The sequence below is a fragment of the Flavobacterium sp. A45 genome (assembly GCF_002001005.1).
Taxonomy (GTDB): domain Bacteria; phylum Bacteroidota; class Bacteroidia; order Flavobacteriales; family Flavobacteriaceae; genus Flavobacterium.
The window spans coordinates 1-56,974 of the sequence record NZ_MUNX01000148.1; the positions used below are offsets into that span (position 1 = coordinate 1).

Annotated in this window: 39 protein-coding genes; 31 read left to right on the top strand and 8 right to left on the bottom strand. The window is 36.2% G+C overall.

The window, feature by feature from the left end; genetic code table 11:
• Nucleotides 1-77: 77 nt before the first annotated feature.
• The 11 genes from B0E44_RS17605 to B0E44_RS17655 all read left to right on the top strand — a co-directional run bounded on the left by B0E44_RS17605 (nt 78) and on the right by B0E44_RS17655 (nt 22,564).
• Nucleotides 78-818, top strand: a complete 741-nt coding sequence (locus tag B0E44_RS17605) for a GntR family transcriptional regulator (protein WP_077378532.1) — start codon at nt 78-80, stop codon at nt 816-818.
• Nucleotides 819-821: 3 nt separating this feature from the next.
• Nucleotides 822-3,488 (top strand): ROK family protein, encoded by a 2,667-nt coding sequence (locus tag B0E44_RS17610; RefSeq protein WP_077378425.1) that lies wholly within the window; start codon nt 822-824, stop codon nt 3,486-3,488.
• A gap of 101 nt (nt 3,489-3,589) precedes the next feature.
• Nucleotides 3,590-5,044, top strand: a complete 1,455-nt coding sequence (locus tag B0E44_RS17615; protein ID WP_217341319.1) for a sugar porter family MFS transporter — start codon at nt 3,590-3,592, stop codon at nt 5,042-5,044.
• Nucleotides 5,045-5,053: 9 nt separating this feature from the next.
• On the top strand, nt 5,054-5,869 hold the full coding sequence (locus B0E44_RS17620) for a sugar phosphate isomerase/epimerase (protein WP_077378428.1): 816 nt from the start codon (nt 5,054-5,056) through the stop codon (nt 5,867-5,869).
• 27 nt (nt 5,870-5,896) lie between these two features.
• The gene (locus B0E44_RS17625) at nt 5,897-6,865 is read left to right on the top strand and encodes a phytanoyl-CoA dioxygenase family protein (RefSeq protein ID WP_077378431.1); all 969 of its coding nucleotides are present in this window, start codon (nt 5,897-5,899) and stop codon (nt 6,863-6,865) included.
• 15 nt (nt 6,866-6,880) lie between these two features.
• Nucleotides 6,881-10,228: a glycoside hydrolase gene (locus tag B0E44_RS17630; RefSeq protein ID WP_077378434.1), complete on the top strand. Its 3,348-nt coding sequence runs from the start codon at nt 6,881-6,883 to the stop codon at nt 10,226-10,228.
• Nucleotides 10,229-10,291: 63 nt separating this feature from the next.
• Complete coding sequence (locus tag B0E44_RS17635; RefSeq protein WP_077378436.1) at nt 10,292-12,673, top strand: GH92 family glycosyl hydrolase; 2,382 nt, start codon at nt 10,292-10,294, stop codon at nt 12,671-12,673.
• Nucleotides 12,674-12,688: 15 nt separating this feature from the next.
• On the top strand, nt 12,689-13,981 hold the full coding sequence (locus B0E44_RS17640; RefSeq protein ID WP_077378439.1) for a GH36-type glycosyl hydrolase domain-containing protein: 1,293 nt from the start codon (nt 12,689-12,691) through the stop codon (nt 13,979-13,981).
• 222 nt (nt 13,982-14,203) lie between these two features.
• A complete protein-coding gene (locus tag B0E44_RS17645) occupies nt 14,204-16,453 on the top strand; it encodes a DUF4838 domain-containing protein (protein WP_077378442.1) in 2,250 nt (749 codons plus the stop codon).
• Between the two features lie 925 nt (nt 16,454-17,378).
• Nucleotides 17,379-20,621, top strand: coding sequence for a TonB-dependent receptor (locus B0E44_RS17650; protein ID WP_077378445.1), 3,243 nt, complete (start codon nt 17,379-17,381; stop codon nt 20,619-20,621).
• A gap of 14 nt (nt 20,622-20,635) precedes the next feature.
• On the top strand, nt 20,636-22,564 hold the full coding sequence (locus B0E44_RS17655) for a RagB/SusD family nutrient uptake outer membrane protein (protein WP_077378538.1): 1,929 nt from the start codon (nt 20,636-20,638) through the stop codon (nt 22,562-22,564).
• Nucleotides 22,565-22,757: 193 nt separating this feature from the next.
• On the opposite strand, the gene B0E44_RS17660 is transcribed toward B0E44_RS17655, so the two are convergent.
• A complete protein-coding gene (locus tag B0E44_RS17660; RefSeq protein WP_077378448.1) occupies nt 22,758-23,660 on the bottom strand; it encodes an AraC family transcriptional regulator in 903 nt (300 codons plus the stop codon).
• A gap of 405 nt (nt 23,661-24,065) precedes the next feature.
• Here B0E44_RS17660 and B0E44_RS17665 point away from each other — a divergent pair, with 405 nt between their 5' ends.
• From B0E44_RS17665 to B0E44_RS17760, 20 genes are all read left to right on the top strand, one after another.
• Nucleotides 24,066-25,451 carry an alpha-L-fucosidase gene (locus tag B0E44_RS17665; protein ID WP_077378451.1) on the top strand — a complete coding sequence of 462 codons (1,386 nt, stop codon included), beginning with the start codon at nt 24,066-24,068 and terminating at the stop codon, nt 25,449-25,451.
• Nucleotides 25,452-25,462: 11 nt separating this feature from the next.
• Complete coding sequence (locus tag B0E44_RS17670; protein ID WP_077378454.1) at nt 25,463-26,695, top strand: enolase C-terminal domain-like protein; 1,233 nt, start codon at nt 25,463-25,465, stop codon at nt 26,693-26,695.
• 30 nt (nt 26,696-26,725) lie between these two features.
• Complete coding sequence (locus B0E44_RS17675) at nt 26,726-28,378, top strand: sodium:solute symporter (RefSeq protein ID WP_077378458.1); 1,653 nt, start codon at nt 26,726-26,728, stop codon at nt 28,376-28,378.
• 19 nt (nt 28,379-28,397) lie between these two features.
• Nucleotides 28,398-28,826: an L-rhamnose mutarotase gene (locus B0E44_RS17680; protein ID WP_254423317.1), complete on the top strand. Its 429-nt coding sequence runs from the start codon at nt 28,398-28,400 to the stop codon at nt 28,824-28,826.
• 25 nt (nt 28,827-28,851) lie between these two features.
• A complete protein-coding gene (locus tag B0E44_RS17685) occupies nt 28,852-29,622 on the top strand; it encodes an SDR family NAD(P)-dependent oxidoreductase (protein ID WP_077378461.1) in 771 nt (256 codons plus the stop codon).
• A gap of 54 nt (nt 29,623-29,676) precedes the next feature.
• Nucleotides 29,677-30,834, top strand: coding sequence for a glycoside hydrolase family protein (locus B0E44_RS17690; RefSeq protein ID WP_077378464.1), 1,158 nt, complete (start codon nt 29,677-29,679; stop codon nt 30,832-30,834).
• A gap of 2 nt (nt 30,835-30,836) precedes the next feature.
• Nucleotides 30,837-33,185: a family 20 glycosylhydrolase gene (locus B0E44_RS17695; protein ID WP_077378467.1), complete on the top strand. Its 2,349-nt coding sequence runs from the start codon at nt 30,837-30,839 to the stop codon at nt 33,183-33,185.
• A 44-nt stretch (nt 33,186-33,229) separates the two neighbouring features.
• Nucleotides 33,230-34,669: a sulfatase gene (locus tag B0E44_RS17700; RefSeq protein WP_217341320.1), complete on the top strand. Its 1,440-nt coding sequence runs from the start codon at nt 33,230-33,232 to the stop codon at nt 34,667-34,669.
• A 72-nt stretch (nt 34,670-34,741) separates the two neighbouring features.
• Entirely contained in the window at nt 34,742-36,967 is a 2,226-nt protein-coding gene (locus B0E44_RS17705) for an alpha-L-fucosidase (RefSeq protein WP_077378473.1), read from the top strand.
• A 47-nt stretch (nt 36,968-37,014) separates the two neighbouring features.
• Nucleotides 37,015-38,568 carry a sulfatase gene (locus tag B0E44_RS17710; RefSeq protein WP_077378476.1) on the top strand — a complete coding sequence of 518 codons (1,554 nt, stop codon included), beginning with the start codon at nt 37,015-37,017 and terminating at the stop codon, nt 38,566-38,568.
• 298 nt (nt 38,569-38,866) lie between these two features.
• Nucleotides 38,867-39,604 (top strand): (Fe-S)-binding protein, encoded by a 738-nt coding sequence (locus B0E44_RS17715; protein WP_077378478.1) that lies wholly within the window; start codon nt 38,867-38,869, stop codon nt 39,602-39,604.
• A 45-nt stretch (nt 39,605-39,649) separates the two neighbouring features.
• Nucleotides 39,650-41,023 (top strand): lactate utilization protein B, encoded by a 1,374-nt coding sequence (locus B0E44_RS17720; RefSeq protein ID WP_077378481.1) that lies wholly within the window; start codon nt 39,650-39,652, stop codon nt 41,021-41,023.
• Nucleotides 41,024-41,049: 26 nt separating this feature from the next.
• Nucleotides 41,050-41,634, top strand: a complete 585-nt coding sequence (locus tag B0E44_RS17725; protein WP_077378484.1) for an LUD domain-containing protein — start codon at nt 41,050-41,052, stop codon at nt 41,632-41,634.
• 260 nt (nt 41,635-41,894) lie between these two features.
• Nucleotides 41,895-42,749: a fumarylacetoacetate hydrolase family protein gene (locus tag B0E44_RS17730; RefSeq protein WP_077378488.1), complete on the top strand. Its 855-nt coding sequence runs from the start codon at nt 41,895-41,897 to the stop codon at nt 42,747-42,749.
• An 84-nt stretch (nt 42,750-42,833) separates the two neighbouring features.
• The gene (locus B0E44_RS17735) at nt 42,834-43,661 is read left to right on the top strand and encodes an amidohydrolase (RefSeq protein WP_077378491.1); all 828 of its coding nucleotides are present in this window, start codon (nt 42,834-42,836) and stop codon (nt 43,659-43,661) included.
• Between the two features lie 126 nt (nt 43,662-43,787).
• Complete coding sequence (gene nagB / locus B0E44_RS17740) at nt 43,788-45,716, top strand: glucosamine-6-phosphate deaminase (protein ID WP_077378494.1); 1,929 nt, start codon at nt 43,788-43,790, stop codon at nt 45,714-45,716.
• A 38-nt stretch (nt 45,717-45,754) separates the two neighbouring features.
• Complete coding sequence (locus tag B0E44_RS17745; protein ID WP_077378496.1) at nt 45,755-47,392, top strand: beta-N-acetylhexosaminidase; 1,638 nt, start codon at nt 45,755-45,757, stop codon at nt 47,390-47,392.
• A 193-nt stretch (nt 47,393-47,585) separates the two neighbouring features.
• A complete protein-coding gene (locus B0E44_RS17750) occupies nt 47,586-48,215 on the top strand; it encodes an MCP four helix bundle domain-containing protein (protein WP_077378499.1) in 630 nt (209 codons plus the stop codon).
• 24 nt (nt 48,216-48,239) lie between these two features.
• On the top strand, nt 48,240-48,803 hold the full coding sequence (locus B0E44_RS17755) for a DUF6642 family protein (RefSeq protein ID WP_077378502.1): 564 nt from the start codon (nt 48,240-48,242) through the stop codon (nt 48,801-48,803).
• A gap of 53 nt (nt 48,804-48,856) precedes the next feature.
• Nucleotides 48,857-49,417, top strand: coding sequence for an AraC family transcriptional regulator (locus tag B0E44_RS17760; RefSeq protein WP_077378505.1), 561 nt, complete (start codon nt 48,857-48,859; stop codon nt 49,415-49,417).
• Nucleotides 49,418-49,572: 155 nt separating this feature from the next.
• On the opposite strand, the gene B0E44_RS17765 is transcribed toward B0E44_RS17760, so the two are convergent.
• The 7 genes from B0E44_RS17765 to B0E44_RS18900 all read right to left on the bottom strand — a co-directional run.
• Nucleotides 49,573-49,830: a hypothetical protein gene (locus B0E44_RS17765; RefSeq protein ID WP_077378508.1), complete on the bottom strand. Its 258-nt coding sequence runs from the start codon at nt 49,828-49,830 to the stop codon at nt 49,573-49,575.
• Nucleotides 49,831-49,906: 76 nt separating this feature from the next.
• Nucleotides 49,907-50,215, bottom strand: coding sequence for a co-chaperone YbbN (locus tag B0E44_RS17770; RefSeq protein ID WP_077378511.1), 309 nt, complete (start codon nt 50,213-50,215; stop codon nt 49,907-49,909).
• A 98-nt stretch (nt 50,216-50,313) separates the two neighbouring features.
• Nucleotides 50,314-50,952, bottom strand: coding sequence for a peroxiredoxin (locus B0E44_RS17775; RefSeq protein ID WP_077378516.1), 639 nt, complete (start codon nt 50,950-50,952; stop codon nt 50,314-50,316).
• A 122-nt stretch (nt 50,953-51,074) separates the two neighbouring features.
• The gene (locus B0E44_RS17780; protein ID WP_077378519.1) at nt 51,075-52,673 is read right to left on the bottom strand and encodes a glycoside hydrolase family 3 protein; all 1,599 of its coding nucleotides are present in this window, start codon (nt 52,671-52,673) and stop codon (nt 51,075-51,077) included.
• A 197-nt stretch (nt 52,674-52,870) separates the two neighbouring features.
• Nucleotides 52,871-54,496 carry an MFS transporter gene (locus tag B0E44_RS17785; protein ID WP_077378522.1) on the bottom strand — a complete coding sequence of 542 codons (1,626 nt, stop codon included), beginning with the start codon at nt 54,494-54,496 and terminating at the stop codon, nt 52,871-52,873.
• Between the two features lie 116 nt (nt 54,497-54,612).
• On the bottom strand, nt 54,613-56,166 hold the full coding sequence (locus B0E44_RS17790; protein WP_077378525.1) for a glycoside hydrolase family 10 protein: 1,554 nt from the start codon (nt 56,164-56,166) through the stop codon (nt 54,613-54,615).
• A gap of 466 nt (nt 56,167-56,632) precedes the next feature.
• Nucleotides 56,633-56,974, bottom strand: a 342-nt coding sequence (locus B0E44_RS18900; protein WP_165688826.1) for a hypothetical protein, incomplete at its 5' end; no start/stop codon positions are given.

The window sequence follows — 56,974 nt, forward strand, 5'->3', positions numbered from 1 at the left end:
AATCAGTTACTTGTATTTTTTGTTAAATAGTTTTTTTGATTGAATAAAAAAGCTATTTTTGCAATATGTATGAACATATGAACAAAATACCGTTATTGGATCACGACAGTAAAATTCCGTTGCACAAACAAGTGGAAGAATTATTGCGTGAACTGATCAAGCATCCCGATTTTAAAGATGGAGAATTATTTCCAAAAGAAGTTGATTTGGCCAAACGTTGGGGGATTTCCCGTAATACATTACGTCAGGCAATTGCTATTTTGGTAAATGAAAACCTCTTGGTGCGAAAGAAAGGTTCTGGGACACGGGTTTCCCAAAACAGAATCACGACCAATCTGAATAATTGGATGAGTTTTACTCACGAGATGGAAGATATGGGATTAGAATTTAAAAATCTTTCGGTGAATGTAGAAATGGTTCCGGCCAGTGCGAAAGTTGCTAAACATTTGCAAATTAATGAAGGCGATGAAGTCTTGCTTTTGCAGCGCACCCGTAGTATTGATGATAGCCCAATGGTGTATTTCGAATCCTATTTTCATCCTCGAATTGGTCTTTCGATTGATGAAAACTTTGAAATTCCATTGTATGAGATTCTTGGTAATAAATACAATGTGGTTCCTGTATATTCTCAGGAAGAACTCAAAGCAATCGCTGCAAGTAAAAGAATCGCCAGCACTTTGAAAATTGAGAAGGATCAGCCAGTTCTAGAAAGAAAACGTGTGGTTCTCGACACGGCCAGAAAGCCAATTGAATACAATATTTGTTATTACCGAAACGATTGGTTTACCTATACTATAGAAATAAAACGCACCATTTAGTAAATGAAAAAAGTAGGAGTTGATGTTGGTGGAAGCCATGTCACTATAAGTGTTATCGAACACAATGTTGTTAGAAAGGAAGAGCAATTAGTATTGAGAAAAGAAATCAATGCAAAAGATAGTCCAATGGCTATTATTTCGACAATTGGGAACTGTATAACCGAAGTTTTAAGTAACAAACTTGCTGTTGATGCAGTAGGAATTGCTTTTCCTGGTCCTTTCAATTATGATAAAGGCGTGAGTGAAATTAAGGGAGTAGGCGGAAAATTCGAACCAACTTTTGGTGTTCATATTCAGCAAGCACTGAAAAATTTTACAGGTTTGGATGCGATCCCTTTTGTATTTGCCAATGATGCAGATTGCTTTGCCGAGGGGGCTTATTTTCGTCATCAGTTGAAAAGCAAAAGGACGGTTTTCCTGACTTTGGGAACCGGTTTTGGTTCTGCATTTATGGTCGATGGAAATTTAATAAAAAATCATCCTGAAGTACCGGAAAATGGAGTGTTTTATGATAAATCTTTTCTCGGGACGATTGCCGATGAGTGTTTTTCTACCCGTTGGATTTTGAACGAATATAAACGACTATCAGGCGTTACTATCGACTCGGTAAAAGCTATTGCGGGGTTAAATACGGAGGATTCCAACGCTGTTTTTAGAAAATTTGGTGCCAATATGGGAACTTTTCTTTTCCCATGGTTTGAAAAATTCGGATGTGATGAACTTGTCATCGGCGGAAATATTTCGAAAGCCAGCGCCTTGTTTTTATCAGCTTTGGAAGAAAAATTGAATTCATTGACAATTAAATTAAATATAGTTTTCTGTGATGATGCTGAACAAAGTATTCTGAGAGGGGCAACAATTATTGCAGATAAAAAAAATAAAATACAGATGGAAAAAGAGTTACAGTCCAAAAGAAAAACCACACAACCTTTATTACCCATTAATGCGGTTGTAAAAAACAATTCCGAATATAATGTTTTCCCTTCTTTTAAGACGGATTCAGAAATTTTTGTAGGTTTTAAATCCTTGGCGAATGCTATTGCCAAACAAAAAACGGTTGTTATTGACGGATTTGGCGGCGTTCTTTGGGAAAATTTTAAAAACCATTTGAATTCGGCTTTGACCGAAAAAAAGATAAATGTGCTTTGGTACGATATCGATTCCTGCTTGAAATCTTCTGCAGAAATTGACGAAATGATTAAGCCAAATATGAATGGTGATGACTTGGTTTTCGGAAAAAGATATTCGGGAGAACTTTCGGATTTCTTTGATGCTGAAAAGCTGAATTTGTTGCAACCGGACACAACTGCCGATGTTTGCATCGTTTACGGTACGGGAGCCTCTTTGGCGAATTGGAAAGGAAAACTGATTTATGTAGATGTTCCAAAAAACGAAATTCAATACCGAATGAGAGCCTGTTCGACCAAAAACATTGGTTGTAGTGATACTTTAGCGTATTCTCAAATTTACAAGCGAATGTATTTTATCGAATGGCCGGTTTTGAACGCACACAAAGAAGGTTTGTTGCCAAAAATCGATCTGATTGTCGATGAACAACGGATTGATGAAATTACATGGATGGAAGGAAGTGACTTCAGAAGTGCATTGAATACGATGCTGGAAAGTCCGTTGCGTGCCCGTCCTTGGTTTGAAGCTGGGGTTTGGGGCGGTCATTGGATGAAAAATAAGATTGGTGATTTGAATCAGGACGAAGTTAATTATGCTTGGTCTTTTGAATTAATAACACCGGAAAACGGAATCGTTTTGGAAGGAAATAATCATTTATTGGAAGTTTCTTTCGATTTTTTAATGTTTCAGGACAACAAAAAAGTATTAGGAAAAGCGGCTGATCGTTTCGGAAATAATTTCCCGATTCGCTTTGACTATCTGGATACTTTCGATGGAGGAAATCTTTCGGTGCAATGCCATCCGCGTCCGGATTACATTAAAGAGCATTTCGGGGAAGCCTTTACGCAAGATGAAACCTATTATATATTGGATTGTACAGAGGATGCCAACGTGTATCTAGGCTTTACGGAAGATATTAATTCCGAAGAATTTGAAAACGCTTTACTGGAATCCCAGAAAACAGCGGAACCAATTGATATTGAAAAATATGTACAAAAAATTAAAGCCCAAAAACATGAATTGTATTTGATTCCAAACGGAACGATTCACGCTTCGGGAATCAATAATATGGTTCTTGAAATCAGCAGCACACCTTATATTTTTACTTTCAAAATGTACGATTGGGTTCGCCCCGGATTAGACGGGAAACCGCGTCCTATAAACGTTGAACACGGATTAAACAATGTTTATTTCGACAGAAAAGGGGAAAGGGTCACAAATGAATTCATTTCAAAACCAAAGGTTGTTCAAGAATTTTCGAACGGTCTAAAAATGAGTTTACCGACTCATGAAGAACATTTTTATGCTGTTGACCGTTATGAATTTACAGGCGAAATCGAAATTGAAACATTAGGACAATGTCATATTTGTATGCTAGTTGAGGGCGACATTGCAGAAGTGTCCGTGGGCGATAATAGCCAAACATTCAAATATGCCGAAACTTTTGTGATTCCAGCAAACGTTCCAAAATACAAAATCAATTACAAAGGAGACAAAAAAGCATTTGTGGTTGTTTCGTATGTAAAAGACAGCTGGTGTTAAAACGGTCTAAGAACCAAATAACAAAAATATATACCACTCTTTTGCCTCGGGCGAATGAGAAAAACGATTTGCATTAACGTTTAAACCAAAATCTTAATTGATTGAACCAAATTATTATGGAAAGAAAAGGAACAAATTATTTTATATCTCTCATAACGCTTATTGCGGCCTTAGGAGGTTTTTTATTCGGTTTTGATATGGCTGTAGTAAGCGGAATTATTGAACCATTGAAATTGCAATACGGATTGTCATCAGGGCAAGAAGGTTTATTCGTGTCCTGTGCTTTATTGGGGTGCATTGTGGGTGTCGCCTTTTCGGGATACCTCAGTGATAAAATTGGAAGAAGAAAAGTATTGTTTGTTTCTGCCGTATTGTTTTTGATCAGTGCTGTTGGTTTTGCTTTTTCAGAGGAATATTCCGTATTGATTTTCTTCCGCATACTTGCTGGTATGGCTGTGGGTGTGGCTTCGAATGTTTCCCCACTTTATATTTCTGAAGTGGCGCCTTCGCAAAAACGTGGAAAGTTGGTGGTTTTTTATCAGCTTGCCATAACTGTTGGAGTTTTGGCGGCTTATATCAGTAATTTATTTTTACAAAAATATGCTACCGCGAATGCAGGAGAAGGTAGCGGTTTGATGCATTGGCTATTTGTTGAAAATGTTTGGAGAGGAATGTTTATTGTAGGTGTGATTCCTGCAGCAGCATTTTGTTTGTTATTACTGATTGTTCCCGAAAGTCCACGCTGGTTAGTGCAGTACGGAAAAGATAAAGATGCCTTTGATATTCTCACTAAAATAAATGGGGAAGAAACGGCTCGTTTGGAGTTGGCTTCCATTAAAGAAATGACCAGTCAAAAATCAGGGGGATTTAAAGAATTACTTCATTTGCCCTTACGTAAATTATTGGTTTTAGCAATGGTACTTACTGCTTTGTCACAGTTTAGTGGTATCAATGGAGTTATTTTTTACGGTCCCACCATTTTAAAATCGGCTGGAATTGTTACCAGTGATGCGTTGTTTTATCAGGTGATATTGGGGGCGGCCAATGTGCTTTTCACTTTCATCGCCATTTCAAAAGTGGATACTTGGGGACGCAGACCATTATACATTGTAGGCTCACTTTGTGCCGCTTTTGCATTGGCATTGACAGGCTTTTGTTTTATGATGAATATAACAGGTTGGTTCATGTTGTTTAGCATTATCCTATTCCTTTTGTTTTTTGCTTTTTCTCTTGGACCTTTAAAATTTGTCATCTCAACAGAAATTTTTCCAACGCATATCAGAGGTACAGCTTTATCTGTCTGTATTATGACCATGTGGGTTTCGGACTATGTAGTGAATTTGTTATTTCCAGTGATGCGAGATGGATTTGGAATAGCGACTACATTTTTTATTTTCTCTTTCTTTTGTGTTCTTTCTTTTTTATATGCAAAAAAGAAATTGTTTGAAACCAAAGGAAAAAGCTTGGAAGAAATTGAGAAAGAATGGAATTCTGATTTGAATGTAGCAAAGGATTTGTCCGCTAAGAAAATGGAAATTTTGGAAGAAATCGAATAGACGCAAATCATGAAATTACAATTTTATTATCCGCGATGGGGCTCAGAAAATATCAATTGGGAGCAATTTTGCCAAAAGGTGAAACAAGCTGGATATGATGGGATTGAAGCTCCTATGCCTGAATCTCTTGAAGAACAAAAGATAATTTTAAAAGCTTTGAAAAATAATGACTTAAAGTTAATTGGTCAATATTATCAATCGTTTGAAAAAGATTTTGAGGAGCACAAAATCAATTACGCCAAGGAGTTGCATATACTCGCTTCGGCTCAGCCTGAAAAAATAAATGCACAAACAGGAAAAGATTATTTCAGTTTTGAACAGAATGCAGAATTGTTTGCTATCGCAAATAGAATAAGCTCGGTAACAGGTATTCCAATTTGTCACGAAACACACCGTAATAAAGCACTGTTTGCGGCACATATAGCATATGATTTTTTGCAAAAGCTACCCGATTTAAAAATAACAGCCGATTTTTCACATTGGTGTAATGTGGCCGAAAGTTTGCTCGAAGATCAGGAAGAGGCTTTGGCTTTGGCTTGTGAAAAAGTCGAACATCTCCACTCAAGGGTGGGGCATTCTCAGAGTGCACAGGTAATTGATCCACGCTTGCCGGAATTTAAAACCGAATTGGATGCCCATTTAAAATGGTGGGATGCAATTGTAAAAGACTATCAGGATACTAAAAAAGAAGTGTTAACCATTACCACTGAATTTGGTCCAGCACCTTATATGGTCCATTTGCCTTTTACAAACATGCCGATAGCCAGTCAATGGGATATCAATGTTCATATGATGCAGTTGTTGAAAGAAAGATATAGTAAATAATTGCTTTTAAGCTTAAAAAATATAATTATGGAAAACATACATCTATCTAAAGATTTAGCCGATTATAATCACCCTATAGCCAATATGTTTGTTCAGCCAAAAACGGCGGAGGAATGGAAGCAATACATGCTGACCGAGGAACAGATTGCTTCTTTCAAAAAAGAGGGATTTGTTAAAGGGATTAAAATTTTGACAGAAGAACAGGTCGATTTACTCAACAGTGAACTTGTAAAATTGCAATCAGTAAATGAAGAGGATAAAAAAATATTTTATCACTACGAAAGCAATGAATCCGAAGATCCAAGCAAAGTTCTTTTTCATGCCATCGGAGCTTGGCGTTTAACTCCCGGATTCCATGATTTATTATGGGCGCCTGCATTTCGTATGGCTGCTTATCAATTGTTGGGACAATCCTTCAGAATTTTTCATGACCAATTGTTTTGCAAACCCGCTAAACACGGCGGAGTAGTGGCATGGCATCAGGATTATTCCTATTGGACATTTACAAAACCGATGCATCATCTTACGTGCTGGATTGGTTTGGATGATGCTAACACAGAAAATGGCTGTCTTTATTTTGTTCCGGGAAGCCATAAATGGGGATTGCTTCCTATAACTGGGTTAACGGGTGATATGGAGGCTGTAAAAACAGTTTTGAATGAAGAGCAATTGGAGGCATTTGATAAAAGAGTGGCGAATGAGTTGCCAAAAGGATATGCCAGTTTTCACCATCCACTTACTATGCATGGTTCTTATGCCAATACTTCGGAACGTCCAAGAAGGGCGACTGTCATAAATACAATGAGTTGTGATACGTTAGGAAATACAGAGGGTTATTATCGACTTGATGCTTTGCATACTTTTCCTGAAATGCCACAGGATCAGGTATTAGATGGTAACTTTTTCCCGCTTTTATTTGACGGTGATAAAGAGTTGGAAGCTTTCGGAAATAGTATTCCTAAAGTAGATTATAAAGAGTTGTATGATAGACACTAATATAAAAAGAGAGTTATGTTTTTAAATAAATTTGTTTCAGCTTCAAAAAATTGTTTCTTCATATTGTTGGTTTTTCTGATACAGGATGCATTTGCCCAGAATGAAGTTCCATTTTTTGGAAAAATCAATTGGATAAATGGTTTTTCTAAGGAAATCAGCGGTGAAAATATTAGCTATAATTCCGCTTTTCAGGATTATGCAACAGTGGCGCTTTTGACCAGAAATACGGATGGGAATAAGGCGATTGAGTGGGAAACAGCTTCCGTACCAAAAGTTGTTAAAGGCGAGTATGTTTATTTCGGCTGGGTAGCAGGACATTCAACGGGAACGAGTAGTGGTGACAGAAATTTCGATTTGTATGTTGATGGCAAAAAGGTTCTGACTTTTACAACTGTGCCAAAAAATAAAAATCCGAATTGGGTTTTTAAAGCGGAGGATGGATCGGCATTGGCATTTCAACAAACAAAACTTGATGGAGCGAATGACTCACAGGGATATGCTTTCTTGCGTCTTCCTGTTAGCAAAGTAAAAGTTGGACAGGCCGTTCATATCAAAATTGTTGGTCAGAAACAAAACAGCAATGATTGGTTCATGACTTTCAAATTTGCATTTGAAGAAAATGTAAAAATCGTTCCTACGCCTTTTCTTTTGAAAAATGGTACACAATCTCTTGCCCTTACTGTTTTGCATTTCGGAAAAGAAGAAACCGTAAAGGTGAAAATCAATGACAAAGAAAATCATACTTATACTGTGAAAGATGGAATGAATACTTTTGACGTTCCAGTAGCAGCTGTGACTAAAGAGGAAAAAGTAAAAGTGCAGGCAACTGTTGGCAGTAAAGTTTATATTGACGACTATTTTGTTGTTAAACCGGTTATGTACAGAGAGTTTCATTTGTTACACCATTCGCATACCGATATAGGTTATTCCCATGTACAGCCTGAGGTTGTGAAAATTCACAATAAAAATATTGATGATGCACTCGATATGATTGAAAAAACAAAATCATATCCAGAAGGAGCAAAATTCAAATGGAATGTCGAGTCTATCTGGGTTGTTGAAAATTATTTGAAAGAAGCGAGTCCTGCAAAAAAAGAGAAGTTTGTTGCGGCTGTAAAAAATGGAGATATTTTTCTTTCGGCTTTGTATGTGAACATGCTTACTGGTATGAGTCAGGCGGAAGAGATGTTTCATTACACGGATTATGCAGTCAAATTGCGTAAAGAATTTGGATTTAAAATCAATAGTGCAATGATTTCGGATGTACCGGGCTTTGCGTGGTCAACCGTTACGGCACTTTCAAAAGGAGGCGTAAAATATTTCTCTATCGGTTCCAATTTTATGGGATTGGATCATCCATATATGGGGGATAGAGCGGGTCATTTCCTGAAAAATTGGGGAGACAAACCCGTTTGGTGGACATCACCTTCGGGACAGGAAAAAGTGTTGTTTTGGGCTGGTGCCAAAGGGTATTCGTCTTGGCATGGTATGCAACCAGGAGTGATTTTTGAAAGAGGATCTAAGAAAATTGCAGACTATTTGAATGAATTGACGGCAAATAATTATCCTTATGACATGGTGCAATGGCGTTTTAACATTATAGCTGATAATGCGGCGATTGAGCCTAATGCTTCTGATTTTGTAAAAAAATGGAATGAAAAATATGCATCTCCAAAACTGATTTTGAACACTACAGAGAAAATGTTTGAAACTTTTGAGAAAAAGTACGGTGATAAAATCCCAACGGTAAAAGGAGATTTGACACCTTATTGGGAAGACGGTGCAATGTCAACAGCTGAAGAAGAAGGAAAAAATAGGGTAAACAGTTTGCGTCTACAACAATTGAGCACACTTTACACGATGTTGAATCCTAAGAAATACGATCAACAAAATTTCTATGAAGCGTGGAGAAATATCATCATGTTTCATGAGCATACCTGGGGAGCCCATAATAGTACAACCGAACCAGATCTTCCTTTTGTAACAGAACAATGGCGTATAAAAAAGCAGTTTATGCTTGATGCCGACACACAGATTAATGCGTTGGAGAAAAACTTGTTTGAAACCGTGAACAATTTACAATCTAAAAAAATTGCGGTTTTCAATACTTCTTCTTGGAAAAGAACTGGATTGGTAATTATTGAAACGGCTGTTGAAGGAAAATCGGTGAAAGATGCCAACGGAAATATTTTACCATTGCAGAAATTGAGCAATGGAAAATATGCTTTCATAGCCAAAGATATACCCGCTTTTGGAAACGCGACATATGAAATTACGAATAAAGAAGCTTCTGCTTTGTCCAGCAAATTTGTTTTGGGCGAAAACTCGCTATCAAACGGGAAAATTGAATTTAGCTGGGACAAAAACAATGGAAGTATTACGAATTTGAAAACCGTTTCGGATTTTAACTATGCCGGGGATTTCAACAAACAAGGTTTAAACAGTTATTGGTATGTGCCGGGCTTGAATCCTGAAGAAGCACAAACCAACGGAAATGTTCAGATAAAAATTATCGAAAAAGGACCTGTTATGACTGCAGTTTCGATTACTTCTGATGCTCCCGGAGCCAATAAATTGGAGCGTATTATTTCGCTTTACAGCGGAAGCGATGAAGTATTGATTCAGAATATTTTGGACAAAAAAGCCATCCGAACTAAAGAAGGCGTTCACTTTGGATATCCATTCAATTCACAGTTTACCAAAACGACTCTTGATGCCGGTTACGGATCAATGGAATTTTTGAAAGATCAATTGGCGGGATCAAATATGGATTACCTATACGGAAGAAGATGGGTGGATGTTTCTGCCGGAGATAAAGGAATTCAGTGGATGTTGTTGGAGTCGCCTTTGGTGGAACCTAACAGTATCATTGATGAAAGAAGAGAGGTTGTCCCTAACCATAAGGAGTGGAAAAAATCGGAGAAACCAACTGCCACTTGGTTCAGTTATGTAATGAACAATTATTGGCACACCAATTATAAGGCAGATCAGGAAGGAATTGTAAACTTCAAATATGCGCTCCGTCCACACGCAACAGTAAATGATACCGAAATGGAAAAAGAAGCTTCTGAGTTTACACAACCTTTGATTGCAATGACGATTAAAGAAGATGTGAAATTGCCTTCCAACCTTTTTGAATTGACTAACACAAAAATTGTGGTGACTAGTTTAACACCAAATGAAGACGGTACAATATTGATGCGTTTGTTTAATCCAGAACAATCGGCACAACAAACCACATTTGTATGGAAATCGTTAACTCCAAAATCCATTATCGATGTGAATACCGGAGGCGAAAAATCAAATTCATCAGAAATTAGAATGGTAGGAAGTGGCGTTTCGGAGTTTTTATTGAAGATGTAAAAAGTATTCAAGAGCTTAAATAAAAGCTTTAATAAAGAAATCTTAATTAGAACAAAAAGAAGTATGAAAACAATTTCAAAAATAGTATTGCTGTTCGCAATGGTGATCTCAATTTTTTCCTGTTCGAAGAAAAAAGATGATTTCAATCCTGCATCTTTGGTTGATCCGCAAATTGGTTCGGTACATGGGCGTTGGTTTTTTTACACCCCGGCTTCTGTTCCTTTTGGTATGGCCAAATTAGCTCCACACACCAATGCTTACGGAAGCATCGGAAGCTGGGAACCTTGTGGCTATGATGACCGTCACAACTCGATTGAAGGTTTTGGGCATTTTCATGAATTCCAAATCGGAGGATTGGTGGCTATGCCGGTAACTGGGAAATTGCAAACCATACCTGGAACTTTGGAAAAACCGGAAACGGGTTATCGATCTGTTTTTGACAAACAGGACGAACATGCTGAGCCCGGTTATTATTCGGTTTTCCTGAAAGAATACGGAATCAAAGCCGAGTTGACGGCTACCGAAAGAGTTGGTTTTCACCGATACACTTTCCCGGAATCTACAGCATCGCGTATTATTTTCGATATTGGACACCGTCAGGGGGAAAGCAGTGGAGTGACTGAAGCTACTATGAAACTTTCAGGCAAAAATAGTTTGGAAGGAACAATAGAAACGTATCCTGAGTATTTGAAATTCTGTGATCCTGAAAAACGCGTTAAAATGTATTTTGTGATTCAGATGAACAAAACACCAGAATCTTACGGTTCTTTTGTGGAAGACAAAACTTTTAACAACCAGGCTTCAACCAAAGGAATTGGAAACGGAATGTATGTGAATTTCTCGACTAAAAAAGGTGAAGTTGTAGAAATGCAGGTGGGACTATCTTACACAAGTATTGAAAATGCAAAACTGAATCTGAAAACCGAAGCAGAAGGTCAGACTTTTGATGCGGTTAAAGCAACAGCTCACGAAAAATGGAATGAAAAATTAGGACGAATCAAAGTTGAAACCAAAGACAGCATCAACAAAGTAAAATTCTATACTGGTTTGTACCATGCTCTTTTGGGTCGTGGATTGGCAAGCGACGTGGACGGAAGTTACCCAAGACATGATGGCAAGATTGGACATATTCCTTTGGACGAAAAAGGAAAACCAAAATACAATCACTACAATACGGATGGAATTTGGGGAGGATTTTGGAATTTGGGTCAACTTTGGGCATTGGCTTACCCTGATTATTTGAGTGAATACATTCAATCGAATATTGATTTTGCAAAAGAAACAGGTTGGTTACACGATGGTGTGGCTGCAGGTGCACATTCCAATGGTGTACAAACGAACTGTTTCGGTTTGATGATTGCATCGACTTATAATAGCGGTATCCGCGATTTTAATGTGGAGGAAGCGTATAACATTGCCTATAAAAACGAAACGGGATATAGCAATCGACCGTTCGGTTCAGGAAAATATGATTTGGCTTATTTTGTGAAAAATGGGTATATACCTTCGAAGGATACTGTTCTGTCAAATGGATGGAAATTTAATTTTGGTGCATCGCATACTCTTGAATTTGCCTATACTTCTTATGGCGTTTCTCAATTTGCGAAAGCTTTGGGCAAAAAAGCAGATTATGAAAAACTGATGAAACAGGCCGGTAATTGGAAAAACATATTCGATCCGGAAACCAAATTCATTCGTCCACGATACGAAGACGGTAAATTTATAGAAAACTTCGACCCAATGCAGGCTTGGAGAGGTTTTCAAGAGGCCAACGGTTATCAATATACTTGGTATGTGCCACAAGATCCAGCGGGATTAATCAAAATTCTGGGGTTGGATTTGTTTAACAAACGTTTGGAAACGACATTTAATGAAAGCCAAAAATCTACTTTCGGAGGTGGAAAAGGAATAGACAGTTTCTCTGGATTGGAAAAACTGTACAATCATGGAAACCAGCCTTGTTTGCACCATTCTTTCTTGTTTAATTATTCTGGAAAACCTTGGCTGACGCAAAAATGGTCGCGCACGATTTGTGACGAATTTTACGGGGCTGAACCGCTTCACGGTTATGGATTTGGTCAGGATGAAGATCAAGGACAATTAGGAGCTTGGTATGTTATGGCTTCTATAGGATTGTTTGATGTTCAGGGACATGCAGCCATGAATCCAACGTTCCAATTCGGAAGTCCATTATTTGATAAAGTAACGATTAAACTGGATGAAAAATATTATAAAGGCGAAGAATTGGTGATTGAAACCAAAAACAATTCGAAGAAAAACAGGTATATTCAATCGGCATCTTTCAATGGTGAAAATGAGGATAATGCCTGGATTTACCGCAAAAAACTAACGGATGGTGGAATCTTGATTTTTGATATGGGAGCCAATCCTAATACCAAATGGGGAGTGAAAACACCACCGCCATCGATGAGCACAAGTAAATAATTCAAATTTGATAGAATGAAAAATATATTTTCGTCAGTACTGGCTTTAGCATTTACACTGACAGTTTCGGCCCAACAAAAAACGGAAATTGATAAAAAATTGTCGGAGAAAATAAAAAACGATTCCTATATGCCTTTTGTGAAAAACAAGGCTTTGGAAGTGATGAAAACTGGGGTTAATGCAGGTGATGGTTACCGTGAAGTATGGATTCGCGATTATAATACTTTTATCGAATTGGCGGCACAAGTCACTAAAAAGGAAGATATAAAAGAAAATCTTTTGGTGTTTTTTAGAATGCAGGGTGAGGATGGGAACATTATTGACGGTTATACACCTAAAGAAAAAATTGGAGCGGGTGAAACTGATTTTTCTTATTCAAAATTAGAACCAAGATACGCTGCCCATAAGAATACCGTAGAAACGGATCAAGAAACATCATTGGTGCAAGCGGTTTATAAATACATTAAATTGACCGGTGATACATCAATTTTGAATGAAAAAGTTGGAGATAAAACCGTTGCTAAAAGGTTGGAATGGTCAATGGATTTCCTCATGCAACACCGATACACCAAAAAATACGGACTAATTACAGGTGCAACCACAGCCGACTGGGGCGATGTACAACCGGAGCCGGGTTACGGAGTTGATGTTGACGGGAACACACACGTAGCTTGTGATATTTATGATAACGCAATGTTTGTCATGGCCTTGGACAATATGATTGAAATAATTCCTGCAACTAAAACGAAATGGGGTAAAATCAAAATGCAAGTGGCCAAAAACTGCCGTACGTATCTTTGGGATGCCAAAAGACAAAAGTTCATTCCGCACTTGTATTTGAACGGATCGCCATTCCCTGCCGATTTTGACGAAAATAATATTTTCTATTTTGGAGGAACAACTGTGGCAATGGAAGCGGGATTGTTGAGCAAGGCAGAAGTAAAAACCTCATTGGACGAAATGGTAAAAAGAGTAAAAGAAGCGGGAGCACCATCTATAGGTTTGACGCTTTATCCTCCTTATCCTAACGGTTATTTCGTGAACAAAATCATGAATCCGGTGTACAGTTACCAAAATGGAGGTGACTGGACTTGGTTTGGAGGCAGAACAATTCAACAATTAATCAAGTACGGTTATGTTGAAGAAGCTTACAGAGAAATACAACCGATGCTGAAACGTGTGAAAGACAACAATGGTTTCTTCGAATGGTATTCGATAAAAAATGAGCCTAGAGGTTCGGGGACTTTCAGAGGAGAAGCGGGAGTTTTATATACTGCTATCGTGATGTTTGAAAATCTGAATAAATAAAAGAATTGAAAGGGATGAAGTTGGTTTTAACGTTAATCAACTTCATCTTTTTTGTTTTCATATCAACTAATCAAAAACCAAATGAAATCGCCAATAACAACAAGTTTTCGTAAGCAATTGAATAATCATCGAATTCCGATGAAATTGAACTGTTGTGAGATAAACACCAATAAATATAAAGGCGATAACATATATGACCTCTGATAAATAAATTTTACATATATGAAAAAAAGTATAAACCAATTAATAGACGCAGCCGGTTTCAAAATTTTGCTCTTTTTGCTACTGACGAGTTTTCAGTTTAATTCTTATGGTAAGTCAATTCCGCTTGTGGCAAATGGCAAGAGCGATTATGTTATTGTAATTTCAGCCAAGGAAAATGAGTCAGAAAAACAAGCAGCTTTGCTTTTGCAAAAGCATATTTTCAAAATTTCGGGTTATGAACCTCCCATTTCAAGCCAATTGGGTAAAGGGAAAAAAGCAATTTACATCAATGTTTCAAAGGCAATTAAGAATCCTGATGGATTTTCGATAAAGACGAAAAATGATGCAGTTTATATTGAAGGAGGAAACAAAAAAGGGTGTATTTATGGAGTTGTAACATTGCTTGAAAAATATATGGGCTGTCGTTATTATAGTTCAACATATTCAGTAATTCCTTCTACAAAAAGCATCAATTTGCCTGAGATTGATTTGAAGGACGAACCAAAAAATGATTGCCGTATTGTTTATATCGTTGATAAAGTGGGGCAAGAGTTTTTGGATTGGAACCGACTCAATACCGTTGATGAAATTTTTGCAAAAGGGTATTATGTGCACACTTTTGAGAAATTGGTTCCGTGGAAGGAATATTTTAAAACCAATCCGGAATATTTTTCTGAAATGAATGGCAGAAGAAATATCGATCAGTTGTGTTTGTCGAATCCCGAAGTTTTAAAACTGACTATCGATAAACTGAAAAAAGAAATGGCGCTTCAGCCGAATGAGGAATATTGGTCGGTGAGCCAGAATGATAATTTTTCGTATTGCCAATGTGAAAAATGTAATAAGATTATCGCCGAGGAAGGAAGTCCTTCAGGACCAATTATCCGTTTTGTAAATGAAGTGGCCGAACAATTTCCTGATAAAATCATCTCGACTTTGGCTTATGAATATTCTCGAAAAGCGCCAATCGTTACAAAACCTGCCAAAAATGTTCAGGTGATGTTGTGTACAATCGAATTGAATCGAAGCAAGTCAATTGAAGAAGATAAAGGAAGCGAATCGTTTAAGAATGATATCATTGAATGGGGGAAAATCTGTAATCATATTTATTTGTGGGATTACAATATCGATTTTGCCAATTCAGTGAGTCCTTTTCCTAATCTACACGTGTTGCAACCGAACATTCAGTTTTTTGTAAAGAATCATGTTTCTGCCCATTTTCAGCAAGCCAATGCTTCGGTGGGTTCTGAATTCTCTGAGCTGAAAGTCTATTTGCTTTCCCGTTTGTTGTGGAATCCAGATGCTAATGTGGCTCAAATTACGGGCGAATTTTTGAACGGTTATTACGGTAAAGCAGCTCCTTGGATTAAAAAATATATTGAAAAATTGGAAAGTGAATTGAAGAAAAGCGGTGACGGACTTGATATTTACGGGCATCCGACAAGTCATCAGAACACTTTTTTGTCACAGGCCAATATCAATGAATATAATGCCTTCTTTGATAACGCCGAGAAGGCTGCCAAGAGTGATGCCACTCAGTTATTACATGTGAAAGTGGCGCGATTGCCGTTGCAGTTTGCCATTATGGAAATCGGAAAAAATGATATGTTCGGACCACGAGGTTGGTATTCGGAGAAAAACGGAGAGTACATCGTGATTCCTGAAAAAGTGCAAATGATTGAAGATTTCTATTCGGTTTGTCAGCAGGCCAATGTAGATCATTTGAATGAATCGGGGCTGACTCCCAAATCGTATTACGAAAGCACCAAACGATTTATTGATGTGCAGGTGAAAGGAAATTTTTCTTTTAAGAAAAAAATAATCTCAAGCGAGTCTTCGTCACCTCAATACAGCAAAGGTGATTTGGCTTATCTGACCAATGGAGTGAGAGGAGACAGTAATTACAAAGTACATTGGTTGGGTTGGAACGGAACCGATTTTAGTTTAACGCTCGATTTGGAGAAAACAGTTCAGGCAAAAACAATTGAAATAAGTTCGCTTTGGGATGCCAAAAGCTGGATTCTTCATTCTGCTGGTATTCGTTGTCTGGTTTCAGAAGATGGAAAAGATTTTACAGAGGTAGGCAATGAATTGACCGAAGGTAATCAGGAAAAAGCAGAAGTAAATAAAGTTTTTGCTTTTAAAGCGCCACAAAAAGAGATTCGCTATGTAAGATTTGAAATAAAAGGAACGAAACTGTTACCGGAATGGCATCCTTCTGCAGGATCAAAATCGTGGGTGTTTATAGATGAAATTGTAGTGCGATAGTTCTTTTTGAAGCATCTAGGCGTGTATCAACTATCAAGAGGAAATCAGAAAATATTATTTTGATAACTCCAATTTTTGATGATTTGATGATTTACTTTTTCATACAGTAATACAAAATTTATAGCTTTTGCTCATTTCGCCCTAGAAAAAATTAACTCCTTTTTTCTAGGGCGTTTTGTTGTGTGCAAATTTCTTCTTTGTTTCTATTTCGTAAGTTAAAATCAGTTTGAAGGTATTATTTGTAGATCTAGTTGCTGTTGCTTGTTTTTTACCTTGAGATCTGTAATATCTATTTTGCATTTTACATGTTATAATAAATTAATAAAAAAGCATTTTGTACTAAAATTCAGAATTGAATTCTTTTGAGTTAGCTTCGGTGAATCGTAAGTTATTTTTTAATTTATCCTTTATTGAGATTAATAATTTTATTATAATACTATTTTTTTTCTAATGTTTAGTTGTCAATTTTTTAAAACAAACCTATTAATTACTAATAATTCTATTATTGGGTCGGTAATCAATAGTGATTTGGAAAAACTTTTTTTGTATTAAAGCGAATGGATAGTGTTTTTTTGTGAATAAAATAGTTTTATTATTTATTTTAATAATAGTAATATAGTCCATCATAATAATTAAATACACTATTTTTTTTAAGTAAGGCATGAAATATGTTTGTTAAATATTAATAGATATTACGATTTCGTTAACAGCTGCAAGAAAGATGAATTCTGGATTTGATATTTATTTGGTATATAGTAACAAATGTGAGTCTTTTTGGTACGTTGTTTGAATTATTTAACAACGCCAAATGGTTTTTAAAAAACGGCCTATGATTAAAGATTGAATTTATGATGATGGTTTGTTTCGGGCAAATCAAGATTTTTAAATATTTTATTTCCAAAAACTAGAACTAATTATTATTTGTATGAAAAAAAAATGCACTGATCACTATTGCACAATCCAGGATCAATCTTCTATGGTTGATGGATATGCAAAGCTGGGTAAAAAAATGTTTTTGACGGCAATAATGTTTTTATTTACATTATTGTCGTTTGCCCAAGACAAAATTGTTGTGTCCGGGAAAGTGTCGGATGCGATGGGGTTACCAATTCCTGGAGTTACTGTACATGTACAGGGAGCTAAAGGAGAAGCCATAACAGATTTAGATGGTAAATATACTTTGAAAGATGTAGATTCAAATGCCACTTTGGAATTTACTTATTTGGGTATGGAGACCACTTTTGCAAAAGTGGCAGATCGTAAAGTGATTAATACCACTATGAAAGAAACCGAATCGGCGCTTCATGAGGTGGTGGTTGTGGGGTTTGGTACTCAAAAGAAAGCTAACTTGACTGGTTCGGTTACGCAGATTAAAATGGATGAAGTTTTAGGAGATCGTCCTGTTACTACTGTTGCAGCTGCACTTCAGGGTGCGGTTCCGGGGCTTACTATTACTAATCCAGCAACACCTGGAGCAGCAGCCACTTTTAATATTCGTGGTACAACGTCTATTAATGGTGGAGGGCCACTGGTATTGATAGACAATGCTGTTGGGGATATTAATGCATTAAATCCAGAGGATGTTGAGTCGGTTTCGGTTCTTAAAGATGCTGCTTCGACAGCTATTTATGGTGCCAAAGCAGCATTTGGAGTAATTCTTGTAACTACCAAAAAAGGAAAGAAGAATACCAAAACAACATTTAATTACAACAATAATTTTGCGTTTACAGAACCAATCAATCAAGTGGAACAGGCTTCGGTTCCAGATATTTTGCAAACGTATGCCAATTGGAGTAGTACCGCTACAACTGCAGGTCCTGAAGGTCAGGATTATAATAAATGGGTTGGATACGCTAAAGACTTTGAGGTTAATCCACAAAATTACCCTGAAGACGGAAGATATTTGGCGCCAGACGGTAAATATTATTTTCTAAAAGACAATGATCCTCAGAATGCAATATTTGAAGATCATGGTTATCAAAATACTCATAACTTTTCGGCTAATGGAGGTAGCGAAAAAATCACCTATCGTATGTCATTGGGAACAGTTTGGAATGATGGACCGCTTATTACCGATAAGGATAAATACCAAAGAATAAATATTGGATCTTATGTAAGTGCTGATTTAGCTAAATGGTTGAATACTTCCCTTGATTTTAAATACAATACTTCGGAGAAATCATTGGTTGGTTATGGGAATATTTATACTCCTAGACAGAGATATTATCCTGTTGGTACAATGATGAGTAAAATAGCTGGTGATTCAAACTTATATCCTGTTAATACTCCCGAAAATTTTATTTTGTATGGAGAACCAACTGTGAATATTAGAAAAAACACTCGTTTTTTCTCTAGAACTGTTATGACTCCTTTTAAAGGTTTTGAGGGTGTTATTGAATATGGACAGGATGATTATGTGAGAGATGATAAAACATTTACCAGAAGTACCAATATGGTCGAGATAAATAGAAATATGTCCCCTTCGGTTGCTACTCCAACATATTCAAATACTAAAGGGAATAATTCGCTGACAAATTTCAATGCCTTTGCATCGTACAGTTTCACTAGTCCTAGTGGAGACCATAGATTTAAAATCTTACAGGGTTTTTCTCAAGACAGAAGTTATACTGAAGATCTAAATGTAAATCGTAAAGAAATTATTAATGCTGATTTACCTTCTATCAGTGGTTCGGTTGGTGAAATTCTTGCTGATGATTCATTTGTTGATTTTACATCTCGAAGCAGTTTTTACAGAGTAACTTACGATTATAAGGATAAATACCTTTTAGAAACTAATGGCCGTTACGATGGTTCTTCAAAGTTTCCAAAAGAAACTAGATTTGGATATTTTCCTTCTGTTTCTGCAGGATGGCAAGTGGCCAATGAAAATTTTATGGACTGGAGTAATAATTGGTTAAACGAATTTAAATTCCGTGGTTCTTGGGGAAGAATTGGAAATCAAAATATTGCGGCTTATGGATATTCTCCAAAAATGGACGCAAGTAGAGCACCTTGGATTGTGGGAACAACTCAGCCTGCAACACTTGGTATGCCTCCTTTAGTTCGTGAGGATTTTACTTGGGAAACAGTTGAAACTTCAGAAGTTGGACTTGATTTGGCAATGTTTAATAGACGTTTGAATATTTCAGGGTCTTACTATATCCGTGAAACTTCAGGAATGTTAGCTCCGGGTATGGAATTTCCAGCAGTGGTGGGCGCGGCAGCACCACTTCAAAATGCGGCTGATTTAGAAAACAAAGGTTGGGAAGCTGCTGTGAGTTGGAGAGACAAAATAGGAAGTGTAAGATATTATATTGGAGTTAATGCTTATGATTCACAAGCCGAAATTACCAAATATAATAACGCTTCTCGTTTGTTGACGATTGATGGATCTGGTAACAATACATCTTATTATGTTGGTCAAAAATTAGGTGAAATATGGGGATACAAAAATGATGGTTTTTATACAGTTGAAGATTTTAAAGATACAACAACATGGACACTTAATGATGGTGTTACTTCTATCAGGTCAACTGGAGTACGTCCAGGAGATGTGAAATTTAAAAACTTAGCCGATAATGGGACTTCAATTCCGAATCAAATTGATGCAGGGGTAAATACAGTTGATGATCCAGGAGATAGAGAAATCATCGGTAACAGTACTGCCCGTTATTCTTATGGTATCAATGGTGGGGTAAGTTATGCTGGATTTGATTTTTCTTTCATAATGAATGGTGTAGGAAAACGCGATGCTTGGGTAGCTGATGAATTAGCATTCCCAATGGCTAATAATACTGCTACTGTTTATTCTCATCAATTGGATTATTGGCAGCCGATTGATGCAGCTAATGGAAATTGGCAACCAATAAATCCAAATGCAAAGTACCCTCGTATCTATAATGATAATAATAATAGAGGTAGTAATATTCGTGTTCAGGATAAATATTTGGTTGATGCTTCCTATTTGCGTTTGAGAAACGTAACTTTAGGATACAATTTGCCTTCCCAATTAGTAAATAAGGTAGGATTTACTTCAATCAAACTTTTTAGCTCAATAGAAAATCCATATACTTGGTCACATCTTGAAAAAGGCAGAGATCCAGAGAGTTTGGGCTGGGGTTATCCTTACTACACAACTACATCATTTGGTCTAAATATGACATTTTAATAATGAAAAAAACTATGAAAATAAAAAAATATTTATTAGGAATCGTTGCAACGCTGGCTTTAGCGAGCTGTAATGACGATTATTTGGAGAAATATCCAAAAGATTCACTTTCTGAAAAAACAGCCTTTGTAACGGCAGATAACTTTAAGACTTTTAGTTGGGGATATTATGGCATATTTACCAGTGGGAATTTCTATCGTAACTTGGATGGTAATCTAGATACCTATAATGGTGATTTTCTAGGTGGATATCTGGGATGGAGAAATAAGACAGTTGACGGTAACCAAATGCGTACTCAATTGAAAGCGACTGGATCTACAGGAAACGGCTGGGTTTTTTCGGATATAAAACGTTGCAATTTAATGCTTCAGAACATTGACGGAAGTCAAATGTCACAGGTAGATAAAGACCATTACCGCTCGGTAGGATTATTTTTCCGTGCCTATTCCTATTATGAGTTGATTTCCCGTTTCGGTGATGTGCCTTGGGTTGATAAGGTTGTTGAAGAAAGTGATACTGATATCATTTACGGAGCACGTACACCTCGTAAAGAAGTGGCTGATCACTTGTTTGACGATTTAAAATGGGCTGAAACACATATCAAGACTACAGGTGACGGAGCCAATACAATCAACACAGATGTAGTTCGCGCTTTAATGTCCCGTTTCTTTCTTTTTGAAGGGACTTGGAGAAAATACCATACACTTGGAGATGCTGATAAATATTTGGATGAGTGTATTCGTGTATCTCAGTTATTGGCAAATAAATTCACAACGATATCTCCTAACTATGATGCTTTGGAGAATTCATTGGAATTGAAAACATACCCAGGTATTATATTGTACAAAGAATTTGTTCCGGGTGTTATTACACATAACAGTAATCGTTATGAAAGATCGGCTGCATTGAGTTATGACATGCCTAAATGGACAGTGGAAAATTACCTTTGTAAAGATGGTAGACCAGTTTCAACCTCAACTGTTTATCAAGGGGATCAAAGTATGTTCAAAGAATTTCGTAATCGTGACTATCGTTTACTAGCAACAGTTGTTCCTCCATTTAGTCTTAAGGCTAAAATTGTTGGCGGTAAAATAGGTCCAGATTATAGTGAAGCAATTCCTAAAGTTTATAATACTGTAGGGTATTATGTTGATGCTAATGTGCCTGACAAAATGGAATTCAATGATGTATTGAAAGCGGCATTCCCTGGTTCTACAAAACGTGTACCTTCACTTTGGTTAGATGGGTCTTCAGGAACTTATAATTCACCAAATATTATTGATGTAGGATTTCCTCAAATAGGTTCATATAGCGGATATACTTTGTGGAAACACTATAATACTTTTGATGATATGGATGCTGGTCAGGTTACTGATAAACCTTTATTCTGGATAGAAGAAACATTACTTAACTTGGCTGAGGCTAGTTTTGAAAGAGGTCAGTTCACTCAGGCTATTGCTGATATTACTATCAATAAATTGAGACCAAGAGCAGGTGTGGCCAATATGGTGGTTGCTAACATTAATGCGGGATGGGATACTGCGCGTGATCAAACCGTTGATCCAGTATTGTGGGAAATTCGTCGTGAACGTCAATCAGAGTTGATGGGACATGGTTTTGGATTTCAGGATATTCGTCGTTGGAAAAAAGGACCTTGGTATATGAACAAACCTTTGCTTGGTGTTTATGTTACAAGAGCCAACTATAAGAATTTAGATGCTAACGGTAACCCTACAGCAGTAACAAATGCAAAATGGACTAATGCTACAGCGCTTCCATTGGTAAATAGAGATTTTACAGCTGCAACAACAGCGGGTTATGTAAAACGTTTTGACAATCCAACCAAAATTGGAAAAGGATGGCTAGATAAGTATTATTTGGAATGGATTCCAACAAATCAAATTGTACTTAATCCAAACATTACACAAAATCCAGGTTGGTAATCGTATAGAAATTTGATTGTAGTTTAATTTACTATCATGAAAAAAAACCTCCTGTTTGAAGCATTGTTAATTATGCTTTGGACAGGAGTTTTTTTATGAAATTAATTTTGGGAATCTTTAGAAGTTTAAAACCTTATTTTTTTTTGAGAAATTTAAAAAGAGAAACATAAAAAAAATCTTTTTGGACAACAAATCAGGATGATTTTGAAGGAGGGGAAAAACGATATTGTAGAGGTGACATATTCATGTATTTTTTGAATAGTCTCGAAAAATAATACGGATCGTCATACCCCAAATCAGCGGCAATGTTCTTGATTTTAACCTCGGAGGTTAACAATTGTAGACATGCCTGTTGCAATTTTAAATGTATAAAATAATCCAATGGCGACATACCGGTACTTTTTTTGAAAAGTAAGGAGAAATGAGAGGGAGACAAATTATTCATCTGAGCTAAATCTTCCAAAGTGAGTTTTTCGGCCAATTTACTTCTCATAAATAAGATGGTATTGTTTATCGAGTCCTTTTCGTCCTGTTTTTTTTCATTGCTGTTTACATCGGGATATAAAAAGGAAGAAACAAAATGATACAGACATAGATTTGCTTTGGTAATGTTTTCTTTACCATAACCCATTTCCAGATTTTGGTACATTATTTCCCATAATTCGATTCCTTTTTCGTTAAAAGTAATTTGCTGTGGACCATCAAAATGGCCAATATTAAAGCTTTTGTTAAATGTTTCCATGTCATTACCGCTGAAATGAATCCAATATATTGTCCATGGATCATTTTCATCTGCACCATAACTTAAGAACTCTTTGGTTGCGGGAATTATGAAAAATTGATTTGGGCCAACTTCAAAACGTTTATCTTTAATGGTGTACCATCCTTTCCCGCGCAAGCAATAAAAAAGAATATTGTCGGTACATCCGTTTTTTCGTTTTCTGAAATGATAAGCTGCCTTTGGAAAATAGCCAATATGGGTTATATATAAGTGACTCAATACCGGATTTTCTTTTATGGCTTTTTGCCAAATGTTATCAGGTAATGATATTAATTTTTCCCCTTGAAACCCGTCACGCTGCTTAAAAGTTTTCATGTTGTTTTGGATGTATAAAAAAAGCATTTAACGCTAAAATACAATTTTATTTTCTTTTAGGGTAATTTTAAAAGCATTTATAAATTATTGCAAAAATTGATTCTTCATATGTTTTTGTAAAAATAATCGTCTGGTTTGCAGTCTATTATTTTTGGTTCTGCTTATAGATGAATGCAGTATGTATATCAAATACTCCACTTCGGAATAGTAACAGAATGAATAGCAGGAACTCTTGTTTTGTTTAAAAGACCCCATAAGATCAAAAATTTAAGGATATTGCGATTTATTTTTTCCTTTTTAATCATTAATAATAAGATTGTCCATTATAATAGTTGAATAGACTATTCATTTTAAGATAAGTTAAAGATAAATTTGTTACCAATAATTCATTCAAAATTATGATAAATGAAAAATGTTTTGGCGCATATAAAGATATACCACTTAGGTGTTTGTGATTATAAGAATGCGGCTTCGAATTGTTTAATGAAATTAGTTTTCTCAGTTTTTTTTGTTTTGATAGGTTGTTTGTCTGTAAATGCTCAACAGTTGAGTACGGGGGGTACTCAGCAGTTGGGCGCAGGCATTAAAACTCCAAAAAGGGTGATTGAGGACTTCATGGATAAGCGTTTTGGAATGTTTGTTCATTTTGGACCGGTGAGTCTTCGCGGCACAGAAATTGGTTGGAGCCGTGGCAAAGAAGTGCCAACAATAGAATATGATAATTTGTACAAAGAGTTTAATCCACTGCTTTTCAATGCTGATGAGTGGGTGAAAATCGCAAAGGATGCTGGAATGAAATACCTTGTGATTACGGCAAAGCACCATGATGGATTTTGTCTTTGGCCAACGGCTTTTTCAGATTATAATATTATGAATTCTCCTTTCAAGAGAGATATAGTCGAAGAGTTGTCAATAGCCTGTAAAAAGCAAGGACTGGCATTTTGCATTTATTTTACTGTTGCCGATTGGCATGATCCAAATTATACAAAAGACCAACCAGGGAATATAGAGCGTTTTGTCTTGACAATGAAAAATGAATTGAAAGAAGTAATAACCCGTTATAACCCTTATATGTTATGGTTTGACGGTAATTGGGAAAAGCAATGGAAGCTAGAATCTGGGAAAGAACTTTATCAATATATCAAAAGTCTAGATAAGGATGTAATCGTAAATAACAGATTAGGGAAAGGTGAACATACTTCATTTTCATCAGAATCTGTGGGAGATTATTTGACACCAGAGCAAAAGGTAGGTGAGTTGAATATGAATGATCAATGGGAAAGCTGTATTACGATTTGCAATCAATGGGCATGGAAACCCAATGACAAAATGAAAAGCTTGAAGGAATGTGTTCAGACTTTGGTAAAAACGGCAGGCGGTAACGGAAACTTACTGTTTAATGTCGGCCCGATGATGGATGGCCGAATAGAAACCAGACAAATTGAGCGCCTTAATGAAATGGGAACCTGGTTGACTAAATATGGAACGACTATTTATGGAACCAAGGGAGGACCTTTTAAACCGAATAATGTGTATGCAACAACCCGTAAAGGAAATTTAATCTATCTGCACATTTTTGAAAGAAATGTTGATAAGTTTATACTACCGGCTTTGGTGGATGCAAAAATCATGAAAGCACATTTCCTTAATGGTGAGACAGTGTCTTTTATCCAAAATAAGGATTTTGGTGTATTGATTAATTTGCCAAAAGTTCTGCCTGATGCGGTAAGTTCAGTGATTGTTTTGGAACTGGATAAAAATGCCGAAAAATTAACTATTATAAATAATTAACCGAATTTTAAATGATTTTCAATACTTCAACAGCTGATGCTCGCTATCCTTTAGGAAGTGGAGCGGGAAGTGATGCCATTCACAGAAATCCAATCTATTCTTATGCTGTAACACATTTGTATGATGATAGCGGGCATACAGGAACTGGATTTGCTTTTACGTTAGGTGAGGGAAATGATTTGGTTTGTAAAGCAGCACAATTTTTTGCAGAGCAATTAAAAGGAAGAGATATAGAAGAATTGATGTCTAATTTCGGAAGTGTGTTTAATGAACTTTCTAATGAACAACAGTTTCGTTGGCTCGGTCCTCATAAAGGAGTAGCTCATTTAGGATTGGCTTCGGTAACAAATGCGTGTTATGATTTATGGGCAAAGAAAAGAGGAGTGCCGCTTTGGAAGTTGTTAATCGATTTGAAACCGGAGGAGATTGTAAACACTTTGGATTTGTCTTATTTGGAAGATGAAATGACCAGAGATCAAGCAATCGAATTGCTGAAATCGAATGTTGTCGGAAAAGAAGAGCGTACAAAGATTATCGATAAAGGATACCCAGGTTACGATACTTCTATTGGTTGGTTTAATTACAGTGATGAGAAAGTAAGTGAAAATGTTCATAAGGCAATGGCCGAAGGATTTACTGCCATGAAATTGAAAGTAGGATCCAAAGAATTTGAACGTGATATTCGTCGTTCACACATTGTAAGGGATGCTGCGGGTGATGCTGCTACAATTATGTTGGATGCCAACCAACAATGGACATTGCCGCAGGCATTGGAAATTTGTCCTCAATTTTTGTCAATGAATCCGTATTGGATAGAAGAACCAACGCATCCTGACGATGTGCTAGCACATAAAGTTTTGGCAGAAGCGATTGCACCAACAAAATTGGCGTTGGGAGAACACGTACCCAACCGTATTATTTTTAAAAATTACCTTCAGACCAAAAGTGCTGGATTCATGCAGGTGGATGCCGTAAGAGTAGGTGGGGTAAGTGAATTTATTTCAGTAAGTTTATTGTGCAAAAAATATGGAATTCCGGTAGTTCCTCACGTAGGTGATATGGGACAATTACACCAACATTTGGTGTTGTTTAACCATATTTCTATGGGGCACGAAGCTTTATTCCTAGAGCATATTCCACATCTTCAAAAACATTTTGTGAACCCTGTTGATATTAGAGGCGGGGTGTATAAAACTCCAATGGAGCCGGGAAGCAGTTGTGATTTAAAAGAATTTTCAAAGTAAAAGAAAACTAAAATCTAAATCAGATAATCAATGATAGAAACCACAGATCTTGTTATCAGTGTTTGTTACGTTATAGGAATCCTAATTATTGGATTGTCATACGGAATACACCATAAAAGAAAGAGCAAAGAAAATGCAGCCAAAGAATATTTTCTTGCGGGAAAATCGTTAAAATGGCCATCGATTGGTTTGGCTTTGTTTGCCACAAATATATCTACGGTGCATTTGGTGAGTCTTGCCCAAAGTGGTTTTGATTCTGGGTTGCTGAATGGTAACTTCGAATGGATGGCCGCTTTCACATTGATATTGTTGGCTTTGTTTTTTACTCCTTTTTACATAAAATCGGGGGTAGCTACATTGCCTGATTTTCTGGAGAGAAGATACGACCGTTCCAGCCGTGACTGGCTGGTCATTGTTTCAATAGTATCGGCTATTATCATTCATATTGCATTTTCGATGCTTGCTGGAGGTATAGTTTTAAAAACTTTATTTGGCGTTGATTTATACACAAGCGTCATAGTGATTTCTGTAATTACGGCTATATATACAATTGTTGGAGGTCTGAAAGCCGTTGTTGTGACGGAGTCCATTCAAACGGTAGTGCTGATAACGGGTGCCACAATTATAAGTTTTGCGGCCTATTTCAAAATGGGAGGTTGGCAGCCTATGGTCGATGTATTGCAATCCACAAACGAAATGGATAAATTGTCTATGCTTCGTCCTCATGGAGATGCCAGCGGAATGCCTTGGTATGCCGTAATGTTGGGTTATCCTGTACTTGGAATATGGTATTGGTGTGCCGATCAGACAATTGTTCAGCGAGTATTAGGCGCAAAGGATGAAAATCATGCGAGAGTTGGACCTTTGTTTTGTGGGTTTATCAAAATATTGCCTGTTTTTATTTTCATTCTTCCGGGCTTATTTGCCTATACTTTGGCACAATCCGGGAAATTGGATATCAGTGCTTTGCAATCCATTGATGCAACTGGAAAAACAATAGTAAACAGTAAAGGAATTTATACCTTGATGATTACACAATTATTGCCTACAGGATTGGTTGGTATTTTGGTGGCGGCATTGTTGTCGGGCTTGATGAGCCAGGTTTCTGGAGCCTTAAATTCGATTTCAACGATGTTTGGCTACGATATCTACAAACGCTATCGACCAAATACAAGCGATTTAAAATTGGTTCGCGTTGGTAAAATAGCTGCGGCTGTTGCATTGGTTTTCTCTTTGATGCTATTGCCTTTGCTTAACAGGTATGAAAGTATTTTCAATGGATTGAATGATATTATTGCTCATATAGCTCCACCGATTACCTGCGTATTCCTTTTGGGAGTATTTTGGAAAAAAGCATCAGCCCAATCTGCGAAATTGACACTTTGGATTGGATCGGCATTGGGAGCGATTGTGTTCACTGTAAATAAAATATTTGTGGAGACTTCTATAGCTCAGGTTCCTTTTATGATGATGGCTTTTTATCTCTTTATGGCTTGTTTCGTTATGCAGGTTATTTTCTCTTATGTGTATCCGGTTCAGCATACCAAGCAAAGCGAAAAACTATATTGGAAATCCTTTATGGAACCTTTGCAAAGTCCAGGCTGGAGTGGAATTGGAAATTATAAAACACTTTCGGCATTATTACTGCTTTTGATGGCTGGATTATTTTGGATTTTTAGATAGTGAAAAAAATAGAAGCAGTATGAAAAAAATAAATAGTGCCATAATGATAATGTTCCTTCTGGCTTTGATCAGTTGTCAGGAAGTGAATAAGGAAGAATCAGCTCAGGCAATTAAACGTGTGGGAAGTATCACCGGAATAAAGTCAGATAAAATAGAATATTATAAGAAACTGCACGCAAAAGCATGGCCAGGTGTTCTTAAAAAATTAAAGGAATGTAACATTCGAAATTACTCGATATACCTTCAAAAGATTGAAAATAAGCATTATTTGTTCAGTTATTTTGAATATACCGGTGTTGATTTTGATAAAGACATGAAAAAAATGGCTGCCGATAGGATTACGAAACGCTGGTGGAAAGAGACTGATCCAACACAAAATCCTTTGCCGGAAGCAGCGAGTAAAAAACAAGTATGGACCAACATGGAAGAAGTATTCCACACTAATTAAAAAGTTTTAAAACATTAACTTTCTTATGCAACTACTAGCAAATAAGATTATATTTCTTACAGGAGGATCAATGGGAATTGGTTTGGAATGTGCCAAAAAATATGCCGAAGCAGGCGCCAAAGTTGTGATTATGGCCAATGATGAGACTTCCTTGGTTGAATCAATGAAAATATTGGGGGATGGGCATGGTTCTTTTTTGGGAGATGTTTCCAATTCTTCTGATGTGGAAAATGCGATTCAACATACTTTGAATCAATATGGTAAGATTGATGTTATTCACAATAATGCGGGTATTGCTAGCCCCTCAAAACCTTTGGATGAAACTGATGAATACGAATGGAATAAACTTTTTGATGTGAATCTTAAAGGTGTTTTTTTTACCACTCGATTTGGTTTGGAAGCTTTAAAACAAACACAAGGATGTATATTAAACACCAGTAGTATCGTTGGAGAAATTGGGCAAGAGAACCATGCCGTTTATACTGCTACAAAAGGTGCGTTGAATTCGCTTACAAAATCGATGGCTCTTGATTATGCAAAATATAAAATAAGGGTTAACGCAGTAGCACCAGCAGGAGTTTGGACACCTATGTTACGAGAATGGGGAAGTGAACAAAAGGATGCAGCTAAAATAGAAAAATATCTGGACGATATTCATGTTTTGGGCTATTGTCCAGAAGGTGATGTTATTGGAGACGCCTGTGTGTTTATTGTTTCTGATAAAGCCAGATTTATTACTGGTAATATTATGCCAGTAAGCGGAGGTGCAGAGTTGGGATATAGACGATTTGAGTAACACATTCAAGAATTTGGTCAGTTTGACAAATAAGTTTTAATAATTAAAGATAGTATGAGAAATCTAAAATTTATTATAGCATTCTTTTTGATGCATTGTGTCGTATCTGCCCAAGATGATTTGGATTTTCAAAAATTAATTGGACAGGTAGATAGCTCGGAATTTTTTTCGTCTCCGGATTATTATACTTGGTGCAGCAGTGTTGTGAAAGGGGAAGACGCTAAATATTATATGTTTTATTCCCGTTGGTTGCACGGAAACAGAATTGAAACCGATGACCCTATGAATTATATTTTTAATGGGTTCAGTGGATGGTGCAAGTATTCTGAGATAGCATTGGCGGTAGCCGATAAAATTGATGGCCCCTATAAATATGTGACTACCGTATTGAAATCCAAAGGCCCGAACAGTAGCGACTGGGATAAATTTACTTTCCATAATCCGCAAGTTCGAAAATTCAAGAATACATATTACTTGTATTATATCTCAAATTCGTATGATCCAACTCTGTTTGAGAATGATACCAAGAAAACTAAGGATTGGGCGCATTGGCTAAAATACAATTGTACACAAAAGATTGGTGTTATTAAGGCAAATCGTATATCGGATTTTATCAAGGGAAAATATATTAAACCCAAAGATCCGTTAATGCAGCCAGATAATGTGAAGACATTTGAAGTGGCAACAAATCCAACTGTTACCCAAGGTCATGACGGTAGGTATTACATGATGTTTAAATCACGTAAACCCAATGTGGGGAATATGACTTTTTGGATGGCTGTAAGCGATAAGCCAGATGGGAAATTTACCATCATGAGTGATGTGTTTACCAATGCGGATATGGCCTGTGAAGATCCGTGTATGTGGTTCGACAAAAAAAGAAAAAGATATTATGCTGCTGTTAAATATTATTCCAACAGTAAAAAATTAGTACCACAGTTTGGCGCATTGGCACTTATTACATCGGAAGATGGAGTGAATTGGCAAGGAGCCAAAAATCCTTTGATTTCAATGCGTGAGCTAAAAACCAAAGACGGAAATATTGAATTGTCACACTTGGAACGTCCTTTTGTTTATATGGATGAAAAAGGACAACCTGCTGCATTATTTGCGGCTGCAACAATAAAAGAACCTTCAAAAGGAGGGGAGCATCCAACATCAGAATATAATTCTTTTGTGGTTTGTTTTAAATTGAATGAAAATAAAAAATAGAAATGAAGAAAGGAGTTCTTGTTATTGGATTGTTGTTTACCCTACTTATTCAGGCGCAACAATCAGTGAATATTATACCACAACCTTTAAGTTTAAAAATAAACAAAGGAAGTTTTGTCATAGATGCCAAGACAACTATTGAAGCTTCAACTTCCAATAAAGAAGTACAAAAAGTAGCATTGTTTTTTGAAAATTATGTAAATAATGTTTCCAAGGTTAAAATCAAAAATACTGCCGGTAAGAGTGCTAAAAAAATCAGTTTTTTGATTGAAAAAAACAATGAATTGGGTGATGAGGGCTATACCATAAACGTTTCTCCAGAAGCTGTTGTCGTTAAAGCAAACAGTTCAAAAGGATTGTTTTACGGGATGCAGTCATTGGTTCAAACCTTGCTTTTGGCTAAAGGAAATGATTTGGTTCAGATTCCTGCTATGGAGGTAAAAGATTATCCACGTTTTCAATGGAGAGGGGTGATGCTTGATGTTTGCCGTTATTTTTTGACCGTGGACATGATGAAAGAATACCTCGATTTGATGGCAACTTATAAAATGAATGTACTTCATTGGCATTTGACTGAAGATCAAGGTTGGAGAATTGAGATTAAAAAATATCCTAGATTGACAGAGATTGGTTCTGTACGAAATGGAACTATTATTGGGAGATATCCCGGTAAAGGAAATACAAATACACCCGTTGGAGGTTTTTATACACAAGAGCAGGTGAAAGAATTGGTTAAATATGCCTCGGACAGAGCAATAACCATTATTCCTGAAATAGAAATGCCAGGTCATAGTAGTGCTGCCATAGCGGCTTATCCGGAATTGAGTTGTTTTCCTAAGGAAAGGACTAAATTTAGGGACACTATTTTTTCATTGAAATCCAGAAAAGAACTTTCAGAAGGCAGAATCAAATTTGTTCAGGAAACCTGGGGTGTTTTTGAGGATGTTTATGCTCCTACGGAATATACTTTTAAGTTTTTGGAAGATGTAATTGATGAGATTTTACCTTTATTTCCTTCGAAATATATTCATATTGGAGGTGACGAATGCCCTAAGGATGCGTGGAAAAGAAGTGAATTTTGCCAGAATTTAATCAAGGAAAAAGGTTTAAAGGACGAACACGGATTGCAAAGTTATTTCATCACCCGAATGGAGAAATACATTAACTCAAAAGGTAAATCCATAATTGGTTGGGATGAAATTTTAGAAGGCGGTTTGGCACCAAATGCTACCGTGATGAGTTGGAGAGGTGAAAAAGGAGGAATCGAAGCGGCAAAATTAAATCACAATGTGATTATGACACCTGGAGATCCTGTTTATTTGAACCGTCCTCAAGGAGATCCAGAAACGGAGCCTATCGGAGGATGGGGTGTTAATACCTTGAAAAAAGTGTATGCCTATGAACCTATTCCTGCTGAGTTAAGCGCAGATCAAGCAAAATACGTTTTGGGCTCCCAAGGGAATTTTTGGACAGAATATATTCCGACCTACCAACATTTGCAATATATGACACTTCCTCGTCTGCTTGCTTTATCAGAAGCGTTATGGTCTCCAAAAGACAAACGTGATTGGAAAGATTTTAGACAGCGTTTGAATCCGCATTTCAAAAGTTTTGAGAAAAAGGGATTGAAATATTCAAGAGGAGATTTTAGAACAGAAATAAAGACAGCCATAGTAGACAATGTTTTATCTATAATGCTTGAGACCGAAAATCCAGATACAGTGATTTATTACACTACGGACGGAACTGTTCCTACAACTGTTAGCCTGAAATATGCGAAACCAATTGCTATAGACAAATCAATTACAATCAAGGCTATTACAGTTTTGGACGGTAAAGTGATGACTCTAAAACCTGCTGAGCAATCTTTTGTTTATAATAAGGCTTTAGGAAAAACAGTAAAATATGAAAAAAAATACAGCAGTTCATATAAAGCTAGTGGAGAAAATGCTCTGATTGACGGAATTAAAGGGACAAAAGATATTACCAAAAACTGGCACGGTTTTCAAGGGAACGACATAGTGGCGACAGTTGATTTGGGTAACGGAATTATGGCGAACACTATTTCATTGGGTTGCATCCAAAATTGGGCAAAGTGGGTATTTTTACCACAGTGGGTGAAATTTGAAGTATCGGAGGATGGAGTTAATTTCAAAGAAATAAAAACGATTGAAAATACAGTCGCTCCGACCGATAAAGAAGTTGTCTTGAAAGAATTTAAAGTTGAAATGCCACAGCAGAAAATTAAAATAGTGCGTGTTACAGCCAAAAATTTAGGGGATACACCAACAGGTCATACAGAAGAAAAGCAAAAGCCTTGGCTTTTTGCCGATGAAATTTTGATTAATTAAATTTTGAAATAGATATGATTCGATTTAATAAAAAGATTGTTTTTATGTTAATTGCCTTTTTGGGAATGATGACGATTCATGCCCAAAAAGTGAAAGCTAGCAATAATAAACCCAATGTAATTGTCATTTTAATGGATGATATGGGTTATGCCGATACAAAACCATACGGGAGTGTAGGATATGAAACGCCAAACTTTGATAAATTGGCTAATGAGGGAATGCGTTTTACACATTTTTATGCAGCTCAAGCGGTTTGTACAGCTTCGAGAGCAGCTTTATTAACAGGATGTTATCCTACCAGACTTGGTGTAGGATTTGCGTTGGCACCTTGGGACAAAACGGCATTGAATCCAAAAGAAGAGACAATAGCTTCGGTATTGAAAAATGAGGGGTATGTAACAGGAATGTTAGGAAAATGGCATTTAGGATCAAAAGCACCTTTTCTTCCAACTCATTATGGTTTTGATACTTTTTACGGTATTCCGTATTCACACGACTACTGGCCAGTGGATTATAAAGGGAATCCGGTTCCGAAAGGCACACCAAATGATTGGCGAGGCAATTGCCCAGTACTTCCGATTTATGAAGGTGATACACAAGTGGGAACTATACCTACTTTAGAGGAAGCTTCGCAGCTTACAACAACACTTACCGAAAAAGCAGAACAGTTTATAACTAAAAACAAGAATAAGCCTTTCTTCTTGTATTTGGCTCATCCTTTGCCACATGTGCCGTTGGCTGTTTCTTCTAAATTTAAAGGGAAGTCGGGCGCAGGACTATATGGAGATGTCATTAGTGAAATTGACTGGTCAATCGGAGAAATAATGAAAACTCTGAAAAAGAACGGAATCGATAAAAATACGTTGCTAATCGTAACCAGTGACAATGGCCCTTGGCTTTCTTACGGAAATCATGGAGGATCCACTGGAGGTTTAAGAGAAGGAAAAGGAACCGCCTGGGATGGGGGAACGAGAGTGCCATGTTATATTAGCTGGCCAGGAAAGATTGCTCCGGGATCGGTATCCAATCAGTTGATGACCAACATGGATATTTTGCCAACAATTGTTGCTGCAACAAAGGCACATTTGCCAAAAGAGAAAATTGACGGTCTTGATTTTTTACCTTTATTAACAGGTAAAACCAATAAATCCCCTAGAGATTTGTTTTATGTGTATTATGATCTCAACAATTTAAAAGTGATACGATACAAAACATGGGAGTTAGTACTGCCACATAACTCACAGGCATATAGTCAGGCTCTGCCGGGAAAAGACGGAACTCCCGGAAAAGTGCCTCATGTAAATGTACCAATGGCATTATATGACCTTATCCACGATCCTGGAACGATACAAGACGTACAAAGTCAGTATCCTGAAGTGGTGGAAGAAATTATGAAATATGCAGAATTGGCTAGAGAGGATATGGGAGATGCGCTTACCAAACGCATAGGAAAAAACAATCGTCAGCCTGCCAAAATGCAATAAGAGCCCGAATTATTCTTTTAAAAAAAGGTTTTGAATAAAAAATAGTTGCTTGTTATAATACAATTTAAAAAAATGAAAACGACTTTTTCTGTTTTTGCAATAGTTCTTTTGTTTTGTGCCTTTAATGCTGATAAGTTAGCTATTGAAGTTGCCAATACGATGAAAATTTCCGAAACAGACACCAAGGATTCAATAGTGGTCAAAGCGGCTCATATAGTTCCAACATCCAACCAGTTTGATGCTCTGAAAAGAGGATATATGGCGATGATTCACTTCGGTCCTAATACGTTTACAAATTCGGAGTGGGGAACTGGGATGGAAAATCCTAATGTTTTCAATATTCAAAATTTAGATACCGACCAATGGTGCAAGAGCATTAAGGAAGGAGGAATGAAAGGAGTAGTTATGGTGGCAAAACATCATGATGGCTATTGTTTGTGGCAAAGTCGTTATACCGATCACGGAATAATGTCTTCACCATACCAAAAAGGAAAAGGAGATGTGATTAGAGAGTTGTCAATTTCTTGCCGTAAATATGGATTGAAACTGGGAATCTATCTTTCGCCGGCGGATTTATACCAAATTGAAAATCCAAAAGGGGTATATGGTAATTTAAGTTCAAAAACGGAGCGCATTATTCCTCGTCCGGTTGCTAGTCGTCCATTCGATAATAAAAAGACTTTTAAGTTCGTCGTTGATGATTATAATGAATACTATCTCAATCAATTATTTGAATTGCTTACAGAATATGGCCCTATTGACGAAATTTGGCTTGACGGTGCAACTCCTAAGAGTAAGGGAGGTCAAACCTATGACAGGGCAGCCTGGAAAGAAGTGATGCGAGCCTTGGCTCCAAAAGCAGTTATTTTTGGTCAAGAAGATTTACGTTGGGTAGGCAATGAAGCCGGAAAAACCAGGGTTAGCGAATGGAACGTCATCCCTTATCCGGGTGAGCCCAGCAGCGTAAATTTGGGATCAGGTTTAACAGCTCCTTCAATGGGAAGCAGAGAAGATATTTATAAAGCGAAATATCTCCACTATATTCCGGCTGAAGTGGATACCTCCATTCGTGAAGGATGGTTTTATAGAGACGAAAAAAATCAAAAAGTGCGAAGTGCCGATGATGTTTTTGATATTTATGAACGATCAGTAGGAGGAAATTCAATATTCTTATTAAACATTCCACCAAATAGAGATGGTAGATTTTCGCTTACCGATGTAAAAGTCCTGAAAGAAGTAGGGAATCGCATCGCGGAGACATATGATAAAAATTTATTGATTGGTGCCAAAGGAGCTAAAAATATACTTGATAATGATCTTTTGAGTTATGAGTTGGTTAATTTGAAGGATAATACGTTGGTAATTACAACCCCAAAAGCAATCAAAACTAATCGGTTTGTTATTCAGGAAGCGGTGAGCACACATTCTGAAAGGATTGAAGAACATGCCATTGATGTCTGGCTTGGTGATAAATGGCAGGAAGTTGCCAAAGCTACAAATGTAGGTTTTAAACGTATTTTGCGTTTCCCTACAATAACGACTACGAAATTTAGAATCAGGATTCTTGGTTCACGTTTGCAACCCGCAATAGCAAATGTTTCGGCTCATTATTATGAAATGCGTCCACCACAACTGGATTTTAGCAGAGATATTGAAGGTAAAGTTACCATTGAACCCAAAAAAGGAGAGTTTAGATGGAAACCTCATGGAGCAGATGTTTTAAATACAGGAAAAAGTGATATGGAAATTCGTTATACGCTTGATGGAAGTGATCCAACATTAAGTTCCACACTTTATACAAAACCATTTCTATTGAAAGCCGGAAAAGTTAAAGCCATTGCTTTTAGGGGTAATAAAAAAGGTAGTATTGCTGTTGAATTATTTGGAATCATCAAGAAAGATTGGTTGCCTTTAGGGACTGAAAGTCAAGTATCCAAAAATCTAATAAAGATGGCTTTTGATGAAAATCAGAAGACTTATTGGCAATCCAAAGTAGGAAATACACAATCGCTGGCTCTTGATTTAGGAAAAGTATATGAATTTAAAGGATTTGCCTACACGCCACAGCTGCAAAATTCTGAAGGAATGATTGAGAAAGGGAGGTTTGAAATAAGTGATGATGGTAAAAGTTGGAAGGTGGTCGAAGAGTTCAATTTTGGTAACTTGATTAACGATCCAACACAGCGAAAATTTTATTTTAAAATACCTTTAAAAACCCGTTATATAAAAATAGTGCCAATCGTAATTGCAGGAGGAAAAGGATCTGCAACTATTGCTGAAATTGGGATATTAGAATAGTGGAAGCTTAAAAAAAACAAATTACTTAATAATTAATAGATATTAAAATGAGGAAAAACACACATTTGCTTTGCGCTTTTTTTTCGATGTTTATGTCATTGCTGACTTTTGGTCAAGGAACTAAAAAACAGCCCAACATTGTTATCATAATTTCAGATGACCACGCTTATCAGGCAATCGGAGCCTATGGGGCCAACTATAAGGCTACGCCAAACATAGATAGGTTGGCCAAAGAAGGCGTTTTGTTCAATAATGCCTATGTAACCAATTCGATATGCGGACCAAGTCGTGCAGTAATACTAACCGGAAAATACAGTCATAAAAACGGATTCAAAGACAATACCAATTTCCGTTTTGACGGAAGCCAGGATTCTTTTGCAAAACAATTACAGGCTTCCGGCTACCAAACGGCTTGGATTGGAAAATGGCATTTGGAGACCGATCCTCAGGGATTTAATTATTGGGAAATATTACCAGGTCAAGGGCAATATTACAATCCAGATTTCCATACAAAAGCTGGCGATAAAAAAAGAGAGGGCTATGTGTCTGATGTTATCGAAGATGTATCAGAAGATTGGTTGAACAATCGTGATAAGAGTAAACCGTTCTGTTTGGTAATAGGCCATAAAGCAACACATCGTGTCTGGATTCCAGATACTCAGGATATGGGTAAATTTGACAATGGTACTTTTCCTTTGCCATCAACTTTTTATGATGACTACAAGAATCGTGAGGCCGCCAAGGTACAGGATATGAGTATTGAAAAAACGATGAGAATGGGTTATGACCTTAAAATGTTCAATTCTGTAGAAGAAGCGAATCGCGAAGCTGCCATTTCAAGAATGAATCCGGAACAACGTAAAAAATTCGATGATTATTATGGTAAAATTGCGACTGATTTTAAAGCCAAAAATTTAACAGGAAAGGAATTGACCGAATGGAAATTCCAGAGATACATGAAAGATTATCTGAGTACATCTCTTTCTTTGGATCGTAATATAGGTCGCACTTTAGATTATTTGGATAAAAATAATTTAGCAGAAAATACAATTGTGATTTATCTTTCGGATCAAGGGTTTTATATGGGAGAACACGGTTGGTTTGATAAGCGTTTTATTTACGAAGAATCTTTCAGAACACCAATGGTTATGCGTTACCCAGGAGTTGTAAAAAAAGGAACGAAATCCAATGATTTAGTGATGAATCTGGATATTGCCCCAACTTTGCTGGATGCAGCAGGTGTTGCCAAACCAAAAGACGAACAGGGTGAATCAATATTGCCACTACTGAAAGACAAGAAAGCCAAGGGACGCGATGCTATTTACTATCATTATTATGAAAACGGTGAGCATTCGGTATCTCCTCATTTTGGAGTAAGAACCAAGCGTTACAAATTAGTTCGTTTTTATGAGAGAGTAAGTTCGTGGGAACTTTATGATTTGAAAAATGATACCCATGAAATGAACAATTTGTATGGAAAAAAAGGATATGAAAAAATCACAGCTGATATGAAAATGGAGCTTAACAAACTGGTTCATCAATATGATGATCAGGATGCCAAAAAATTACTTTCAGTAAATTCTAATACTTTTAAAAATTGATAAATTATAAATTCAGTTTATAATTTAGAATAATCATCATAGTATACTGATAGAATATTTATTGCAAGTTCTTCTAAAATTAATGGATCTGGTTGATTTTTGTTCTGCAAGTTTATTTTGAATAGAAGACAAATAATAATTAGATAAAGATAAGATTGAGTTAATAAGTATGTTTTAGCTATCGTATCTTTAGGATTTTAAAATAGTAGGTGATAACTGATTTATGTAGAAGGAGCAATTGCTTTGTATTCTGAATTGAAAATATCGCTAAAAGTCTAAAAATTAAATAACAACAGAAATGAAGGTTGCTTTATTCATACCGTGCTATATCGACCAGTTTTACCCAAATGTGGGTATTGCCACTTTGCAGCTATTGGAAAAACTAGGTTGTGATGTTACTTTTCCTTTGGAGCAAACCTGCTGTGGACAACCAATGGCCAATAGCGGTTTTGCAAGTTTGAGTAAAGGATGTGATGCTAATTTTGTTAAAAATTTTTCAGGATTTGATTATATAGTTGCTCCTTCTGGTAGTTGCGTTTTGCATATAAAAGAGCATTTACACGATGACAAATATCCTGGGGAAGCGTTGCAAATTCGCAATACAGTTTATGAACTCACCGAATTTTTAACCGATATTTTGAAAGTCGAAAGTCTTAACTCCAGTTTTCCTTTTAAAGTTGGGTTACACAACAGTTGCCATGGTCAGCGAGGGCTTCATCTTTCTTCGATGACTGAAAGAATGTTACCCAAGTTTTCCAAACCCGAACAATTATTAAATTTAGTTAAAGGTATAGAGCTTAGAAAACCCAAGCGCAACGATGAATGTTGTGGTTTTGGAGGAACATTTTGTGTGTTTGAGGAAGCTGTAAGCGTGAAAATGGGGAAAGACCGAATAAGCGAACATGAAGTCAATGAGGTGGATTACATTACCGGTGGTGATACTAGTTGCCTGATGCATATGGAAGGTATATTAAAACGACAAGGAAGTAAAACAAAAACCATTCATATTGCCGAAATATTGAATAGCTTGTTATAAAAACAATTAGTCTTTAGAAAAGATTAAAAAATAAATTTAAAAAGTATGACGGCAAAACATGCTGCATTAGCGGAAAAATTTATATCAGACGAGCCCAGAACCGATTGGCATGATGAAACCCTATGGTTTGTTCGTGAAAAACGGGATAAGGCTGCCCACGGTTTACCGGAATGGGAACAACTAAGAGAATGGGGTTCACAGATAAAAAATCATACACTCTCCAATCTTTCCAACTATTTGAAAGAGTTTGAAGAAAAAGCCACTGCCAATGGGATAAAAATACATTGGGCAGCTAATGGTGAGGAGCACAATAAAATCATTCATGAAATCATTCAGAAGCACAATATTCAAAAAATTGTGAAAAGCAAAAGTATGCTTACAGAAGAATGTCATCTAAATGAATATTTACAGCATAATGGTATTGAGGTAGTTGATACGGATTTGGGCGAACGTATTGTCCAATTCAGAAAAGAACCACCGAGCCACATTGTATTGCCTGCTATTCACTTAAAAAAGGAAGATGTAAGCGCCACTTTTCACGAACATCTACAAACCGAAAAAGGAAATAACGATCCGCAATATTTAACCGAAGCCGCAAGACAGCATTTGCGTAATAAATTCGTAGAGTCTGAGTTAGCGATTACCGGAGTTAATTTTGCTATCGCCGAAACAGGAGGTTTTGTTGTTTGTACCAATGAAGGAAATGCGGATATGGGGGCTCATACCGCTCCAGTACACATCGCCTGTATGGGATTTGAAAAACTTATTCCCAAAGCAGAACATCTGTCTGTTTTTTTAAGATTATTGGCCAGAAGTGCCACAGGACAGCCAATTACTACCTATTCCAGTCATTTTCACAAACCAAGAACGGGTCTGGAAATGCATGTTGTAATCCTTGATAATGGACGCAGCCGACAATTGGGTCGCGAAGATTTTAGGAATTCCTTAAAATGTATTCGATGTGCTGCTTGTTTCAATACTTGTCCAGTGTACCGTCGTAGTGGCGGACACAGTTACCATACTGCAGTAGCTGGACCTATCGGTTCTATATTGAATCCAAATTTGGATATGAAAGCCAATGCCGATTTACCATTTGCATCGACTTTATGTGGCAGTTGTACCAATGTTTGTCCAGTTAAAATCAATATTCATGAGCAGTTATGGAAATGGAGACAAGTGGTTGTTGCCGAAGGTTATGTAGCAACCAGTAAAAAAATAGGCATGAAAGGAATGAATTTAGTATTGTCGAACCCAAAACTGTATCGTTTTGCAGGAAAAATGGGAAGAGTGCTTATGCATCTATTTCCTTTCATAGTCAGCAATAAATTAAATGTTTGGTTCAAACAAAGAGAAATGCCTGAAGCTCCTAAAGAATCATTTCGAGATTGGTATTTAAAAAACGGGAAAACCAAAAAATAAAATAGAACACCACACACCAAAAAAGTATGAGTGCAAAGGAAAATATTTTGAATGCCATAGCGAAGAATCAGCCTGAATTGATTCCGCTTCCTATAGTAGATATAGCTTCTGTTATTCGATATGAGGATTTATTTGCACAATTTAAAACTGTATTGGAAAGCATTGGAGGAAAAGTACAATTGATTTCGGATGTATCCGTCTTGAAGGAGCAATTATTAGCTGATAAGTCGAGCGGTAGTTTCGTAGTAAACACAATAAAAGCTCTGGGAGAGTTGGATACAAATGTTGCTTCTTTTACAGCATCCGAATTGGAGAAATTGGATAAAGCCTATATCGAAGGAACTGTAGGGGTAGCAGAAAATGGTGCAGTATGGATTTATGAAAGTCAAATGATACACAGACTTGTTCCATTTATTTGTCAGCATTTGGTTTTGCTAATTGAGAAAAAAAGTATTGTGGCAACTTTGCATCAAGCTTATGAAAAAATTGAGGTTGGAGGAGAAGGATTTGGGGTGTTTTTAGCAGGCCCTTCCAAAACCGCCGATATCGAGCAATCATTGGTGATCGGTGCGCACGGAGCCAGAAGCGCCACTGTTTATGTTGTTGAATAAATAAAGGTAAATCAAAAGCTAATAGTAAGTATTCTTTTAACTCAACATTTTTTAGAGCTAAGGGCAAATAATAATTAAAGAAAGATAATATTGAGTTAATAAATGTTTTTTTGTCATTATATCTTTCGAATTCTAAATCTTTATTTATAATTTTAAAAAAAATTATGCAGATTGGTAAATCGTTTTAATAAAAAATGACGAATAAAATTTAAGATAGCAAAGTGACTAAGAATTAAATAGATAATATAAAAAGTAAGAAAATGAAGCTAATACGTTTTGGAGAAGTTGGAAAAGAAAAACCAGGTATTTTAATCGGTGAAAAAAGATTTGACGTTTCATCAATTGTGGCTGATTATAATGAGGCATTTTTTGAAAATGATGGATTAGATAAATTAAAAAAGGCTTTGGAAAACAATCCAGTGTTGCCAGAAGTTAATGCTTCTGTTCGTTTAGGATCTCCTGTGGCCAGACCTTCAAAAATTATATGTATTGGGTTAAACTATGTTGATCATTGTCACGAAACCAATGCTCCAATTCCGGAAGAACCAATAATTTTCTTTAAATCGACTACCGCTTTGTGTGGGCCAAACGATAATGTTATTATACCAAAAAACAGTGAAAAAACGGATTGGGAGATCGAACTGGCTTTTGTGGTTGGCAAAAAAGCAAGCTATGTAGAAGAAGCTGATGCGTTGGATTATGTGGCTGGATATTGCCTACACAATGATTATAGCGAAAGAGCTTTTCAAATAGAACGCGGAGGACAATGGGCCAAAGGTAAAGGCTGCGATACATTTGCTCCACTAGGACCCTTTTTGGCAACTCAAGACGAAATTGCCGATGTCAATAATTTACGAATGTGGTTAACGGTTAACGGTAAGACATTCCAAAGCAGTAATACATCCAATTTGGTTTTCAAAATACCTTTTTTAGTGCATTATTTGAGTCAGTTTATGACTTTGCTTCCAGGTGATGTAATCAGTACGGGAACTCCTCCGGGAGTTGGTTTGGGAATTAAACCTAACCCTATTTATATCAAAGCTGGAGATGTGGTTGAATTAGGGATGGATGGATTAGGTTCCAGTAAACAATTGGCCGTGGTTTACGGTAAATAAATTTTGGTTGCAAAAAATGCATTTTGCATTTGAAGATTGTAATAAGAGAATTTCATATTCATTAAAATTGAATTGCAGTTATTTATGAAAATTGACAGTCATCAGCATTTTTGGAAATTTCATCCAGTAAAAGATTCTTGGATAAATGACGATATGAAAATATTGCAACGGGATTTTCTACCATCTGATTTGATTCCGTTATTGCAAGACAATTCTATAGAGGGTTGTGTGGCAGTACAGGCAGATCAAAGCGAAGCTGAAACTCATTTTCTATTGGAATTGGCTGCCGAGAATGATTGGATCAAAGGAGTTGTAGGCTGGATCGACCTTAGAGCTGAAAATTTAGAGGATCGATTACTATATTTTTCACAGTATAAAAAGCTGAAGGGTTTTAGACATATTGTGCAGGCAGAACCCGAAGATGACTTTTTGTTATGTGAGGATTTTTGTTCGGGAATTTCAAAATTGGTGAAGTATAATTTTACTTATGATTTATTGATTTTACCTAAACATTTGCCCTATGCTGTTGAATTGGTAAAGCGTTTTCCAAAGCAATCTTTTGTGATAGACCATTTGGCAAAACCTGATTTTAAGCAACCTGATTTTTCTCTTTGGGAAAAAGGAATTCGAGAAATTGCTGATTGTTCGAACGTATTTTGTAAAGTTTCCGGTTTGGTTACAGAAGCCGATTGGTCTAATTGGAAAGAATCCGATTTTACCTATTGTCTTGATGTAGTGACAGAGGCTTTCGGAATGAATCGTATGTTTTTTGGCAGCGATTGGCCGGTAAGTTTGTTGGCCGGATCCTATGAGCAGTCTTGTGAAATTCTGATTCATTATTTTTCGAAATTCCCAAAGGATCAACAAGATAAATTCTGGGGAGGAAATGCAATCGAGTTCTACAATTTGTAGAAAGGTATAAAGTATTTTATTGATTATCAATTTATTGAAATGTCTCCCTTACGATAAGTATAGGAATTAGTCCAGAGTCTAAAATAATAACACGGTATAAAAACACTAATATAAAAACATCAAAAAATGTTAAAAAGTAATATAGATAAATCAACAGGATTTGAAAAAAGATTTGAGAATATTAACACCGTAGTTTTTGATAATTCTACTTCGGCTTCGGTTGCTGTTGCAAAAGAAATAGCAAATCTTATCCAACTAAAACAAGAGAATAATGAGTCTTGCATATTGGGTCTGGCAACAGGATCTTCCCCAAAAGGGTTATATGCTGAATTAGTGCGTATGCATAAAGAAGAAGGACTGAGTTTCAAAAACGTGATTTCTTTCAACCTTGATGAATATTACCCGATGGAACCTGATTCTATAAACAGTTACGTTCGATTCATGAAAGAATTGTTGTTCGATCAGGTGGATATCTTACCGGAAAATGTTCATATTCCAAACGGAACTTTGACAAAGGAAGAAATTGCGGATTATTGTGCTGGTTATGAAACAAAAATTGAGGCTTTAGGTGGAATCGATTTACAGATACTCGGGATTGGTGGTAACGGTCATATCGGATTCAACGAGTCGGGGTCTTTGCAGAATTCCAAGACAAGATTGGTAGCATTGGATCATATCACAAGAGTGGCGGCAAGCAGTGATTTCAAGGGGTTAAGCAATACTCCAAGAACAGCCATCACGCTTGGAGTAAAAAAAATAATGGAAGCCAAACAGGTTATCCTAATGGCTTGGGGAGTTGGTAAATCAAACATTGTTAAAGCTTCAGTTGAAGGTACGGTGACCAATCAAATACCTGCTTCCTTTTTGCAGGAACACAAAAATGCCGTTTTTGTTTTGGACAAAGAAGCTTCTTCAAAACTAACCAGAATTAATACGCCTTGGCTGGTTGAAAAAGTGGTTTGGACCGACAAATTAATTCGAAAAGCTGTATTGGGATTGGCACTTCATTTAAAGAAACCAATTTTGATGCTTACTGATGCCGATTACATCGAGAATGGAATGAGCGACCTATTGGCCGATTCAGGACCTGCGTACGATATCAATATCAAAATATTCAATAAATTACAGAACACTATTACTGGATGGCCTGGAGGAAAACCCAATGCAGATGACTCGCACAGACCCGAAAGAGCCGAGCCTGCAAGAAAAAGAGTCCTGATTTTCAGTCCGCATCCTGATGATGATATTATCAGTATGGGCGGTACTTTCATGAGATTGCAACAGCAAGGCCATGAAGTGCACGTGGCCTACCAAACATCGGGAAATATTGCCGTGGCCGATGATGAGGCATTGCGATTTGCAAGTTTTGTTTGTGATTACAATGAGAAATTTGGAATAAAAAGTGTTGAAGCGGAGAATATTTATAAAAAAGCCGAAGTGTTTCTTAAAAATAAAAAAGCCAGTAAAATTGACATTCCAGAAGTTCGCTACTTAAAAGGGCTAATCAGAAAAGGGGAAGCTCGTTCAACGAGTCACTTTGTAGGTTTACCAGACGAACAAATTCATTTTATGGAGCTTCCATTTTATGAAACGGGAGCCATCGAAAAGAAGCCTTTGGGAGAAGAAGATATTCAGTTAACAATGAATCTTATCGAAAAGATAAAACCGCATCAGATATACGCCGCTGGTGATTTGGCAGATCCGCATGGTACGCATAAAGTGTGTTTGGATGCCATTTTTGAAGCCGCTAAACGATTGAAATCAAACGATTTTATGAATGACTGTTGGATTTGGCTGTATAGAGGAGCTTGGCAGGAATGGGGAATCGACGAGATTGAAATGGCTGTGCCTATGAGTCCCGATCAAGTATTGGCAAAAAGACATGGAATATTCAAACATCAATCCCAAAAAGACGGTGTTGTGTTCCAAGGATCGGATGCTAGGGAATTTTGGCAAAGAGCGGAAGACAGAAACAGCGAAACAGCAATGTTTTATAAAGAGCTTGGACTTGCCACTTATGCAGCTATGGAAGCTTTCGTTAGATGGGAATATTAGTAAAAATTCAATAGTAATAAATAAATTAAAACGTAATTATGGTTAGATCACTTATCGTTTCACTTCTATTATGCAGCACATTGTCGTTTGCTCAAGAAGTGAACATCATTCCCCAGCCGGTACAAGTTACCCAAAACGTCGGTAGTTTTCAGATTAATCCACAAACAAGCTTAGTTGTTACTAGTAAAGAGGATAAGTCCACAGCAGATTTTCTGAATAAATATTTGTCGGATTACTATGGTTTTAAATTAGCAATAGTTAAGAAAGCTGATAAAAATGCTATTAAGTTGACAAGTGGTAAGCTAATCGCTGGACTTAAAAGCGAAGGTTACACTTTGAAATCAGGTAAAAATCGAGTTTTAATTGACGGAAATTCTCCTGTTGGTACTTTCTACGGAATGCAAACTTTGATTCAATTATTGCCAGTCGAAAAAAGTAATAATTTAAAAATTGCATCAGTTGATGTGAAAGATGAGCCTCGTTTTGTTTACAGAGGAGCTATGTTGGATGTTGGACGTCATTTTTTCCCAGTTTCATTTGTTAAAAAATACATTGATTATTTGGCTCTGCATAAAATGAATTATTTCCATTGGCATCTAACCGAAGATCAAGGTTGGAGAATTGAAATTAAAAAATATCCTAAACTAACCGAGATAGGTTCTAAAAGAAATGGATCTATTATTGGGAGATACCCAGGGACAGGAAGTGATAATACTCCAGAAGGAGGTTTTTATACGCAAGAGGAAGTTAAAGATATTGTGAAGTATGCCTCAGATCGTTTTATTACGGTAATTCCAGAAATCGAAATGCCAGGACACAGTAGTGCTGCTATTGCCGCCTATCCACAGTTGAGCTGTTTTCCTGACGAGAAAACACAACTTTCCGATAAAATGATTTCCGATAAGAGCAAGCAAGAATTAGCAAACGGAAGAACAAAAATTGTTCAGGAAACTTGGGGTGTTTTTACTGATGTGTATGCACCAACAGAATATACTTTCAAATTTTTGCAGGATGTTATTGACGAGGTGGTTGCTTTATTTCCTTCAAAATACATTCATGTAGGTGGAGACGAGTCTCCAAAGGATGCATGGAAAAGAAGTGAGTTCTGCCAAAAAATGATAAAAGAAAAAGGATTGAAAGACGAACATGAACTTCAAAGTTATTTTATCCAAAGAATGGAAAAATACATTAATAGCAAAGGAAGAACATTAATAGGCTGGGACGAGATTCTGGAAGGTGGTTTGGCACCAAATGCCATTGTAATGAGTTGGAGGGGAGAGAAAGGTGGAATTACGGCAGCCAAGGAAAAACATCAAGTGATAATGACTCCAAATAGCCACGTCTATTTGGATCACTCCCAAACAAAAAATGAAAAAGAAGTAACTATTGGAGGCTTCACTAACTTGGAAAGAATTTACAGTTATGAGCCTGTTCCAAAAGAAATGAATGAGCAAGACGCCAAATATATATTGGGAGCTCAAGGAAATATCTGGACAGAATACATGCAAACTCCTGCCAAAGTGGAGTACATGATTTTTCCACGTTTGAGTGCTTTGAGCGAAGTTTTATGGTCTCCAAAAGAAAATAAAAACTGGTCTGAATTCCAGGCAAAAGTAGAAACTCAGAAAAAGAGATACACTATCTGGGGAGCTAATTATTTTAAAGAAAAAGAATAATGCTTAATAAGTAAAAAAGATATCGTTTTAAAAGTTTGTTAGTTAAAAAAGGGTTTGGCATTAAAAAAGTCAGGCCCTTTTTGAATTTTGTTTTGCCGATTGTTTTTATAAATATAATGCTTTTCATAAATCATTTTAGTTAGCGTAATAAATTCAAGACAATGACTTATGTTGCATAATAAAAAATAACGATATGAATGATTTAAAAAATTCCAGCAATAAAACCAAAGCCGCATTTGTTTTGTTGATTGTTATGGTTGTTATCTTGTTGAGTAATTTTAACTCGCTTCAGAACTCCAAAAAAGCAAACGAAAACATTAATGCAATCCACAATGACCGTTTGGTTGTAGCTCGTTATATTTTTATTTATGCCAATGATCTTCATTCCATAAAGGCCAAAGCTTTGCAAGAGGGAATCAGTGATTCAAATAAAAAGGCATTCATTACAACTGCCTTGCAACACATTCACAGTATTGATAAATTGTATTTAAAAACGGTTTTGACACCCAATGAAAAAATATCTTTTGTGTCGTTTTTGGCTTCTTGTTCTGCTATCGAAATAGAGTCACAAAACAACAGTTGGTCCCAGATAATTCATTCCAGCAATCAGGCATTGGAAGCACTGGAACTACTCTCGAAAATTCAAATCAAAGAGGGTAAATCCAAGCTAGCTAGTTCTAATGCAGTGCACAGAGACAATACGATATTTGGGGAGCTTCAAATTGCTTTATTGGCAGTTTTGGGAGGTATCGCTCTTTATTTATTGATAGTGAAGAAAAAAAAGATTAAGGTCAAAATTCCTGAATCGCCAAGTATGAACTAATCGCAATTGCAAAAACATAATTTAATGAATCGCGAACAATTTATTTTCTGCCTCGAAGCTGTTCCCGATGTAGAAATGTGCACCGCTACCGAAGTGGTTAAAAATCTGGAACAGTTAGCAATCGAACAGAGTATTACAAGCATTTATAAAACCTGTGACACCATCGAAGGATTGCAAGACAGTTTGAATGCATTACTCTATCATGACCATAATTTTACCGATTATGAAATTATTTATTTGGTAATGCCGGGACAGAGAAATAATATTTGTCTTAACAATTATTACTACAGTATAGAAGAAATAGCAGAAATTTTTGAAGGCAAAATGAAAGGGAAAATCATTCATTTTGCCAATGCAAAAATATTAGACTTGGACAAGGAAGAAGCGCAGTATTTTTTGGATATTACGGGAGCATACGCTGTTTCAGGCTATGGTGCAAAATACAATAAAATAGCAAGTTGCAGCACTATAGACAAGGCTTTCTTTTCTTTGTGTCAAGAGTATGATGATGTATTAGAGATTGTGGAAGAATTGTACCAAAAGCACTATGCACTGTGTAAATTACTCGATTTTAGATTGTATTACTAGTTTAATAAAAGATTCATTTTGGTGTATCTTTACCATTATAAATTTCAGGAATAATGATTCTTTATATCAAAAATATGGTTTGTAATCGTTGTAAAATGGTTGTCAAAGCAGAATTGGAAAAACTCGGGATTAATACCCAAAAAGTTGAATTGGGAGAAGTAACCATTGAGAAAGATTTGACAGTTTCAGAAAAAGAACAGCTGAATCTTGTACTCAAAGAACTGGGTTTTGAGTTAATCGATGACAAAAAAAGCAGATATATTGAAAAAATTAAATCCTTAATCATTGAATTGATCCATGAGCAAAACAATGAACTAAAAATGACTTTGTCTGATTATTTGAGCGAAAATGTGTATCACGATTACTTTTATCTTTCCAATCTTTTCTCCGAAATTGAAGGGACAACTATTGAAAAATATTTTATCGCCCAGAAAATAGAAAGAGTCAAAGAATTATTGGCTTACAAAGAATTGTCTTTGGGCGAAATTGCTTTCCAATTGAATTATTCCAGTGTTGCTCATCTCAGTAATCAGTTTAAAAAGGTAACCGGGCTTTCGCCAAGTTATTTTAAAAATATAAGATTAGGAGGAAGAAAATCTTTGGATGAAGTTTGATCTTGCCAATAAAAATTCGGGTCTATTTTCATTCTAAACCGGTTAATTAAAGTATGTAACGTGATGTCCTTACTCTGGCTTGCCCAAGTATTTTTAAACCATAAAAAAAACGCAGCCCATTACGGAATGCGTTTATCTATACTTAAGAAACGATTTTATTTATCGATTGACCCGAGAACTCTTTTCATGAAAGTGTTTAGGGCTTCTTTTTTGTCGGTGCCTTGTTGTACCATTTTGTGCACTTCAATGGCGCCGTACATGTTTGAAATCAATTCTCCGATGACGTCCAGTTCTTCATCTTTTAATGAGGGAATTTCGGTCATAGCTTCCAGTACTTCAATGGTTTCTATAATGTAATCCTGATCGTTTTCTTCGATGAACTGGGTTAAATGTTTTATTACGGGTAACTTCATTTTTAGATTTTTAGATTGCTGGATTTTTAGATAAAAGATTCAAAAAATCTAACGGTCTAAAATTCCAATAATTGATTTAAACAATTTCATTAACCAATTCGATTAAAACTTCTTGTTTGTTGGTTTGGGTTTCGTTTACCAATTTTCCATTTACGAAAGTAGCAAATGTAGGCAAGTTGCTTACGTTGGCTAGTTTTCTGGATTCTGGAGAATTTTCGGCATCCACCAAAACAAATGAAATTCCGTCATTTTCTGTTGCCAATTTTTTGAATTTTGGTTTCATGATTCTGCAGTTACCACACCATGATGCTGAATATTGAACCACCACTTTTTCGTTTTGAGCTATTAAAGCCCCTAACGTATCTTCGTTTAATTCGATTAACATAGATTTTTATTTTAAGTTGCTAAGATTCTAAGCCTCTAAGTTCCTAAGTTAAAAAACTCAGAATCTTAGCGACTTAGTAGCTTAGAGTCTTTTTTGAATTAGTTTAAGCTTAGGTATTCAGCAGTACTTTTTCTGTCAGCATTCATTGCTTCTTTACCAGCTTCCCAGTTTGCAGGACAAACTTCACCTTTTACTTGGATATGAGTATAAGCATCAACCATACGTAAATATTCGTTTACGTTACGTCCTAATGGCATATCGTTTACGCTTTCGTGGAAGATTTTTCCAGTTTCGTCAATTAAATATGTAGCTCTATAAGTTACATTTGAACCTTCGATGATAACTGAATCTGTATCTTCGCTGTAGCTAGTAGATTCGATGTCAAGAATTCCTAAAATGTTAGCTAAGTTTCTGTTTGTATCAGCAAGAATTGGGTAAGTTACACCTTCAATTCCACCATTGTTTTTTGGAGTGTTTAACCAAGCAAAGTGTACTTCGTTAGTATCACAAGAAGCTCCAATTACGATTGTGTTTCTTTTTTCAAATTCCGGTAAAGCAGCTTGGAAAGCGTGTAATTCTGTTGGACATACAAAAGTAAAATCTTTTGGGTACCAAAACAAAAGTACTTTTTTGTTGTTTTTTGTAGCTTCTTCGAAGATGTTGATCTTTAAATTATCACCCATTTCTGAAATAGCGTCTACTGCAATACTTGGGAATTTTTTACCTACTAATGACATATAAATTAATTTTAGTTATTTATTTTTTTTGATGGTGCAAAGATAATGGATAAAGAAAGTTGATTTTAATAAGGTTTTATTATTAATATTTATCCAATCATAGTGTTTGGTTATATAGAATTTTAAATACCTCTAATTGAAACAGGTAAGCTTCCTTTTCCTTTTTTGTCTTCCAATAATTGTTCGGCTGCACTTTCCTGAAATTCTACAAAATCTTGATACATCTCGACAATTCCGTTAGTATGTTCCAAATTAGGAATCACTTGTAAGGCATACGGATTGCCAAAAACATAGAGAATACATTTTTTGGTTTTAAACAATTGTCCTAAAAATTCCAAAACCGAATCTTCCAAATCGAAATTATTAAGCGGTTTGGCTTTTGGAACAAATAAAGAAATGAGTACCGTATCAAATGGTTCAAGATCTTCTTTTAGTGTTGTATTGATTAAATCATTGGCATTTTCAATCGCATATTCGGGTGAAGGCAAGATGGGACCTAAGGTTTTAAAAAACGGATTGTCAATCGCTTTGTAGATACTCAATTTAGCCAGACGCTCCCTGTTTTTGGCATCAAAAAGAACCACCGAACTGTTGTCGTCCTTGAGGTCGGTAATGCAATAATCAGCTATTTTTCGATTCAGTTCGGAAGTGATTTTGAAGTCAAAATCGGCAGCAATACTTAGATTTTCATCAAAAAGGCCTGCTTTTTGTTTGCATTTCATAATGCGGTTCAAACTCGCCTCGATACGTTCCGGATTTGCATTTTTTAAGATTTCTTGAATTCCTTCGGCTACGTTTTCGGCAAAACATAGAACGTCATTTCCTGCGTTGAAAGCTTCCCATTCCAGTTGGCCTTTTACATCATATAATTTTGAAACGCTATGCATGTTCAAAGCATCAGAAATAACCAAACCGTCATAGCCCAATTGCTTGCGTAACAATTTTTCTATTATATTTTTGGATAAAGTAGCTGATGTTTCTTTTCCATCATTCAATGCGGGAACGGCCAAATGACCTATCATAATTGAATCGACTTGGTTCTCGATTCCTTTTATGAATGGCACCAATTCGTTTTCGAGTAATTGCTCCAGATTTTCCTGTAAAACGGGTAATCCCAAATGCGAATCCACATTGGTATTTCCATGACCTGGGAAGTGTTTCAAACAACCTAAAATTCCAACATCCGACATTCCGCGAAGGTATTCCAAAGCATATTGAGCCACTTTTTCTTTATTGGAACCAAAAGAACGGTAACCAATCACTGGATTATCAGGATTGTTGTTAATATCTGCCAACGGTGCCAAATTATAATGGATTCCAGCCGATTTTAAATCCAATCCAATCTGTTTTCCTACTTCATACACTAAGTCGATTTTCCTTTCTGGCAAAGCGCCAAGAGTTATGGCATACGGATATTGTGGTGTTTTTTCTACTCGCATGGCCAAACCCCATTCGGCATCAATACTCATCAATAGGGGAGTAGTGGCGCACTTTTGATAACGAACAATCAGGTCTTTCAAGCGCTGATAGCTATCGTCGTTGAATTCTACTTTCTTCTTAGATTCATAATTAGTTGCCGCACTGGCCCTGCTATGGAAAAATGTCAATCCACCAATGTTATGTTCCTTGATTAAACGTTCCGTTTGCTGAATATTCTCCTCCGTGTCGTTGATGAAAACTGCGGGAAAAAAGAATTGCCCGATTTTTTGTTCTAGTGTCATTTTAGTCTTTTATAAGTTCCTCACTTTTAAGAATTTTGAAATTGATGCTTGCAAAGTCGCAAAGACGCAAAATGAAACGGCTATCAATGTTCTTAAATAGATAAAATGTTATTATTAAAATTCAAATTTATGTTAGTGTTTTCTCTTTTGCGTCTTTGCGACTTTGCGAGAAAATAAAATAATAATTTTGTGTGAATTTAAACTTTCTTTTCTTCAACTTTCTTTCCAAAATCAGCTGGATATTTTAGTAATTGGGATAAAATCAAACCCGGAATCGTTGCCAAAAACACCCAAATAAAGAAATTACCGTAACCTAAATATTGCTGTATAAAACCACTCGCCATACCTGGAAGCATCATTCCTAGAGCCATGAAACCTGTAGCTATGGAGTAATGTGAAGTTTTTGATTCCCCTTCCGCAACGTAAATCAAATACATCATAAAGGCCGCAAAACCAAAACCGTATCCAAATTGTTCTATCACTACTGAAAGGACTACATATGGATTGTAATGAAAAACAGAAGAGGTCAGGTTTAAGTAAAAAGGATCTAAAGAATATTCAATATAGGGAAGGTTCATATTAAAAATAATTTCAGGATGAAAATGAGAAATCAAAATGAATCCAATAATAGGTAAGTGCATTGCTAAAATCATTGGAAGCATCCATTTTCCTAATCCATCTCTTGATATTACAAAGCCTCCAATTAACCCTCCAACAACTAGTGCAATAACCCCAAAAATACCATAGATAATTCCATAGTCCATATTGGATATACCCATGCCTTTTTTAGGAATTGCATCGGAATTACCTTTTTCTTTAATTAATTCATCAATAAACTTTGTTCTTTTTGACATTACATCATTATATGTTGTGATATCATCTTTATGTATTTTTTTTAAATCTAATGCTGTTTTTTCATTTTGCATTACAGCTAATATTGGTAATTCAGAATAGATTAATTCTAATTCGGTTTTAGATGATTCTCCTCCATTTTTGATGGTAGAATAATAAGATTGCAATGCTGCTTTTTGTTTTATATTTGTTGCGGATTCATCTAATTCATACTTAATAGGTTCTACTAAAAAAGGATTAAGCATTTTTAATAATTGAGATTCTCCTAATCGGAATAGTAAAATAAATGCCAAAATCAGAACTATTTGTTTTTTTTGAAAAAAAGTAGCGAAAACTTTGCTGAAATTAGGTTTTGTTTTAGTTTCTAATTCTCCATTAGTTTCTGTTTTTGGAGTAAAAAAGAAATTATAAATGGTAATAACAATCATAAAAATAGCTACAAATATCATTGTGTATGACCAGGCTTTATGTTTGTCTCCGTATGCAATTTCGAGATATCCTGCAAAAATCACAACTAATCCATTTCCTGTTAGTATTGCAATTTTATAAAATGTACTTCGAATTCCTAAAAAGAAAGATTGTTGTTCTTTTTCTAAAGCCAACATGTAAAAGCCATCGCTCGCCACATCATTGGATGCCGAAGCAAAGGCAGCTACCCAAAAGATAGCTAAACTCAAGATGAAAAAATTACTGACAGGAATAATAAAACCTACTATTAAAAAGGCAATTGAAATAAATAATTGCATGCTTAAAAACCAGTTTCGTTTGGTTCCGTGTAAGTCAATAAAAGGACTCCAAAGCGGTTTGATTACCCAAGGTAAATACATTAAGCTTGTATATACTCCAATGTCTTCATTGCTAACACCAAGGCTTTTATACATAGTTCCTGAAACAGAAAGAATAATTGCATACGGAAAACCCGAAGCAAAATTTAAAAACGGAATCCAATACCAAGGTTTGTTGTCTTTCATTTGTTGAAATGTTTGAATTGTTTAAGGGTTTAAATTGTTTAAAAGTTTAATTGTATAAACGGGTTAGTAGTTAAACCATTTTAAACAAACTTAAACCATTTTAAACTTTTAGATTTTTACTTAGTTTGCGTTTCTACCTGTAAATCGATTATGGTCTCCGGGCTTTCATTGGCATAATAGTCCACGAAAGTAAAGGCAAAAGCCGTTTTGCCTATCATTTTATAATCCGGTACTTCAATGTTGAATGCTTCATTTTCTTCGGTTACAGCAATTTTGTCCAGAATTTGAGACGCATCATTGATGTTTATTTTAGAAGCATCTTTGGCGCCGTACACCATTATATACCTAACTTTTGACAGCAATTTTGGTTTTTGGAACGAAATGTAATAATTGGCAGTATCCTTGGTTATCGAATTGATTGCTAAGGTTTCGGTAATTGTCTTTTTGAAATTTGGTACAGGCAATGGTAGGGCAGGGTATTTGTATTCATACTCTTTGAGTATTTTTACAACATCTTGGTTTTTATTCATGAACCATTTGGCACTGAAAAAACCATTTCCCTGTACGTTTTCATAACTTCTTGTAAGGTCAATTTGATTTGGAATTTCGAATTTATTATTCCAGTGTTTGTCAGAATCAGCTCTGATTTTGTAAGTGCAGTTTCCTATGTAAAGTGCCGTATTGCTTGGTGTGTTTTCAGACCACCATTTCATCAATTTGGCATACGAAACCGTTTTGTGATCGATACTCCAGTAGAGTTGCGGTACGATATAATCAATCCAGTTGTTGTTCATCCAGTCTATGGGATCAGCATATAAATCATCATAATTGGTTTGTCCCGAAACGGTGTCAGAACCTTTTGGATCAACCGATTTGTTGCGCCAAACCCCAAACGGACTGATGCCAAATTGTACCCAAGGCTTTAGTTTTTTGATGCTGGAAGAAATGTTTTTGACAAAAGTAGTTACGTTGGAACGCCTCCAATCGGGTAGAGAAAGCCCATTACCAAACTTTTGATAAGAAGCAGTGTCATTAAATTCAATACCTTTTATTTTATATGGATAAAAATAATCATCAAAGTGTATGGCATCAATATCGTATTTTATCACCACCTCTTCAACTATCGATGTTAGGTGTTGTTGGACTTCGGGCAGGGCAGGGTTGTAATAGTATTTTCCTCCATATTCAATCATCCATTCGGGATGTTTGTAATAATCGTGGTTCGGACTTAGGGTTTCGGTTTTCAAGTCGAAAGTGGCACGATAGGGATTCAGCCAAGCGTGAAATTCAAAACCACGGGTATGGGCTTCGGTAATCATCCATTCGAGTACATCATAATTAGGGTTTGGCTCTTTTCCTTCTCTTCCGGTCAGATAACGGGACCAAGGAGCCAATATTGTTGGATATAATGCATCTCCAACAGAGCGAATCTGAACAATTACCGCATTGTAATTGAGTTTTTGGTAGGTATCCAAAATATCGATAAAGTCGGCTTTTTGCTTCTCAACCGAATCCGTACTTTTTTTTGGCCAGTCGATATTGACAACAGTGGCAATCCAAACGGCCCTAAATTCATTTTTTGGATGCATCTCTCTTTTTTGGGCATGCCCAATGATAGTACAAAGTAGAAGATATATAGTTGGGAATAGCAGGGACTTCTTTAGAATCATTTTTACTCATTTTATAAAGGAATCAAAAGTAGTTTTTTTAGCTAAGTTTATTAAATTAATTGTCAATAAAATTAGGTATACCGTTTTTGTTTTGCATTATTGCTAAAAAGTATACCAATGTGCCTTATCCAGCTATCCGCTATAGCCCTCCATTAGAACCCTTTTTTTACTAGCAACTCCAGGAGCTTCCGCTGGTCGCTCTGTATCGGCTGTAAAAAATAGTGTTCCAATTTTCGGGGCTGCCGCTGCTATCTGGGGCAGGGATTCAATGGATTGATAAAAGTTTTTTATATTGTTTTGAAACACTCATAAATCTAACGACATTCACGGTAAAAGTCGGGAGACTTTTGACATTTTTTTTTGCTTTCAAGAGCTTTAAAAAAAACGCAAAGTTGTGAGACTTTGCGGAGCCGGGAGGGGAATGATTGCTTTTCGGGATTGGGAACAGTTCTTGGAGCGAGGCTATTTATATTTCTTTTAGACTTATACTTCCCACATATGTTGGTGATCTGCTCATTGATATTTCTATTTTTACCATTTCATTTATAGGATAATCGATAGATTCATTGGGAATAAATCTATCGATTACTTTGCTTGGTGGACGTTTTGTTTTTATATCTGAAAAATATTTTTCTATATCATTTGATAAAAATGGTAATTCTAATTTTTTACCTTCAAAATATACATCTCCTTTAAAATAAGGGCTAGTATTGTCTAAATATAGATAAACAGAAATATCAATAACAATATCGTTTTCTGTTCGTATAATTATGCTTTTATAATTTAGAAATTCACATTTCATATATTC

Coding starts and splice junctions, on each gene's coding strand:
- B0E44_RS17605 (WP_077378532.1), top strand. CDS start 78: ATGAACAAAATACCGTTATTGGATCACGACAGTAAAATTCCGTTGCAC.
- B0E44_RS17610 (WP_077378425.1), top strand. CDS start 822: ATGAAAAAAGTAGGAGTTGATGTTGGTGGAAGCCATGTCACTATAAGT.
- B0E44_RS17620 (WP_077378428.1), top strand. CDS start 5,054: ATGAAATTACAATTTTATTATCCGCGATGGGGCTCAGAAAATATCAAT.
- B0E44_RS17625 (WP_077378431.1), top strand. CDS start 5,897: ATGGAAAACATACATCTATCTAAAGATTTAGCCGATTATAATCACCCT.
- B0E44_RS17630 (WP_077378434.1), top strand. CDS start 6,881: ATGTTTTTAAATAAATTTGTTTCAGCTTCAAAAAATTGTTTCTTCATA.
- B0E44_RS17635 (WP_077378436.1), top strand. CDS start 10,292: ATGAAAACAATTTCAAAAATAGTATTGCTGTTCGCAATGGTGATCTCA.
- B0E44_RS17640 (WP_077378439.1), top strand. CDS start 12,689: ATGAAAAATATATTTTCGTCAGTACTGGCTTTAGCATTTACACTGACA.
- B0E44_RS17645 (WP_077378442.1), top strand. CDS start 14,204: ATGAAAAAAAGTATAAACCAATTAATAGACGCAGCCGGTTTCAAAATT.
- B0E44_RS17650 (WP_077378445.1), top strand. CDS start 17,379: ATGAAAAAAAAATGCACTGATCACTATTGCACAATCCAGGATCAATCT.
- B0E44_RS17655 (WP_077378538.1), top strand. CDS start 20,636: ATGAAAATAAAAAAATATTTATTAGGAATCGTTGCAACGCTGGCTTTA.
- B0E44_RS17660 (WP_077378448.1), bottom strand. CDS start 23,660: ATGAAAACTTTTAAGCAGCGTGACGGGTTTCAAGGGGAAAAATTAATA.
- B0E44_RS17665 (WP_077378451.1), top strand. CDS start 24,066: ATGAAAAATGTTTTGGCGCATATAAAGATATACCACTTAGGTGTTTGT.
- B0E44_RS17670 (WP_077378454.1), top strand. CDS start 25,463: ATGATTTTCAATACTTCAACAGCTGATGCTCGCTATCCTTTAGGAAGT.
- B0E44_RS17675 (WP_077378458.1), top strand. CDS start 26,726: ATGATAGAAACCACAGATCTTGTTATCAGTGTTTGTTACGTTATAGGA.
- B0E44_RS17680 (WP_254423317.1), top strand. CDS start 28,398: ATGAAAAAAATAAATAGTGCCATAATGATAATGTTCCTTCTGGCTTTG.
- B0E44_RS17685 (WP_077378461.1), top strand. CDS start 28,852: ATGCAACTACTAGCAAATAAGATTATATTTCTTACAGGAGGATCAATG.
- B0E44_RS17690 (WP_077378464.1), top strand. CDS start 29,677: ATGAGAAATCTAAAATTTATTATAGCATTCTTTTTGATGCATTGTGTC.
- B0E44_RS17695 (WP_077378467.1), top strand. CDS start 30,837: ATGAAGAAAGGAGTTCTTGTTATTGGATTGTTGTTTACCCTACTTATT.
- B0E44_RS17700 (WP_217341320.1), top strand. CDS start 33,230: ATGTTAATTGCCTTTTTGGGAATGATGACGATTCATGCCCAAAAAGTG.
- B0E44_RS17705 (WP_077378473.1), top strand. CDS start 34,742: ATGAAAACGACTTTTTCTGTTTTTGCAATAGTTCTTTTGTTTTGTGCC.
- B0E44_RS17710 (WP_077378476.1), top strand. CDS start 37,015: ATGAGGAAAAACACACATTTGCTTTGCGCTTTTTTTTCGATGTTTATG.
- B0E44_RS17715 (WP_077378478.1), top strand. CDS start 38,867: ATGAAGGTTGCTTTATTCATACCGTGCTATATCGACCAGTTTTACCCA.
- B0E44_RS17720 (WP_077378481.1), top strand. CDS start 39,650: ATGACGGCAAAACATGCTGCATTAGCGGAAAAATTTATATCAGACGAG.
- B0E44_RS17725 (WP_077378484.1), top strand. CDS start 41,050: ATGAGTGCAAAGGAAAATATTTTGAATGCCATAGCGAAGAATCAGCCT.
- B0E44_RS17730 (WP_077378488.1), top strand. CDS start 41,895: ATGAAGCTAATACGTTTTGGAGAAGTTGGAAAAGAAAAACCAGGTATT.
- B0E44_RS17735 (WP_077378491.1), top strand. CDS start 42,834: ATGAAAATTGACAGTCATCAGCATTTTTGGAAATTTCATCCAGTAAAA.
- nagB (WP_077378494.1), top strand. CDS start 43,788: ATGTTAAAAAGTAATATAGATAAATCAACAGGATTTGAAAAAAGATTT.
- B0E44_RS17745 (WP_077378496.1), top strand. CDS start 45,755: ATGGTTAGATCACTTATCGTTTCACTTCTATTATGCAGCACATTGTCG.
- B0E44_RS17750 (WP_077378499.1), top strand. CDS start 47,586: ATGAATGATTTAAAAAATTCCAGCAATAAAACCAAAGCCGCATTTGTT.
- B0E44_RS17755 (WP_077378502.1), top strand. CDS start 48,240: ATGAATCGCGAACAATTTATTTTCTGCCTCGAAGCTGTTCCCGATGTA.
- B0E44_RS17760 (WP_077378505.1), top strand. CDS start 48,857: ATGATTCTTTATATCAAAAATATGGTTTGTAATCGTTGTAAAATGGTT.
- B0E44_RS17765 (WP_077378508.1), bottom strand. CDS start 49,830: ATGAAGTTACCCGTAATAAAACATTTAACCCAGTTCATCGAAGAAAAC.
- B0E44_RS17770 (WP_077378511.1), bottom strand. CDS start 50,215: ATGTTAATCGAATTAAACGAAGATACGTTAGGGGCTTTAATAGCTCAA.
- B0E44_RS17775 (WP_077378516.1), bottom strand. CDS start 50,952: ATGTCATTAGTAGGTAAAAAATTCCCAAGTATTGCAGTAGACGCTATT.
- B0E44_RS17780 (WP_077378519.1), bottom strand. CDS start 52,673: ATGACACTAGAACAAAAAATCGGGCAATTCTTTTTTCCCGCAGTTTTC.
- B0E44_RS17785 (WP_077378522.1), bottom strand. CDS start 54,496: ATGAAAGACAACAAACCTTGGTATTGGATTCCGTTTTTAAATTTTGCT.
- B0E44_RS17790 (WP_077378525.1), bottom strand. CDS start 56,166: ATGATTCTAAAGAAGTCCCTGCTATTCCCAACTATATATCTTCTACTT.